Genomic DNA, 56,013 nt, shown 5'->3' with positions numbered 1-56,013 from the left:
GTCGTTGCCAAGTTGAACAACCGCCCCAGAAAACGCTTGGGGTATCGGACACCGGCACAAGTGTTCCTGGGAGAGTATTCAGGGGCGCTGAAAACCGCAGGTGCTGCGCTTAATGTTTGAATTCAGGATTTTAGGTGGATGGCGCTCTTTATGGGCGTCTTGAATCGCCATTGGGTGGAACTCAAAGGCCTCTAAAATCGCCCGCTCGCTTTGTTGGGATTCCCCCTGCATATCGATCCAGATATGGCTGCCAGGCGTGGATTGCCACACTGCCATTAGGCGCTCATCGCCCTCGTGAGTTTCGCCTTCCGGGGTGGTCAAAATAGTTCGAATCATGGTCGTCCTTGAATGTTTCCCTGGTGCTTAACAAGCTCTTTCAACAGGCTGGGCAATACGCACTTGGGCTTTTCCAGAGCGCTTGGCTTCATACATCGCCACATCTGCACGCTTCAGCAGTTCGTTGGCTGTCTCGGCACTAGCGGGCAAATATAGCGCGATGCCGATACTGACACTGACATTTAGCGCTGCGTTACCAGCGGCCATTGGCTCTTGAACTAGCTGAATTAATTTATCAGCCAACTGCTCAATGACCGTAGGCTCACTGCCTTCCAATAGTAAAACAAACTCATCCCCGGCCCAGCGCGCTACATAATCGGTTTCACGGACAGCTTGCACCAGCCGTTTAGCAATCACGCGTAGCAATTCATCGCCCATGGCATGGCCGTGGGTATCGTTAATCGCTTTAAAACCATCCAGATCCATGAACAGCACGGCTAAGGGCTGCTGGGTGCGTCGAGTGCGTGCCATTGCTTCTGGCAAGCGCTCATCTAAGGCTCGCCGGTTGGGCAGTTTGGTCAAAACGTCTTCTCGTGCCTGCTGATCACGCAGTCGTTCAAGCTGCTGACGCTCGGTAATATCGTGGATAAAAAGACTTCGCCGTTCGCGCCCACCAATCATTAGCGCCTTAATACGAATTTCAACAGGCAGTTCAGTACCATCCCGACGTCGAGCCGTAGATGTAATGGCAACACGGTTATTGCTGGAGGGCAATCCGGTGGGGAAAATCAGCTCCGTTATCGTCCTCGCCAGTGCTTCTTTGCGCGGCCAACCAAACATCACCTCTGCTGCTCGGTTCCAGTCTAGAATCACGTCGTGGGTATCAATACTAATATAGGCGTCATAAGCTGACTCGATGACTAAATTGAGCTCATTGGTGCGCCGCTCGATTTGGCACTCCATACTGCGGTGTAATTCATTCAGTTGTTGCTGATATGCCTGGGCATTTTTCTTCTCCAGCACCACCCGCTCACGCAAATGTACTTCCTCTGTTGCTATTGCTGCTAAGTCTTGCAAGGCCGCTAACTCATCCGCGCTAACGACGCGGGGCTTAGTGTCGAGCGCGCAGAGCGATCCCAGTGCCAAGCCTTGCAAAGAGCGTAATGGAATACCCACATAAAAACGGATGCCGTCGGGGGCAGTCACTAAGGGGTTTTGAGAAAAACGGGGATCTTGACTGGCATCCTCAACAATAAATGGCTCTGAGGACATAATGGTATAAGCGCAGAAAGCTACATCACGAGATGTCTCTTGGGTCTCAACGCCAATGCTGGACTTAAACCACTGCCGTTGTGCATCTACCAGCGTCACCGTCGAGATAGGCACGTTTAGCAGCTTGGTCACCAGCCTAGTGATGCGATCAAAAGCAGGCTCATCTGGGGTGTCTAGAAGTGCAAGCTCATAAAGGGCTGCTAATCGCGCATCTTCGTCAGGTGCTATGGGAAAGCTCATTGTCTTATCAACCATGAGGTAGCTGTTATTCCGCTAGCATAACGCGATCAGCTCTTTACTGCTTCAATCTCACTTTTTTCTGGTTAAAAACGCGAGCAGCACACTCGTGAGCGTAGAGGCGATTAACGCCCCGACGAACGGCCCCAGGGTAGGAATACTGCCCGGAAAGCTGGCAGCCACAATCCCTGCTATCAGGTTTCCTTGGCTTAACCACCCCGGGAGAATGGCACCTAGCAAACCAGCAACGCCCCCCCCAATGGCTGCAATTGGCGTCATTCGTTGCCACAGGCCGAGCAGAACAGGCACCACAATAGCGGCACACAGCAAGTCGGCAATCAAAAACAGCCGCAGTACCGACAGCCCCTGCAGGGCAATCACTACCACCGGGATCATCACGATTACCGTCACCCAGCGGGCGGCCACCAGTGAAACGCCCTGTTGTTCGCTGCGTGCGACCACCAGCGAGGCAATACCGTTTTGCAACGTATCAACGCTGGAAGCCACCAAGGTCACTGCCAATACTAAAGCAGGCAGTGAAAGCCAAATAGGGGCATCACTTAGTAAGGCAAAAAATGGCATCGGAGGCTCACCCAAAGACACACCGCTCATGGCAGCCAACACGCCCAAACCGCCAATCACCATAACGACGATTACCGTCATCGTGCCGCCTAACCATGCTCCGCGTCCCAAGCTTTGATCATCTTGAGCAGCCCACACGCGTTGCCAATAGCCTTGGTGGAAAAGATTAGCCGCGGTTACCGCGATCACTAGCGTTAACGCTACGCTGAGCGCACTGGTAACGGGAATGGAAGGAAGCGCAGCCTCAGTGGGAATAGCAGGGAGCCGCCATAGGGCCATGCCGCCCACCGCACATAGTAGTACCAGCAGCAGCCACGCCTGCCAGCGGTCAGTGGCAAGGCTGGCTCGCAGGCCTCCCGCAGCGGTATAAACCAGCGTAGTTAGCGCCACGCCAATAATCACCAGTGCCGGCGGCACATCGGAAAGTAACGCAGTGATTGCCCCAATCGCGGTGAGTTCGGCGGCTAAAAAGCACGCCATATAGGCAATGGATACCAGCGTTACCCAGCGCCTTACACCAGAGCCATAGCAGGCCTCAGCAAACTCGGCGATGCTGCGCCCCTCAGGCAGCGCACGACGAATCTTCGGCCCATACAGCCCCAAGACGATAAACGGCAGCGCAGAGCCAAGCGCATAGCCTGCCAGCGCCAGCGGGCCAACAAAGGCCCCTATTTCAGGGGGCGCAAAGAGAATCCATGCCCCCATGCCGGAGGCAAGGAAGGAGAAACCAAGCGTAGAAGCCGTTTGCGAGTTGCGGGCGGTGACATAGTCGTCAAGTGGGCCATCCACCCAGCGAGCTCGCAGGCCTAGATAAGCAAAGCAGCACAGCGCCGCGCCAAGCACGGCTGACGTCAGGTAAAGCATGTCGCACTTCCTCCGCCGGTACTAACCGGATCAGGTTCCAGGGTCTGCGCAGTGCGCATCTCAGCCCTTTTAAGCAGGGGCTCCCCTGGCGACAGTGAATGTAGGTACGATGTTAAAAGCGGCGTTAAGAACGGTGTCAAAACCGATTCGGGAACTATTCTCAAACAGAATCACAACTTAGTAAAGCTTAAGGTGTGGTGGTCGTATCGGAACGAGGCACGCGCCCCATTAAGTAAAACTCTTCATTCGGTGGTGTACCCGCCAGCGTGACCAAGCGATTCGACAGGCCAAAAAACGCCGCGATGGCGCCTATATCCCAGCAATCCTCTTGGCTAAAGCCTACTTCGAATAAACGGCTTAGCCATTCGTCAGTCATTTCACCCACATCGATAGCGCAATGCATCGCGAAATCGAGCATCACACGGTGGCGCTCGCTAATCGGCGCCACGCGATGGTTGATCGCCACTTGATCAGCGAGCAGCGGGTCTTTACTGTAAATACGCACCAGGGCACCGTGAGCGACAACACAATATAAGCAGCGGTTGCGCGCGCTAGTGGCGACCACAATCATCTCTTTTTCGGCTTTGGTGAGCGTGTCCGACTCACGCTCCATCAACGCATCGTGATAGGCAAAAAAAGCCCGAAACTCAGCGGGGCGATGGGCCAGCATCAGAAACACATTGGGCACAAATCCCGCTTTCTCCTGAACCGCCAAAATGGTACTGCGAATATCTTCCGGCAGAGCATCCAACGTATCAGGCACGTTAAAACGACTTAATGATGCAGACATACTCACCTCTTTATTGTTAAGTTTAAGCATCTGGCAAAAAAGGTTTAGCCGGTGGGTAACAAAAAGCTAAAATAAGGGGCTTTTAATCAGCAAACCAGCTCGCCATACTGAAAATTCGATCTGTAATAAAAACTGCGCGCTACTCTTAATAAACAGTTCGTTCAAAGGGACACTGTCATGAACCAACACGAAGCCAAGGAACATACCCCCGGTCGCCTAAATGAGCTGTTTACTGACCCCTATCGAGCATTTGAAAATGATACCGATGAGCGTCAGCTACACATTCGTATAATGCTGCATATGTTGCTTGCCCGCCCAATGAAACGGGGACAAATGACACTGCGAGTCATTCATGGCTGGGAAAACGGCGGCTTTGAGCCCGAAGACTTACAGCATGTCGACTACTCGCTCGGCGGTGTGCCTGACTTTAAGCGCGTGGTGCAGGATTTTGAACACGCCTCTAAGCACAATACGCCGCTACCTGCCGACAAAAGCGCCATTCTCGCTGCCCCACTCGCCGATGCAATTGCAGATGCCCAAGCCGAGGGCCAAGACCTTACCAACGACATTCGCGAAACCCCCGCACGCTGGCCAGCGTTTGAAGGCGGTTTAGCCCTGTACACGCTGTTTAAAATGTATCACCGTCTTGTTTATGGTGAAGACGACACCTACCGCTGCTCCCAGTGCATGACGCCTTTAGGCATGCGCGAAATACATGAATTTCATCTTGAGGAGGGAGAATTTGCGCTTCTGGTGCCCCCAGCTGATGAATTTATGCATGGGCAGTCACTGCTAGTTTTACACGAAAGCCAGCTTGACCCGATCGAACAGTTGCTGGAAGAGAGCCTGCCACTGTTCGATCACTTTTAAGCCTTGCAGTGTCGATTCATCGGCCCGCTTAAAGCCGGGCCGATGTGGCTAATTCCGGCAGTTAAAGTCGCTTCAACTAGCCAAGCGAGATCGTGCTATTGATACCGCTGGAAACATTTTCTGGTTCGAACCAACGCGCTGTCACGGTTTTTGTTTGTGTCCAGAACGCTATAGCCTGCTTACCGTTAGGCCCTAAATCACCCAGCTTCGAAGCACGTGAGCCGGTGAAGCTGAAATACGCCACGGGTACTGGAATGGGCACGTTGATACCGATTTGACCAACATCAATATCGGTTTCAAAACGGCGCGCGACCCAGCCCGAGTTAGTGAAGATGGAAGTGCCGTTGCCGTTAGGGTTGGCATTGATGAAAGCAATCGCGTCATCCAGCGTTTCAACACTCACCACACACAGCACAGGGCCAAAAATCTCCTCGCGGTAAATAGTCATATCCGCCGTTACATCGGCAAACAGAGTCGGCCCCACAAAGTTACCGTTGGGGTAACCCTCTACCTGAACATTACGCCCATCGACCAACAGTTTGGCGCCCTCTTTTTCACCTGCATCAATTAAACGCAAGACACGATCACGGGCGGCCGGTGACACCAGCGGGCCCAAATCCGCATCTAGCTGCGTGCCCGGGCCGACTTTCATTGCTTGCGCCGCATCGACGATATCGCTCAACCACTCACGCGCCTCGCCCACCAGCACCACCACGGAGTTTGCCATGCAGCGTTGGCCCGCCGCGCCAAATGCAGAGCCCAGCAGGTTGTTAATCGCTTGGCTACGGTTAGCGTCGGGCATCACCACACAGTGGTTCTTGGCACCCATCATCGCCTGCATGCGCTTGCCTGCCGCCGCCGCACGGTTGTAGAGCAGCGACCCCACATGGGTAGAGCCGATGAACGAAAGCGCTTTGATATCCTGATGATCGGCTATTTGGTTGGCCACATCTGGGCCACCATGCACCACATTGAGCACGCCAGCGGGAACACCGGCTTCGTGGGCAAGCTCCACTAAGCGCATGGTGGAGCTGGGATCCTGCTCCGATGGTTTGAGAACAAAGGTATTACCGGTGGCAATCGCCAGCGGGAACATAAAACAGGGCAACATAATGGGGAAGTTAAAGGCGGTAATCCCAGCCCCCACTCCCAACGGTTGGTGCATAGTGTAAACGTCCACCTCGTTAGCGGCATTTTCCGCCAGCTCACCCAACTGGAGTGAAGTAATTGAGCAGGCGTGTTCCACCACCTCCAAACCACGACCCACTTCGCCTTCCGCATCGGGCAGGGTTTTACCGTGTTCTTCAGTAATCAGGGCCGCCAATTCAGCCGTGTTGTCGCGAATCAGTGCCTGCAACTTGAGCATGATGCGCATGCGTTTTCCCAGCGGGACTTTACGCCACTCCTTAAACGCCTCTTTAGAGCTACTGATAGCGCGTTCTACTTCGTCAGCGGTACAGAACGGCACCCTGGCTACCACCTCTTGCGTGGCTGGATTGACCACGTCGCGCCACTCCTGACTTTGCGACTGCACGGGCTGGCCATCGATATACATGGGAATTTCGCGAACGGTCATAGCGTTGCTCCTATTTATGCTTGTGGTTGTTATGGCTGTGGTTGTTATGAATGTGGTTGTTATGGTCGTAAAAACTCGGTTTCTAAAAAGTCTATCGCGTTGAGATAAGAACACAGGGTATAGCAGCAAGTTGACGTAAACGTCAATCAAGTATCACATGAGTAAACAAAATCTACCGCAGGACGTCAATTAGCCTTTCCATTGTGGTGCCACGCTGGCTATGCTTCGGCTAATCAGGGCGCGCGTGTTTAAACACAGGGGATTATCTATGCAGACCTTCAACTGCCGCTGTGGCAATCCGCTGTTCTACGAAAACACTCTCTGCCTTAGCTGCCAGTCGGAGGTCGGCTGGTGCCCGGCTTGCAGTAATATCGTTGCCATCGAGCCCCTGGCTAACGGCGGGTATCGCTGTACCCATCCAGGTTGTGATACGGCGCTAATGAAGTGTCACAACTACGCTGTTGAGAACGTCTGCAATCGCATGGTGGTGATTGAGCATGGCCAAGCGAACACGCTATGCGACTGCTGCCGTTATAACGCCATGATTCCCGACCTAACCATCTATGGTAACCGCGAGCGCTGGGCGGCGCTTGAAGCAGCCAAAAGGCGCCTGTTTCATACCCTTGATCTACTCAAACTACCCCACGGCACCCAAGAGGATGCTATTGCGGTGCCATTAAGTTTTTCGTTTATGGCTGATGCCCTTCCCGACCAAGGGCTATGGCGCACCACTGGCAACCAGAAGAAAGTGTATACCGGCCATGCATCAGGGCATATCACCATTAACATCAAAGAGGCCGACGACGTTGAGCGCGAGCGTTTACGGGTCGATATGAACGAGTCTCACCGCACCTTGATTGGCCACTTCCGCCACGAGATCGGTCACTATTACTGGGACGTTTTGGTTAAGGATCGAGATGAAGAGGCATGTCGCGCAGTATTTGGCAACCATCACCGGCCAAGCTACGCCGAAGCGTTAGAGCGTTACTACCAGCAGGGGGCTCCCAGCGACTGGCCTAACCGCTACATTTCCGCTTATGCCGCCATGCACCCCTGGGAAGATTTTGCCGAAACCTTCGCCTATTACCTGGATATGGTCGCCGTGCTGGATACTGCTCTGCACATGGGTATTAGCCACGTTGAGTACGATGGCAACCTGGAGAGTATGCTGATTGCCTTTCATCAGGTGGGCATGGCGGTGAACGAGCTCAACCGTGACATGGGGCTGCTCGATTTGGCGCCGGGTGTGCTTGCCCCGGCGGTGCGCGAAAAGCTGGCCTACCTGCATGACCTCATTCAGGCCGCCAGCCCGTTAAAAAACGGCTCCTTTACGCCCTAGTCGTTATCGTTGTCCCCCGCATGGCTCTGGCTTTGGGTCTGGCTCTGGGTTTGCGTCACGCGGGGCACGCTTTCGTCATTCACAAAGTAAGTGGCGCTAAGCGTATCGTGAATAGCGGCAAAGCCGATCTGCAGTTCATCTATAAACAGGTGCAGCTTACTGGGTGAATGAGCGAGTGCTTGAATATCGGCATCCACCACATCGGCGCGCACCAGTGAAACGGTCGCCGCCGGGCGGTCTTGCCGGGGCAGTAGCGTCAACTCATGGCCCAATGTTTCGAGGCTGCAAGCAATTGAGCGCGGCAGGTTAGGGTCTTGCAGCAAAAAGCGCAGCACATCCGGCCCGCGCACGCGCAAGCGCACCTGTTGGCGGTACATTTGATAGGCGGTGAGCGACTTGAGCACGCTCATCCACTGCAAGTTCTCAAATGGCAGCAACTCTTCAGGGTTTTGTGGCAATAAGCTGGCAGAGCGCACATCGACAATGCGGGTGGTCATATCGGCCCGCTCCAACTGACGCCCCAGCTCAATAAAGGTACGCGCTGGACCGTGGCTCAAGGTGCCTTCAATGAGGCCTGTCAACGCCTGGCAACCACGGATAACGCTTTTGAGAAAGCTATCGCGACGGCGTGGACTAACGCCGTTTTCGGCATGGTCGGCGACACTCAGATAGAGCTGGTTAACCTCTTCCCAAATCTCCCGGGGCACCACATCCCGAGTAGTTCTCAGGTTCTCGCGGGCACTAGCGAGCGCGGAGATAATCGAAATATCATTGTCGGGGTCGGCGCATAAAAAGTGCACCACGTTGCGCTCATCAAAGTCATCATAACGTGCGGTGAAGGTTTCCAGGCTGCCAGTCATTTCAATAAGCGGCGCCCAACCCAGCGGCAGGCGCCCCGGCAAATCGAGCATAAGGTGACTATTGACGCTCAGTAAGCGTGCGGTATCTTCCGCACGTTCAATATAGCGCGCCATCCAGTAGAGGTTCTCTGCAACGCGTGACAGCATGGCGTTAGGCTCCTTTCACCGCGGCCACTGCCGCCTTATCGTCGGTTTCGACAATCCAGGTATCTTTACTGCCGCCGCCTTGAGAGGAGTTCACCACCAGCGATCCCTCGATCAATGCCACCCGGGTAAGCCCGCCAGTGGTGACATGTATTTCAGGCCCAGAGAGTATGAAGGGGCGTAAATCCACATGGCGTGGCTGCGGTAAACCATTCGCCAGCGTAGGCGTCGTCGACAGCGCCAGGGTGGGCTGCGCCATATAGTTGCGCGGGTTCGCCTTAATCAAGCGGGCGAACTCTTCCCGGGTCTCTTTGGTTGAACGCGGGCCAATCAGCATGCCGTAGCCTCCCGATTCGTTGGCCGGCTTCACCACCAATTCATCCAAGTGGTCGAGCACGTAACGGCGATCGTCTTCGAACATGCACAGATAGCTGGGCACGTTAGGTAGCAGGGGCTCCTGGTCGAGGTAATAGCGAATCAGCGCGGGCACAAAGGCATAAACGACCTTGTCATCCGCCACGCCAGCACCCGGGGCATTGGCCAGCGCGACTTTGCCAGCACGCCAAGCACGCATCAGGCCCGCCACCCCTAGCATGGAGTCAGGATTAAACGCTTCCGGGTCGAGAAACTCGTCATCCACGCGACGGTAGATAACGTCGACTCGGCGCAGGCCTTCCACGGTGCGCATGTACACCACATCATTGTCATCGACTAGCAGATCGCTACCCTGCACCAGCTCGACGCCCATTTGCTGGGCAAGGTAGGCGTGCTCGAAGTAGGCAGAGTTATAGATTCCAGGGGTCAGCACCACCACCTGGGGGTCATCGCCAGGGCGTGGTGACATCGCAGCGAGCATGTCATAGAGATTGGCCACATAGTCATCGACGGGGAGTATCTTGCCTGTGGCAAACAGCTCCGGCAGTACCCGCTTGGTGACGTTGCGGTTTTCCAACATATAGGAGACGCCGGAAGGAATGCGTAAGTTGTCCTCCAACACATACAGCGTGCCATCGCCATCGCGCACCAGGTCTGAACCGCAAACGTGGGCCCATACCCCGTGGGGCGGGTTAATGCCGACACACTGGGGGCGGAAATTAACCGACTGCGCCAGCACCTCGGCGGGTAACACCTTATCCTTAATGACTTTTTGGTCGTGGTAGAGGTCATCAATAAATAGGTTTAGCGCCTGCACGCGCTGTTTGAGGCCTGCCTCGGTTTTACGCCACTCGCTGGCAGGAATAATCCGCGGCACAATATCAAAGGGCCAAGCGCGATCAATCATCGCGCCTTCAGAGTAGACAGTAAACGTAATCCCCATGGTACGAATGGCGATCTCCGCCGCGGTTTTCCGCTCGGCTAACTCTTCTGCGCTAAACCTTGCCAACATGTTGCACAATTCACCCGCTGAATCGCGTGGCTGACCGGGTGCGGCCATCAGCTCATCGTAGTAATCACGACACGCATAGTTATTCCAATTCACTTGGCTCATGGGCGCTCTCCTGGCGCTGGGGGGGGAAGCGGCAACTTCCTCATTGCTCAGTTTAGGCCTGCCGCGCGCAAAACAATCAAACAATTGAGAGCAAAATGCGTACCATCTTTTGCGATATTTCAACGTTTGCTTACTTAAACGCTACTTGACAGGGAGAACGAGCCAATTAAAGCGACTTTATGCTCTATAACAGTGCACATAGACAGTGTCATTTTGGTGCATTAAGCGATTTCCACTTTAGTTAAACGTCTTAGTTAAGATAGCGGCTGCAAAAAAGTAAAAGTGGAACGATACTTGCGAAACGTTCGGTTATTCCTTAACCCAACCGACCAACCGGTTAATAACGGTTCTTTTGAGGGTGGCCCATGACCATTCGCGTTGCCTTGTATCATCGTACGACTTACCACTTTGACCGTCCGGTGCGTCTTTCGCCCCATGTTATTCGGCTACGCCCGGCGCCCCACTGCCGTACGCATATCGAGGCGTACTCGCTTAAACTCTCTGGCGACGACCACTTTCTAAACTGGCAACAGGATCCGTTTGGCAACTTTAATGCCCGCGTGGTATTCCCCGAACCGCGTAAAGAGTTAACCATTGCTGTCGAACTCATCGCCCCAATGACGGTAATCAACCCTTTCGATTTCTTTTTGGACGACATTGCGCAAAAGATTCCCTTTGCTTATCCAGAAGCGTTGCGCCAGGAACTCAGCCCCTACCTTGAAATAACCGAGTCAGGGCCACGCTTGATGGAGTGGCTCAAGGCCGTCCCCAGCGAACCGACCACCACCGTCGATTTCCTGGTCGCGCTTAATCAACGCCTGCAGGAGGATATTGGTTATCTGGTTCGCATGGAGCCCGGTGTACAGAGCTGCGAAGAAACCTTAACGTTCGCCAGCGGCTCCTGCCGCGACAGCGCCTGGCTGCTGGTGCAAATTTTCCGCCATCTGGGCCTCGCCGCACGTTTTGTGTCCGGCTACCTCATTCAGCTCAAGTCCGATGTCAAAGCGTTGGATGGCCCCAGCGGCAGCGAGGTGGACTTCACCGACCTGCACGCCTGGACAGAAGTTTTCCTGCCCGGCGCTGGCTGGGTAGGTCTCGACCCCACTTCAGGGCTGTTCGCCGGCGAAGGCCACATACCCCTCGCCGCCACCCCGACGACCGGCAGTGCGGCGGCGATTACTGGGTTTTCGGATAAGTGTGAAGTCACTTTCGATGTCACCATGGAAGTGGAGCGCATCCACGAAGACCCGCGGGTCACCAAGCCCTATAGCGATGAGCAGTGGCAGCGTATCTGCGCGCTGGGTGACGCAGTGGATGCCGAGCTGCTGCACGAAGATGTGCGCCTAACCATGGGGGGCGAACCCACCTTTGTATCGGTCGACGATATGGAGAGCCCGCAGTGGAATACCGAAGCATTGGGCGAGCACAAGCGCGAACGCGCCGAGGCACTGCTGACGCGGCTACAAGCCGCTTATGCGCCCGGCAGCGCTATTCAACAGCAGCAAGGCAAGTGGTACCCCGGCGAACCACTGCCCCGCTGGGCACTGGCCTGCTACTGGCGTAAAGACGGCGTACCGCTATGGCGAGATCCAAAATGGCTGGCCTGCATGGAAGGTGCGCCCGAGATAGACGTCGACAGTGCCATGGCACAACGCTTCACCAAGGCCCTTAGCGAACGCTTGGGCGTGGCCGAACGCTACTGGATACCGGCGTTCGAGGATGCCTACTACTACCTTTGGAAAGAGCAGTCATTGCCGGTCACTGTTGACCCACGGGAAGCCAATCTCAAAGATGACGCCGAGCGTCATCGGCTAGCCCGTTTATTGGAACAAGGCCTGGATGAAGTCGTGGGCTACGCCTTGCCACTGCGCCACTCCATCAGCCAGGCCCACCGCTGGGAAAGCGGCCGTTGGCCGCTCAAGCGTGAACACCTGTTCCTGGTGCCCGGCGACTCGCCCATGGGGCTGCGCTTACCGCTTTCGGCACTGCCGTGGGCTGACCCAGAGGAGCAGCCCCAACCGGAATCGTTGTTCGCGCCCCGCCCTGAATTGGGCGATATCCACGGTGAAGTTGCTCGTCGCAACGCCGAACAGCACCACCTCAGCGATGCCGAACGCTTGGGCCGAACCAGCCACCCAAGCCCCTCTCACCCTGAGGGCGAAGCGGTTCAGCAGCAGCCGCGAGCAGAAATCGACACTGAAAGTGGTGTTATTCACACCAGCCTATGTGTGGAGCCACGGGATGGTCGCCTGCATATTTTCCTGCCGCCGCTGACCCACTTAGAACACTACCTAGACCTGCTAAGCACCGTTGAGGAGTGCGCCAAGGAGCTCGCTTGCCCGGTGATGGTGGAGGGTTATTCGCCCCCTCGTGACCCTCGCCTGGAAAACTTTATGATCACCCCCGACCCGGGCGTGATCGAAGTGAACATTATGCCCGCCGCCAGTTGGCAAACCCTGGTGGCACAAACCGAACGGCTGTATGCCGAGGCCCGGGAAACCCGTCTGGGCACCGAAAAATTTATGCTCGACGGCCGCCACACCGGCACCGGCGGTGGTAACCATGTCACCCTTGGCGGCTTGACGCCTGAGGACTCGCCGTTTTTGCGCCGTCCGGATCTGCTCGCCAGCTTAGTCACCTACTGGCAGCACCACCCCAGCCTCTCTTACCTGTTTTCAGGTCTGTTTATTGGCCCCACCAGCCAAGCCCCACGGGTGGATGAGGCGCGCCATGAAGCGCTCTATGAGCTGGAGATTGCCCTGCAGCAAATGCCCGAGGGCGAGGTGGTACAGCCCTGGCTGGTGGATCGCTTACTGCGCCACCTGCTAACCGACTTGACCGGCAATACCCACCGCGCCGAATTCTGTATCGACAAACTCTACTCGCCAGATAGCGACAGCGGACGACTAGGGTTGCTGGAACTACGCGGCTTTGAGATGCCGCCCCACGCCCGCATGGGGTTGATGCAGATGCTGTTGATCCGCGCCCTTGTTGCACGCTGCTGGAAAACGCCCTACCGGGCCAAGCCAGTGCGTTGGGGCAGCGCGTTACAGGATCGCTGGATGCTGCCCCACTACCTTTGGCATGACCTTGACGATGTGTTAAGTGACTTGCGCCAACACGGCTTCGATTTTGACCTGGAATGGTTCGCCCCCTTCCTGGAGTTCCGCTTCCCGCTGCATGGTCGCTTGCACACCCCGATGCTGGATATCGAGCTGCGCCAGGCTATCGAGCCCTGGCATGTGTTGGGTGAAGAGGCCTCCGCTGGCGGCACCGCCCGCTACGTCGATTCGTCGGTTGAGCGCCTGGAAGTCAAAGTCAGCGGCATGAGCGGCGACCGATATGTGGTGACCTGCAACGGTCGTCGGGTACCCCTTTCTGCCACCGGCAGAAACGGCGAAGCGGTGGCCGGGGTGCGCTATCGCGCTTGGCAGCCACCTTCTGCGCTGCATCCGCAAATTCCCATTCACGCACCGCTGGTGTTTGATGTCATCGACACCTGGAACCAACGCTCAGTGGCGGGCTGTACCTACTACGTGGTGCACCCCACAGGGCGTAATTTCGACACCTTCCCGGTCAATGCGTTTGAAGCCGAAGCGCGCCGCCTGGGGCGTTTTAGTGACAGCGGCCATCGCCACGGTCATCAGGTGCCCAAACTGGAAACCCCCAGTCTGGAACTGCCGCAAACCCTCGACCTGCGTTGGACGCCCAGTTAATGTTTTTTAACAAAGCTAACGCTTTTCTCTTAGCGCCCAGTACAGGATAATCCGCCTCTTACCTCTCAGGATTACAAGGATAATGACGGCCCCTGTCTCTCCCTCCCTTCTCGCGCCCGTGGCTAACGGGCTCGTTGAGGATTACTTACATCAGCTAGGCAAGGGACAGCCCGGCACGTTTGACTCCATGCTCGATGGTCAGGGGCAGTTGCGCCCCGGTTGGCAGAGCTTACTCGGCTCATTGGAGGGCCTGGGCCCTACAGGACGCTTGCAGCAGCATGAAGAAATACAGCGTCTGCTGGCTGAGAACGGCGTGATTTTTAATATGCACGATGACACCCAGGGGCGTTCGTGGCGGCTTGACCCATTGCCCTGGGTGATTGATGAAGTTCAGTGGCAGACATTGGAAGTGGGGCTAATCCAGCGCAGTCGCCTGTTGAGTGCCCTTTATGCTGATATTTATGGGCCCAAAACGCTCTTTGAAGCGGGGCTATTACCAAGCCAAGCGTTACTTGCATCACCGCACTTGCTGTTGCCTTGCCACCAGTCACTACCCAATGACCGCGCAGCGATCAACTTCCACGGTGTGGATGTCATTCTGGATACAAAAGGCCAGTGGCGGGTGATGGCAGATCGCTTACAGGCGCCGTCAGGTACCGGTTTTGCGCTTGAAAACCGCATACTGATGGCCCGCGCCCTGCCGGATATGTACCGCAATGCACCGTTAAAGCGGCTAGCGGGATTTCTAGACCTGCACCACCGTACTCTGATCGCCATGGCCTACCAGCATCGCGACAACCCCACGCTTATCCTATTGACGCCGGGGCCAGGGAGCCCACGCTATTTTGAGCACGCCTACCTGGCCAACTATCTCAATATTGCGCTGGTAGAAGGCCAGGATTTAGTCGTGCGCGATACCCAGGTATGGCTGCGCACGCTAGGCGGCTTACAGCCGGTGGATGTGGTGCTGCGCCACTGCGACGATGCTTACTGCGACCCACTGGAACTGCGCGGTGATTCACAGCTTGGCGTACCGGGGCTATTGCAAGCCATGCGCGCAGGCGGCGTGGCGCTATCCAACGCCTTGGGGGTGGGCATTTTGGAAGCCCCCGTATTAGCCGATTACTTACCGATGCTGTGCGAACACCTGCTGGGTGAAACCCTGCTGTTGCCCAACGCCGATACCACGACGGTGTCCGCTACCGCACCGGTTTTTGATAGCCACCTACAGCGGCTAGAGCCCACCACGCTAAACCTACGCTGCTTTATAACCCGCACGCCAGCCAGCGCCATCCACAGCAACGCTAAAGCCAAAAATAGTGAAGCAAGTGAGTACCAAGTGATGCCCGGCGGTTTAGCCTGGGTGGGAGAACCGGGTTTGCCATCCATGAGCAGCACTATCGTCAAAGATGTGTGGGTTACCGCCGCCTCTCCACAGCCTCATGTTAGCCAGCTGCGCCAGGCCCGCGGCCCGGTGGTGGCCACCCGTGACGGCACTGACCTCCCCAGCCGGGTAGCCGAAAGTCTATTTTGGTTAGGCCGCTACGGCGAGCGCTTAGATACCCGCGCGCGCCTGCTGCGTGAAGCGCTGCTCAGGCTGATGGAGTACGACCAGGATGAAATCGCCGACCAGCTACTCGATGAACTGCTGCTAGCGCTGGATATCACTACACTAAACGAAGAGGACGAGCAGCGGCTTCAGGCGCCCCTGATTGGCTTTGAGCTCAAGCGCGCCGCACTGCTGGCCCAATTTGATGATGTGGATCCCCAAGCACTGCAGCCGCTGTTTGCCCAGCTAATGCGCAATGCGCGCAGCGTGCGCGACCACTTAGGCGACGACTCCTGGCGGGTAGTGCACCAGTTGCGTCAGCGCATAGCCACCTTTAATCCCAGTTTAGGGGCCAGCGCTGCAAGGCGCGCCTGCGAAGGGCTGTCTGCCCAGTTAGCCGCCTTCTTCGGGCTGTGCAACGAAACCATGCCCCACCACTACGGCTGGCGGTTTATGGATATCGGCCGTTTTTTGGATCGCGTGCTGGGGCTGCTCTCGCTGCTTAAGCTCACCCTCGATGCGCCCCACACGCCGGGGTTAGCGCTTTGGGAAGTTGTGCTCGCCACTACCGATAACTTTACCGCCTACCGGCGTCGCTATCGCAGCGAGCTTCATCCAGCGGCGATCCTCGACCTACTGCTGTTCGATGAAACCAACCCACGCTCGGTGGGTTATATGCTCAAACGCATTGAGCGCCAGATGGATCGCCTGCCCGGTAGCGCCTCGCCCTACCGCAACGCTGAGCGACGGCTATTGATTCAAGCCAATGCGGCGCTGCACCTGGCCGATATTGATCGCTTAAGCCACTTGGCCGAGACGCCGGAGGCGCAAGAGGCCCTGGCGCAACTGCTGGATGCCCTGATTGAACCCTTGAGCGCGCTTTGTGAAGCCATTAGCCAGAGCCATTTCAGCCACGTGGAGCGGCCGCGCCAGTTAGTCAGCATGGAGCTCGATGCATGAACTACACGCTGCGCCATACCACCCGCTACCACTACAGCGCCCCAGTGACACTGTGCCATAGCGAAGCGAGGATGCTACCGCGTAAAACGCCACACCAGCAGTGTGGCGCTTCAGAGCTGCAGATCAGCCCCGCACCCCAGGTGCAGATGGAGCGCCGCGACGTATTTGGCAATCGAGTGCTCTATTTCGCCATGGAGGAGGTTCATAAGACGCTGGATGTCACAGTGATCACGCCACTAAGCACGCAACCCTTATCAGCGTTGCCGCATGCTTCCTCAGCGTGGGAAAACGTTGCTCAGCAACTTAGTCAGACCAATAGCTTTGACCTTCAGCTCTACCGGCTCGACTCCCCGTTTATTCGCCGTAACGATGAATTAGTGACCTTTGCTCACAGTTGCTTCACCCCAGGCAGGCCAATAGTGGAGGCAGCGCTCGCGCTTAATGCGCTTATTCATCAAACCTTTGAGTATGACCCTAGCTTTACCACACTGGCGACACCGCTGAGCGAGGTGCTCGCCAACCGGCGCGGCGTGTGTCAGGACTTCGCCCATCTGGCGATTGGCGCATTGCGCTCAGTGGGTCTCGCCGCTCGTTATGTCAGCGGCTACCTGGAAACCCAGCCACCGCCTGGGCAGCCACGCCTAATAGGCGCAGATGCTTCCCATGCCTGGCTGGCAACCTGGATTCCCGAATTGGGCTGGCTGGCCCTTGACCCCACCAACGGAACCGTGGCTGGCGAGCAGCATCCGGTGTTGGCCTGGGGGCGGGATTACGCTGATGTCGCCCCGCTTAAAGGCGTTATGAACGGCGGCGGCGAGCACCGCCTTGAAGTCGAGGTCGATGTGATGCCATTGGCAGGTTGATGCTTGCCCACTGGACACTAGGCCGACTCGTAAGCAGCCTTGAGACGATAAAACTCTTCGACAATAGCGGCCATTTCATCGGCGTCGTAGTCGCAGAGCCCGCTAACTACCAGCTTCTTAGATCCAACGCCCACCGCTTCCCCTGCGGATTCAATTGAGAACTCCAGCAGCGCATCGGCGCGTTTACCGTGAACCTCTAGCGAAGAGTGGTTCAGCGTCAAACCAGGCGAAAAGCCATCCAAACGCTCGAGTGAAAACCCCATGCTATCGTAGATCACCAATGGGCGTTTAGGGTTAAACATGACCCCGTGCTCTTCCATCAGTGGCTTGAGATAGTGTGGAAAATTCTTGCCTGAAAACGCCACATAGCAACGCGCAAAGGCTTCCACTACCGCAGGGTCGTGGGTAATGTCGCCACTACGCACCACCTGCAAGTAACATTTACCGCTCTCATCGCAGATGTGAAGAGTGCCGTCGTCTGCTTCGCTAAACTTTAGCGGCGTGTCAGCGCCCACCATGTTGGTGAAACGAAATTCCATTTGCCGCGACAACCCAAACTTTGTGAGTATCAGTACAAACAGTAGATCACCGGGCACACAAAAGCGCCGTGCATCCGGGTTATGAATAGGGTTGTAGTCACCCGCCACGCCTTTGGCGAAGCGGCTGGCCTGCTCTGCAGAGATCACTACATACTCTCCGCGCTGCGCGTAAAAATCCTTGAACATGGCGTTTGTTGCCTGCCTAGCGTTGAAATCGAAAACCCATCACTGCCCAACGCCGCGCATAATGCCATAAAACACGCCCCGACAGGAGTTATCTGCTAGGGAAGCCACTATGCCAGACGCGAACACTCGTAAAAATCGCCTACCCCGCCTACTGCTGAGGGTATTAATTGGCCTACTGTTTCTCATCCTTATCTGGGTGGTAGGCAGCTATTGGCTGCTTAATAGCCAGTGGTTGCCAGCGCGCATTTCACAATTTGAGGGCATCGATATCCGCTGGGAGCAAGGGGCTAGCCGACACCCAGGCCGCTGGGAAGTCGAGGGGCTCTATCTGGCTCGTGAAGATGAAGCACTGCCCATCGCCATAGAGGCCGACCGCGCCACCCTTTCCCTGTCGCTGCTGGCCCTGCTGCGCGGCGAGCTGCATATCGAGGCACTCGATGCAAAGGGTATTCGCCGCCTGACCGTTGGTGACATCGCGCTTGAAGCTGACGGCCAGCTGCAAGTAGCGGAGACCACCCTGAGCCGTGACACTCTCGCGATCCCTAACGTTTCCCTCGCCATCACTAATGGTCGTTTAGTTCGCCTAAGCGATCAAGCGACCCTGGTACACGCTATCAATCTTAACGCTGATGCGACGCTCAAAACGATAACCCCAGTCAACGCCACCAGCGGCGAGCTGAACCCCAACCTACTGGCAGCGCTCTCCGCACAGCTTCAGTTGGATGCCCAAGCGAATGCCTGGGATGTCTTTATGCCCTACCTAGACGCCCTCCCCTGGTTAACCCTGGAGGGCCGCGGGGCGCTGACGGGAACACTAGAACTAACCGCTGGCAAGTTACAACAGGGTAGCGACATTACCCTGGAAGCCCCCTTGCTGCGTTTAACCGTTGATGAGCAGCGTTTACGGGCGCCAACTGACACGCCAAACTGGCTAATCGCCGACGATCCACCACCACGCCACACAGCCACCGGCAAAGGCCAGGTTCGTTTGGCAGTTGAGAATGATCAGCTCTATTTTTCGACGCAGCTTAACGATGTAACGCTCGCTGACACTCGTCCTTACGCCGAGAATACCGAGCTTCATCTGGCGTCCCAAATTTCCAACCAGCGCCTGGATCAGCTTGACCTACCGACGGCCGCGACACTCGCATTACAGGGCGATATCACGCGCCTGAATATGCTTGATCGCTTCCTCGCTCTTGATAACGAAGAGCCCGGCACGGGGTCTCCCGTTAGCCCAGTTAGCAAAGAAGGTAACATCCACCTTTCCGGTCATGGCCAAATTCAGGCCCATGCCAGCATTCGCGATTCACGCCCCTATGATGCCAAGTTGACGATTCAAGCACCAGAACTGGCAGCTGATACACTTGGCTTCATCGCTCACGGCAGCGGCTCACTTAATGCCCAACTGACGCCGCAGGATCTCATAGAGGCAACGCTTAGCTTTGCCGACGCCACGCTGCACCACCAAGCGCGGCTGTTGCTTGACGAAGCCGAAATCAACATAGCCGCCACCAATCCGCAAAAAGCGCGTGAAGAGGCATCGGCAACGCTGCATTGGCAATCCGCACGCCTGCCTAACATTAATGTGTTGCAAACCTACCTAGGCGCCATTTTGCCTGACCCAGCACCGCTGCAACTGCTTAGCGGGCAAGCCGCGAGCCATGGTCAGCTCGACATCACCGCCGAGCAACTCAGTGGCGAGGTGAATTTAGCCGGAGAGCGGCTTACCACTCGCTGGCAGCACGGCGAGCAAGTCGGCACGCTAACCAGTGATATGCAGCTTTTTCTGCCTATTCGGCAGGCGGCAATGGATGGCTCAACCCTTAATATCAGCGGTACCCGACTGAATTGGCAAGTAGCCGACGTTGACCAGCCGAGCGAGCGCCTAGCGAGTGTGCTGGTATTAACCGACGGTCGTTTTCAACGCCGTGGTAACGCACCGAGCGGGCAGTTTTCGCTGGAAGGAAGCGTGCAACAACTGGGCTTTTTAAATGCCTTCCTGCCTGATGCGCATGGCTTGACGATTGCGGGCGAAGGCCAACTCTTCGCCCAGGGTGCCTTTCGCGATAACCGCTTGATGGCCCCCACCCGGCTTAGAGTTAACGCTGACCAGCTAGAGGTCTCATTTTTAGACTATCTCGCCACCGGGCGTGGTGAACTTACCGCCCAACTGGATAGCCCCGAGCAGGCCCAGCTCTCGCTGGGCATTCCGCGCTTTTCGCTCAGCCGCCATGGGGACGACCGCCCTCACCTGGAAGGCCGCCATTTTGCCCTCACCACGCAAACGGAACGCTTTAGCGATGTGCTGGCATCGCCCCAGCCTGAACACTTTACTACCCGCATAGCGATGCCGATTACCGAGGTGCCCGACTTCACCCGTTACAACCGCTACCTACCCGAAGGGGCAGGCATCACACTGCAAGGCGGACAAGCCAGCCTGGCCAGCGAGTGGCTGCTGGAAGGGTTAAACGCCCAGGGCGAAATAACACTACGTGCCTTTGGTGCCGATATGTCGCTGTTAGACCAGCGCCTGCGAGGCGATTTGCACCTCTATCTACAGCTAACCGACGGCGACCTGGCGTCTCGTCGTTTTACCGCCGATGACTCCTTTCTACGCCTGGAGAACGTTAATCGCCAGAGTGAAAGCGGTTCGTCGGATGCCGGCTGGTGGGTAACGCTTTCCATGTTGGAGGCACAGCTGGCGTGGGAAGACCCCATTCGCCTCGCCAGCCAGCTCCGCCTTGAGATGCGCGATACGGGTTTACTGGCCCGGCTGTTTCTGGCCCGTGCCAGGGATAGCGACTGGCTCGGGCGGCTGCTGAATGTTCACGATATAGAGGGTACGGCGCAGCTTGAGATCAACGGCGAGCAGATTAGCTTGCAAGACTTGACGCTAACGGGCGGCCCACTGCGCATGCTTTCCGATCTCACCCTGGCAGACCGCAGCGCAAACGGGGCGCTCTATGCCCGCCTTGGCGTGCTTGGATTAGGGGTAGAGCTTAACGACAGCGAGCCAAGCTTGCGGGTTATTCAACCTCGCCGCTGGTTTGACCGTTGGCGTGAAGCAAACCGCTCCCCAGCCCCTAATAATTAGACCTTAGCGTTTTTTGCGCTCCCGGCGAATCATCCTTACTCGCTCTTTGGCCTTTTGCGGTGTAGAGAGCGGCGCCGACGCCTCGTCATGGTTTTTAGGCGGCACCGTAACCCAGGCAAACACCGGCAATGCCAGGTGCCAATGAATAGCCGCCAAACGCAACCCGAGGGTGACGCTGAGTGAAACGGCAATGGTCAGCGTTAGCGGCGCCCCCAGCGCATGTAGCGCTACGTAAACGACTCCTCCGGCCATAGCCGCCGTGGCGTACACCTCTTCGCGCAGCACCATGGGCACCCGCTGGGCCAGCACATCACGGATCATGCCCCCTGCCACACCGGTCATCATGCCCATCAACACCGCCACCGTGCCAGGCGTACCCAGCAGCAGGGCTTTATGCGTACCAATCACAGTAAAGAGCGCCAACCCAAACGCATCAGCAATCGGTAAAAAGCCCCGCGATAGGCGATGGATATAATGAAACCCCATCAACGACACGCCGACGGTGGCTAATATTACCCACAGATAGGTCGGATCCGTCACCCAAAACACCGGCCGAACACCGAGCACCAAATCCCGCAGCGTGCCCCCGCCAATGCCGGTTACCGCTGCCAGCACCAGCATACCGATCGGATCCATACGCGACCGGCACGCCAAAATCACACCGGACAGCGCGAATACGATGACACCCGCCATATCCAGCCAGTAAACAACGCCCGACACGCTCTTCTCCTTTAATACTCGCTATCGTTAAAGGCAGGCAGGATAGCACTCCTGGCCACTCAGCACCTTCGACGAGCAATGCTGTGAGTTATTTAATGCTGTTCTTGAACGCCTTCTACTTAAATGCGTTACGCTTAGATGCAAACGTGAATGTCGCCATTAATAGGAGAGCCCATGGACTGGAACCCAGCCTATAGCTGGCTAGTACTCGCCTTGTTGCTGAGTTTGGCCGAACTGACTTCTGGCGCGATGGTGCTGCTTGCGCTTGGTATTGCCGCTGCGCTCACTGCAGCGGTGACGGCGTTGGGATTAACGCTTCCCTGGCAACTGCTCAGCATGGCTATTTTTGCCGGTGTATTGGTACCGGTATGCATCATGGTGATTCGTCCGCGCTTCTCCCCGCGTGGAGTTGCTTATGGCACAACGGGTACGGGCGTGGAGAAAGGAAATCACTACCTGACTCTTCGCCGGGACTTTGATGATGCCACGGGCATTAAAGTGAACGGCGATTTCTACCGTTTACGTGTACTTGAAAACGGTGACACCGAGTTACCCAACGGTACTCCGGTCATATTTAGACGTTTTGAGGGCACCACTGCGCTGGTCACGCTACATCAACCCGCAGACCTCGCCCCTCAAGATGACAATTCCCAACGCAAGGAGCCCTAACAATGGATTTACCAATTAGCCCCGGTTTATTAATAAGCCTTATTATTGTTGTGATCGCGGTAGTGATCATCTCTAAAGGCCTGATCATTATCCGCCAATCGGAAGTGATGGTGGTTGAACGCCTTGGTTCGTTCCACCGCGTGTTAGAAAGCGGTATTAACATCATTATTCCGTTTATTGAGCAGCCTCGCGCAATCACCATGCTGCGTTATCGAAAAATGGGCGAGGAGTACACCGCAATTACCTCCGATGAAACCCGCATTGACCGCCGCGAAACGGTGATGGATTTTCCCGGTCAGCCGGTGGTCACCACCGACAACGTCACCGTGCGTATCAACGGTGCGCTCTACTACCAAATCATCGACCCTAAGCGGGCCGTTTATGAAGTAGAAAATATGAGCCAAGCCGTAGAAGTACTGGCCAAAACCACGCTGCGCTCAGTGGTCGGCAAGATGGAGCTGGATAAACTGTTTGAGTCCCGCGCGGAAGTGAATAACGAGATCCAGGCGGCTATGGAAGAGCCTGCCTCCAAGTGGGGTGTCAAAATCTCCCGGGTCGAAGTGCAGGATATTGCCATGCCGGAAGAGGTGGAAACCGCTATGCGCCTGCAAATGGCCGCCGAGCGCAAGCGCCGCGCCACCGTGACCGAAGCCGAGGGGGAAAAATCAGCGGCGATCGCCATGGCCCAGGGGCAGCGCGAATCCTCGATCCTCAACGCTCAGGGTGACAAAGAGTCCGCTATCCTGCGTGCCCAGGGTGAGCAGGAGTCCATCAAACTGGTTCTCAGCGCCATTGGCGATAGCGAAGAGAACAAACGTACCGTCGTGGGCTATTTGCTGGGACAGAGTTATATCAAGGTACTGCCCAATATGGCGAAAGATGGCGAACGGGTATTTGTGCCCTATGAGTCCTCTGCCCTGCTTGGCTCTATGGGCATGTTCCGTGAAATGGCGGGTTCACCGGAGGACACCGTGGCTAACCATCTTAAGAGAGGCAATGGCAGCGACAACAACCTTCGCAGTGGCTTTGTCGGTGGCGCTGCAGGGGGCAATTAACGTTGTAGCGATTAATAATGACTGCCTAACCGTTTAAAAAGTACTATTTCAATACGAGAGTGCTTAGTGCTATTGATAGTGGCGGTGCAAAGCACGATTTGGCTGGATCGAGAGAGATCCAGCTACACCATTTAGCCCTTCAGCGCCTTAGAGTGCTGGAAGGGACGCCATCACCTAACACTGATTCTTAGTTAAACTGACGCCTAAAATAAGTGCTTGCTTATGCGCTCTTCAACCCATCGGTAGAGCCCGGTTGAGGCACTTGCCAGTAGAAGTATCATAACCAAGAGGTGAGTACGACCATCATGCTGCCACGTTGGCTTGCCCTACGTCACTATGCTCAGCTACTTCTCCTCCTGGTCATCCTGGTGATGCTTCCGTGTGGTCTTCAGGCTGCTGCTCTGCCACAACCACTGCAAAGCTGGGAGTATCGCTGGGGCGACTCTCCTTTCGATGACAATAACCGTCCTCAGTGGTTGCAAAGCGACTCAACCGAGTGGCAGTCGATCGACTCCCCTTCTAACCCACCCGGTCGCGATGGGCACGAACACCTCTGGCTACGCACAACGCTTCCCGTGGGTGATTGGAGCGACCCAGTCCTCTTTATCACTAGCATCAATTTGATTGGGCAAGTGTATCTAGGCGACGAACTCATCTATCAGTATGGTGAGTTTGACGATCAGGGCAAAGGCGATTTTGCAGGCTGGCCCTGGCACATGATCGACCTCCCCGGCGATGCCGCCGGTCAAACGCTCACCTTTCGCTTCTACTCTTACTACACCAGTATTGGTTTATGGGGCCAAGTTCAGGTAATGGAGCGCATTGACGTTCTTAAGCAAGTTATCCATGACTCCGCTCAGGATCTCGGCGTCAGTGCGTTGGTATTGGTACTTGCCATTTTGGCCACTATTTTCGCGTTGATAGGCCCTGAACGTCGCGGTTTCGGATCAATCGCGTTATTTGCCTACGCTTCAGGATTAATGCTGGTGGCTGAGACGCCTGCACGACAATTCATTGCCGATGGGCCACTGGCATGGGACACACTCCGCGCCGGCAGCTACTACACCTTGCCGGTAGCACTAGGGATGTTGCTCAGCCACTGGCTGGAAGGCACCGCTAAGCGCTGGATAACACGCTTGTGGGTTATCCACTTGGCGTATCTCATTCTTGCGATTGGTTTGGTTCAACTGGGGGTGGTGAGCCTTTCACTCACCTTCCCTGTATTTGATGTCATGCTGGCGTTAACGCTCCCCATCATGCTGGCGCTCGCGCTCATGCGCTTCCAACGGCTCACTCTGGAACAACGACTTCTGGTAGTGAGTTTTACTTTTTTTGCCCCGCTGCTGTTGGCTGACATGGTGGTTGCCCACGGTTTTGTGGGCTGGCGCAGCGTGCCCTTGAGCTACGGCACGCTGGCTTTTTCTTTAGCTAATGCGGCTATTTTTCTGTGGCATTACCGGCATACCCAACAACAGCTTGCGATGGCCAATGAGACCCTTGAGCAGCAGGTGGCAGCGCGAACCGCCGACCTCGACCGATTAGTGCAAGAACTGGAAGGCCTTTCACGCAAGGATCCGTTAACCGGCCTGCATAACCGACGTCATTTCGACCTGGCATTTGAACACCAGTGTCAGCGAGTTAAGCAGCATGCCAGTCAACTTTCCGTGCTAATGCTGGATGTGGATCATTTCAAGCAGATCAATGACGATTTCGGTCATGACGCAGGAGACACCGTACTGATTGAAATTGCCCTATTGTTGCGGCATCACCTAAGAGATTTGGACGTGATCTGTCGCTTTGGAGGGGAAGAATTTATTGCCTTGCTACCCGTCACCTCTCGGGTAGCTGCCGAATCTCGCGCCAAGGCGCTGTTAACCTCTATTGCTCATCAAGCATTTATCCATCAAGGCACCCGACTGCGGCAAATCACGCTCTCCTGCGGTGTGGCAACCTATCCTGATCACACTCAAGACCCTAAGCGATTGCTACGCCTTGCTGATGAAGCGCTTTATCAAGCCAAGCACAGCGGCCGTAACCGCTGTGTCGTTTGGGAAGAGACCCTCGAAGAGCAGGGATTTATGCTCGGTAGACAGCAGCCTCAGTAAACGCTCATGCTATTGGCTGGTTAAGCAGAACCCGTCGCCAGAAAGTGATCGATAAACACAGCATAATCCTGCTCAGTGCAATCGGCGTAAGCTACCGCCAGTGTCGACACCACCTCAACAAACAGCTCTTCACGCCCTTTTAATCGCTGGCAAACGGCCTTGGCAAAGCGTGTTGAGTCACCCTGGTTAAGCGCCTGGGCACCGCGTAGGTGTTCACGGGCAAGAATTTCTCCCCACTGTCGGGCCAGTTTTCGATATGACTTACCGCCAGAGAGCTTATGGGTCGGAAAGTCTTTCTTGAACGGCGAACGCTCACGCACCGAAAACACCTTGTCATTCATGGTTAGCCAACCCAGATAAGCGTCTGGGTGTTCGGCAATCGCATGAAACGCCGCCGCATGGCGAATCGCTTCATTAGGAAATAGCTTACGCCACGCCTGCTGCTGGTGTTTATTCATTAAGCGAAACGCTTCCGGGGGAACCTGCTCTTTGACATCCAGGATGATGTCATCGTGCTCGTGATCAACTCCGCCCTCAATCAAAACGTAATAGCGCTCTACCCCCAACGAGCCGGTGCCTGCATCCAAGCGTCGCGCCGTATCCTTCACTCTAAAGTGGTGGGGATCACTCTCTTTTATCGCGTGCTGCAGCGTTTGTTGGTACTCATGCTCAATTAATCGGCGTAGTTGGCTGGCCACATCCGCTGGCAGGTTAGCGAGTTTGCCAGGCCGTTCGGCGAACTGGCGGCCTTTCTGCTCATCAAGGGTCGTCCACTTTTCGAGCATACGGGCACGGCTCTGTTTATCCGCCACTTTACTCATAAAGGGCTTTAGTGGGCCTTTGGCGCTATCAAGCGTGACCGCTGCCACGGGCTTGTCATCGACGTGGTCAGCTAGCGTTTGGCAATAGCCTTTTATTAACTTTTTAAGCGCTTTATCAATCGCTTTTGGATCCAGCTCAGCGTTTTCACGGCTATCAAGCACGACGCTGATGGCCAGCCGCCACAGATCATATTGGTAGTCGCCAATTAGCGCATCATCAAAGTCATCCATGCCGTAACGCACTTGATCGTCATGATGGCCATAAGCGCCGAAATTGTAGACATGGGCGTCGCCCTGCAGCCAAGTTTGGGTTTCCGGCCAGCCACCAAACAAGGCAAAGCGCCAATCGTGCCATACATCATTCCAAAACAGATGGTTGCTGCCACGGTAAAAGCGGTAGGGCGACGTAGCCATTTTTGCATACTTGGCTTGGCGGGTGGCCGCTGGCAAGGTGTCATTTGCCTGTTGAGTTGCCTCAATCACCTGCTGAGGGCGGTTATGTCCAGTCAATGCATGACTCATCGAATTACCTTGTTTGATGCAGAAAAATTGATGCAGAAAAGCGGTTTGTTATAAAGGTAGTCGATAACCATGAATAGATTAAGTCAGTGGCCGCCACACACTTATTGAGTCAAACGGGTAAATCCACGGGGGGCGGCGATACGAAAGAAACGCTCGACCACCTCGGCGTGGGTAGCCGGTGTTATCAATGAAACCGCCACAAACACCGGCAGATTAAGCATCAGCCCCCAGAACCCCGCATGAATGCCTAGCGGGTGTGGCCATAGCGTAGTAAACGCCACGGTAATCAAAAAGCCCGCCACGATACCGGCCATCACGCCCAAGCGAGAAGCCCGCGGCCAAAAGAACATGCCGATAAAGGCAGGCAGTACCTGGGAAGCAAACCCCAGCCCCACCAACAGAATCATTACCAAACTGCCGGGCTCAGCAATCGCCAGTGGCGCGACCACCAAGAACATAATGGGCAGGATCAACATCCGGGCGAGCTTTCCGGTCACGCCATCAGAGAGCTTTAGCACCGGCTGAAGCACATCTTTGCTTAGCGACAGCGATACCGAATGAATAAACGGCTCGCTGGAAGACATTGAGGCCGCCAGGGTACCCGCACCCAGCAATCCCACTAATACCACCGGCAAGTGCTGCATGGAGTATTCGAGTACCACGGTATCGGCCCGGGCCAGCTCAGGCAGCGAGAAAATGCCGATAAAACCAACGACAACCATGGGTAGAATGACGACATAATAAGTAGGCAACCAGGTGGCACTGCGGCGAATAGTGCGCGCCGAAGAGGCACTCATCCACTGAGTCCATACCGGCGGCATAAATGAAAACATCGAAACGATGATAGAGGTCGTCCAGAAGCTAAAGCTCATATCGCCGCCTGCGCCCGGCAGAGTGAGAAACTCGCTATGCTCGATTTGAATGCGTTCGAATACTCCGGCAAAGCTCAGCCCACCGGTAGCGCTGTGAACAGCCCACAGACCGACCGCCCAGGCCACAATCAGCATCAGCACGCCCTGAAATGCATTGGTGCGGCCAATCGCGCGCTGGCCGCTGGCATAGAGATAGACAGCAATGCAGACCAGCACCAGCACAACCCCCAGCCAAATCGGAATCAAACCGCCGCTCATCACAAACAGAATATAAGCAGAGCCAATGGTTTGTAGCACCGCGTAGGCAATAGAGCCGATTGCCATGACGAGTGCCGCTAATGCGCCCAGCGCGGGGCTCTGGTAGCGGTCGGAAATAGCGCTTGCCTGGGTCACGTGGCCAAACTGTTCACCGAACTGCCATACCTTGGGGCCGAAGTACCATGCTACCAACGCCAGGTAAGCCAGGTAGATTGCCACATAAAATACCGCGACACCTTTGGAGTAAGCCCAGCCGGGCGCACCCATAAAGGTGTAAGCACTCACACTACCGGCGGCGATCAACAGGTAAAGCGTCACCGGCCCCATGCTGCGGCCCGCCACGCCCCACTCTTCCAAGCTATTCATGGAGCGCCCTGCCCTGGCGCGTAGGCCAATCACCATGGCGATGGCGACATAGGTCAAGGTAATCAGCAGTGGCCAGGGGCTACTCATGGTCGTCTCTCTCCACAATGCGGTTACCGATAAGCATCACCACCACGCAGGCAAAAATCACCAAATAGCTCCACACCACTATCAGCGGCAGGCCCATCACCAAGGTGGCCCGGTTCACCAGCCCAATCACCGGCCATATGCCCGCCAGCACCAATACCACAAACGCAATTAACAGCCCCCAGCCCGCCCGGGAGGTAGGCAGAACCAATAAACGCCCCATTAGTGTTCCCCTTAGTTTCTGAATCCAAGTTTTAAAGTCGGTTTTTAACTACAGTTTTTTAACAACAGTTTTTTAATAACCCGTTTTTTTACGATAGCTTTTAGAAATGGTTATTTAAAACGGCTTTATTTAGCTTCAACGTTATCCGTTGGCAGCGTTGGCCAGCGCATGGGTAGCGCTAAGCGCTCTTCAAGCTGCCGCGCCAGCTTGAGTACAAAATGATCCGCAAAACGTGGGCCAACCAACTGCACGCCAATGGGCATATCACCGCTACTGACCCCAGCATTAAGGGAAATAGCGGGCTGCTCGCCCATGTTCCATGGCACGGTGTAAGCAATGTGTTCAAAGGGCTGGCGCGGATCATTGGTGGGCGATGGCCACTCGGCTGGAAAAGCGATATTGGGTGTGGTGGGAGAAATCACCGCATCGACTTCATCAAATACCGCTTCGGTGGCGCGTCGCATCATCATGGTTTGCTGAAAACCCTGCACTGCGTCTACGCCACTTAAGCGTGAGCCACCGTCGGCCCAGGCTAAAATGGCGGGCAATACCTGCTCTCGCTCTTCTGGCGAGAGCTTTAACAGCTCGCTCCACTGTCGGGCTTGCCAGAAGTGATCCAACCCATCCAGCATGTCGCGGGTCAGCACAGGCGCCAGCGGCACCAGCATCGCCCCAGCGGCTTCTAGCTGCTTGGCAGCCTGCTCGACATGTTGGCGAATCTCATCATCCAACGGCAGACCACAGCCCGCCTCCATCATCACACCCACTCGCAAACCTTTAGCGTCTAACGCCAGATCCATCCAGTCGATCTCTTCCGGTGGCAGGCGCATTGCGTCGCGTCGATCCGTGCGGGCAAGCGATGCCATCATTAACGCGGCATCGCTTACGCTGCGGGTCATGGGCCCGGCACAGCGGCCCACATAATACGGATCTATCGGCACCCGGCCCAGCGTAGGCTTAAAGCCGACGACGCCGCACCAGGCGGCAGGCAAGCGCACCGAGCCCCCAATATCCGTGCCCACATGTAGCGGCCCAAGCCCAGCGGCGGCAGCCGCGCCCGCCCCCGCGCTTGAACCACCGGTATTACAGGTCAAATTCCAAGGGTTGCGGGTCAAGCCATGAAAAGAAGAAAGCCCCGATGACAGCATGCCAAAGTCAGGGCAGGTCGTTTTTGCCAACAGCAGGGCATTGTCTTCCGCTAGGCGCGCGGCTGGGGGAGCATCCTCACTGGCAGCGACCTGTTCGCCAAGCCCCGTGCCCACCGGCACCGGCATCCCTTTAGTGGCAATCAACTCTTTAAGAGTGACCGGGACACCATCCAAAACGCCGCTTGTCTCGCCCTTGGCCCAACGCTGTGTAGACGCTTCGGCTGCTTTAATGAAGGCTTCCGGCTGATAGGCATACAGCGCATTGATGTGCGGCTCCCAGGCGTCGATATGTTCAACCAGGGCGCTGGCTACTTCTTTTGGCGAGAACCTATGGGCTCGGTAGCCATCAATTAATTGGGTGGCGGTGAGTTGATGTAGTTCAGGCATCACATTACCTTTTTGCTGTTGTTGTCAGATTGACGTTATCAATTAGCTCAGCATGAACCCACTCAGCGCTCCCTGCTATTTCAATATTGACCGCAGAGTGTCCACAATTTGTGTGCACTCTGCTTTTCAAAATTTTCAGATTCAAGCTCTTTCAGGATGGCGGGTCTTGCAGTGCTTGCAGAGCACTTGCCAGCAGCGAAAGGCACGCTTCAGTGGCAAAGCTGCGCTGGCGATGGCGATAAACACAGAGATCAATTCGCGCTGCCTCGAGCTCTAAAGGAGATAAGGGAATACTGACGAGTTCGCCTAACTGACATTCGCGGGCAACCGCCATCGGCGGTAATACCAGCACGCCTGCGCCGTTAAGGGCGAGTGCTTTTTGGGTTTCCAGTGAAGCGGTTTTGTAGGTGGGAGCCAGAACTACCCCAACCTGATGAGCGGCGCGCTCTAGCGCTTGACGAGCGCCATAGGATTCGTCAGGCAGAATCAGCCGGTGCTCTGCCAGGGTGTGAAGACTCACCTCAGAAGCCGCGGCCAATGGATGGCCTGGGGCCATCACGGCATGGTGATGCAATTCGGCGCTGGCAAATGGCACGATGTCTTCGTGGCGAGGCATAAAGGACGACAAGCCAATATCTGCATCGCCTCGGCGCAGCGCCTCCACCATTTGGCTAGCGCTAGCGATTCCGATATCAAAACTCAAATGAGGGTAGCGCAGCCCCATCTTGGCCAAGGCAGGCGCTAGCAGGCCTGCAACAATGCCCTCCGATACCTGCAGGCTTACCCGGCCAGTGCGTAACCCTTTTAGGTCGGCAATATGCTCTTGTACCCGTTCAAGGTCGCGCAGGGTGCGCTGGGCCTGGGCGGCCAATAGCTCCCCTGCCGCTGTTAGGCTAATACCATTGGGGCCACGTTCAATCAGCGGTGCGCCAAGCTGGTGTTCGAGCAGATCAATCTGACGGCTAATCGCCGTGGGGGCAATATGCAGCTGGGCAGCGGCTTGGCGCAGTGAACGGCACCGAGCCACAGTATCGAAGTAGCGTAACGCACGGCCACTGATCATAAACGCCTCTCAGTTTTGTGGCTTATCTAGCTGCCGCGCCATCACCGTAACGTGCTCTTTCCGATACTCAACGTCCTCCTTATCCTGCCAACCCAGCCGTCGATAAAGCGCCTGTTGATCCGGGGTATAGAGATAGAAGCGCTCAACGCCATGCGCAGCTGCTTCGGCTTCTATCCGGCGTACCAACGCAGAGGCAATACCCTGCCCCCGCCATGCGGGCAGGACAAATACTGAGGCAAGCCAGGGAGTAAATTCGCGGCGAATACTCATATCATCAGCAATCAAGCTGGCGGTTCCCACGGGGGTTTCGCCTTGCATCGCCACAAATATGGAAGGCACACCGCCCTGGCCACATTCAGCCTTTAAACGTTCCATAGCCTGCTCTTGGGTGAGCCCTGGGTGTAGATGACCCCAGGCTTCAAATGTCCAGCCTGCAACTACTTGAGCATTAGGGTCGTCGGCTCTTAGCCGCTGAAGGATAATATCGCTTTGCATGAATGGCTCCCAGCCTTGTTTAGCACAAGCGAATACAGTAGCGACAAACGGCATGCCTCGCTATAGAAGCTTGACCAGCCTCGATAATACTATTGCGCTCCAACACCTAAATCCACCAATAAGGGCCAGCCACGAATTCGGTCAGCGGCAAAGCTGCGATCGAGCGAGGCTCCCTACGAACACTGACTAGCTCAGCGTAAAATCTGGCATCCTGAATCGCTTACGGTAAGCGCCTGGTGCAAGCCCGGTCGTGCGTTTAAACAAGCGCCGAAAAAAAGCCGCATCCTCATAACCAACCTGCCAACTGATGTCATCGATAGTGGCATCGGTTCGTTCCAGGCGGCGTTTGGCGTCCTCAATGCGTAAACGTTGGATGTAAACGATAGGCGACAGACCGGTACTGCTAGCAAATCGACGTTTGAAAGTGCGTTCGGCGAGTGAGGAGCGCTTGATCATCTCCTCCACAGGGTTAGCGACCGAAAAATGGGTGCACAGCCATTGTTGCGCGGCCTGAATATCGGCATCGCCGTGGTCTGTTTTACCTTCGAAGATCATGTAGGGAGTAAGGCCGTCCTGATGCCACTGCAGCGCGTATAGACGTGCGATTTCCTGCGCGGTGGTGGCACCGGCGTAGCGCGCAATAAGGTATAACGCTAAATCGTGCCAGCTGGTGGAGGCACCAGAGCTGATCAATTCATCACGTAGGCCAGCAATAACCAAGACACGTTCAGGGTGTGCCACCACCTCAGGATAGCAAGTCGTAAACGCCTGAGCGTAGCCAAAATGTACCGTGGCATCCCGTCCATCGAAAAGGCCTGTCTCGGCTATTAGGAAAACCCCTGAGCAGGCGAAGCACAACACGGCGCCCCCGTCGTACATATCCTGCAGCCACTTGACGAGGCGCGGATAACGCCCCTTCTCCCAACCAGACGCGCTCAGCAATACTGAGGGAACGATCACAATATCGGTGGTGGTAATGCTCTCGATTGCCCGCTGCACGTTGATAGGTACGCCACTCGCCAGTGCAAGGGAGCCCTCGGCCTCGCCGACAATCTCAACATGAAAAGGCACGGGTGAACCGACTGGCACAAGGTTCATCAATGAGGCAGCGTTCATCACATCGTAGATACCTGCCAGCGTAGAGATTACCGCATCAGGCAACGCCAGCAGACTGACATGATAGGGAGTAGCGCCAAAGCTAACGAGCGGTTGAGGCATGGCCTAGGTTTCCCAGCGCACAAAAACGTCGTGGCACAAACGAACCGATTTAGGGTAATTCTGACTCTTATACCTAGAGGGCACCGCTGTGATTATGAGTGCGGCCAGTTGTTAACTTCAACTGATACCCTCACATCAAATAAGAGAAGCGTAGACCATGTGCGTAACGACGATCGATCAAAACAAGTTGGAAACCTTTGTCATGCAAGCGGTGGGCGATCTGTCCTCTGCTTATGGTGGTGTCATGGTCAGCCTGGGCAACAAGCTTGGGCTTTACAAAGCAATGGAAAGTGCAGGCCCCATTAGCGCGATAGAACTTGCCCAGCGTACCCACTGCGCTGAACGCTATGTCCGGGAGTGGTTAAATTCCCAGGCGGCCGGCGGCTATGTTGCCTACCATGCTATCAGCGATACCTACGAACTTCCCCCTGAACAGGCGATGGTGCTGGCAAACGAAGATAGCCCAGTATTTATTCCACCGGCATGGCAGGTTCCCGCCTCAATGTGGTTTGACGAAGAGAAAACCCTTGAGGCATTTCGCACTGGCACAGGCGTGGCATGGGGCGACCATGACAGCCGCCTACAGTGTGGCGTCGCGGCCTTTTACCGTAACGGTTATCGCAGCAGTCTGGTGCCTGAATGGTTGCCCGCACTAGAAGGCGTCATTGACAAGCTTGAAGCCGGTATCACGGTTGCCGATGTTGGCTGTGGGTTTGGCCACTCTACGGTACTGATGGCTAAGGCTTTTCCGAAATCTCGCTTTTACGGGTTTGATGCCCACGAGCCTTCTGTTGGCGAGGCGGGCCAAAATGCCACCCACGCTGGCGTCGCCGAGCGCGCACACTTTGAAGTGGCAAAGGCGGACAATTATTCGGACAGGCAGTACGGGCTGATTTGCTTCTTCGACTGCCTGCACGATATGGGCGATCCAGTGGCAGCCGCAAACTATGCCGCCAAAGTGCTAGCACCAGGCGGCACTGTATTGTTAGTTGAACCCTATGCGCAGGATCATCTTGAACACAATCTGTCGCTGGTAGCGCGAATGTATTACGCCGCGTCCACGACTATTTGCTGTGCCCATGCGATATCGGAAGGTGGCAAGCAGGTTCTCGGCGCGCAAGCAGGAGAAGCACGCTTAGCAGCGGTGTTTCGCAAGGCAGGGTTCCGTCACTTCAGGCGCGCAGCGGAGACCCCGTTTAATTTGATCCTTGAGGCGCGCCTTTAAGGATAGAGAAGACAAATTGGCTACGTAACTTTACACAGGGCGCTCCACCAGGAGCGCCCTATTTTACAAGCGACACAGATTGGCCATCAGATGGATACAGGCTTCATTTTCTCAGCCAGTTCATCATCCAACTCATTGGCCCGCTTGGCTGCTGGCCTACTTTCCGTGCGCTCTATGTATTGTTTGAACACCTCGTTTGGCGGGATATTCTTCTGCATCGTTTCCCACCAGAGATAACTGCTAACCAATATATCTGCGGCAGTAAACTGATCGCCGCAGATATAGGCGCTCTCACTGAGTGCTTTTTCAAGCGTATTGATACTGTCTGCCACCTGGCCACACCCAACGGCCTGTGCGTTGCTGCTGTCGATTTTCCAATCATAGGCCATGGCACTGGTGGCCATCTCAAACGGACCCGCCATAAAAAACAGCCAGCGATAGTAGGCTCCGCGTTCGGGAGAGTGCGGGGGCGGTGACAGCTTTTTATCCGGAAACTGATCCGCCAGGTACGCACAAATAGCCGCCACTTCCGTCACAACAGTATTGCCATGCTTGATGGCAGGCACCTTCCCCATTGGGTTTATAGCCAAGTAGTCCTTGGCTTTCATCTCTGAGCCGTACTCCATCGCCTTTACCGAATAGGGTATGCCTACTTCTTCCAGCATCCAGCGCACCACGCGCCCGCGAGACATCGGATGAGTGTAAAACGTAAGTTCTGACATGCTGAGCTCCTTTTTTAGTCAATTTTTCGGTGACACAAGGTATTGCCAGGCCAGATTAGTGGGTTAATAGGCGAAAATGCGTCCTAAATAAACGCAACAATGCACTTTTTCTGCAAGACTTCAAAAATAACCTCGAGAGGAAGGTGGCGATGGCAGGACCCACAACGCGCGTGCTTGCTGTACTTGAGTTGCTGCAGGCTAATGGCCAGATAGGCGGAGCCGAGTTGGCCGAACGCCTGAGCGTGGATCGACGCACTATCCGGCGTTACATTACGGCGCTGGAAGATATAGGTGTGCCGATAGTGACCGAGCAGGGGCGCTACGGCGGCTATCGACTGGTGGCTGGCTTCAAGCTGCCCCCCATGATGTTTACTGATGAAGAGACTTTCGCCGTTTCTCTAGGCTTATTGGCCGCCAGCCAACTGGGACTGACGAACGCAGCGCCTGCCATCGCCAGCGTACAAGCGAAGCTCGAGCGGGTGATGCCTGCGAATTTAAAAAGACGAGTGCGTAGTATCAGTGAGACCACTCAGGTGTTCTTACCCCGGCGTGAACCCAGCCGTGATGACTGCGCACTTGAGACACTGACTAAAGCCACTGAAGCCATGCGAACCGTCGGGCTTATCTACCACTCTCCACAGCACGATCCAATTGCGCGTCGGATCGACCCCTACGGACTAGTTTTCCAACAAGGCCGGTGGTATGCCGTTGGTTTTTGCCATCTGAGGGGCGCCATGCGCTCGTTTAGGCTGGATCGTATCAGCGGTGTGCGCCTACTTGATGATACCTTCACACGCCCCGCTCACTTCAACGCAGCCGATTTTTTAAGCGAAAGCCTTATGTCATGGGGCCCAACTTATGAAGTAACACTTGTGCTACACATTGATCGTGCCGCGTACGCTTACTTTGAGAACCAATTTTTCTGTACAGATCCGTTCGAAGAGGTTGAAGGTGGGTTACTACTCAACACCCGAACCGACAGCTTCGAATGGTTTGCCTATTGGCTGGCACAGCTCCCGTTTCGATTTACCGTCCTCAAGCCGGATGGCCTCAAAGAAGCACTACGTGAGCACGCCAAACACTTACTAGCCAGTTGCGAGCACTCTTCATCGTACCCAATAGATAAGCCCTAACACTGTCTAAAATCGGGTAGAAAGGAAGGCTCTATCTGTCTGATGTCAGGATAGGACTTTCCAGCCTCTTAGGTGCTAGTCTGTTAATCAAATAACGTTAAATAAAGACTCACGAATGCAGCTTTCAATAAGACGCACACACCGTCTAGCATTAGCTACAATTGCCCCGCGCACTTTTGCCTTTTGCCATACCTTCGGGCTAACCGTATGGATCGCCGTAGTGGAAGGCAGCGGCTGGACGCTTATTCTGCCTGGAGTTTTACTGCTGCTATGGCCCGGCCTCGCCTATGCGCTTGCGGCAAGCGCCCAGAATTCTAAGCGCGCCGAGTTCAGGAATCTCCTCTTCGACAGCCTGCTGTTTGGTTTTTGGTGCAGCGTGCTGGATTTTTACCTTTTAGCCACCATTACCATCGGGCTTGCCTGCTTGATGAATAACTTAGTGGTCGGCGGACTGCGTAAGATGTTTGTTTCAGCCGTACTTTTCATTGTCGCGGCTTTGATTGGCAGTGCTCTAACGGGATTCACTTTTCGTCCCTATGTAAACAACAATGTAGACATCTACCAATGGGCGGGGGCTGTGGTCTATTTTCTAACCATTGGCCGCGTCACGTACAATCAGAATCGCCAGATTGGCCGCAGCATAGGCGAGATTAGGTTTCAGAACAGAGTCTTTCACGCCCTGCTTGATCTAGGGGCAGTCGCCAATCGCGCGACCAATATCAACTCCCTGCTGGATGACTCTTTAAACCATCTACATAGCCATTTTCCTGACTACGGCTTTGCCGTTTTTCTTCAGGAGCGGCAACGTTCAGAAGTGACTCGCTACGCAGCTGTTGCAGGGCTAAGCCCAGCGGATGAACAACGCTTAAAGCGTCTATTGGCCAGCGTTCATAAGCAACGAGGGTATCCGGTCACCCTGCCAAAAGCAGATAAAGGTGAGAATCTATATGTCGCATCGATGGCGGGCCGGCTAAGCATGTATGAAGGCTGGCTGATCGTGAAAGCTCCCAGGCGGGACGACGGTTTGGAGCAAATACTTTCTCTATTTGCCGACCAACTAGCGGCTGCTACCGAGAATAAATTGCTGCATTTGGAGTTGAAGAAAACCGCTGAGCGCGACGGGCTCACCGGGCTTTATAACCGAGGCTTCTTGGAATCAGCGTTGCAAATGAGTATTCAGGGCAAGACGCAGACGCCAAACCTGGATTTTGCTCTACTGATGATGGACGTCGACAGACTCAAGGAAGTAAATGACCATTATGGACACGTCGCAGGCGACCAACTGATTGCTTGCGTTGCCAAGTACCTGCAACTTCACTGCAGAGACAGCGACATACTGGCTCGCTACGGTGGCGATGAATTCGTCATTCTGTTTCCCTCTGCCGACCTAACGGCAGCCAAGCGTATGGCCAACTTAATCCGAGAAAACTTGCCTGAACAGCGTTGCACTATCGACACCGCCAGCGGTGAATATGAAGAACTGATGCTGCATGTGAGCATAGGATGCGCCAGCTCCAGTGAAGTGCCTGCCGAACAGGTGTTTTCGCTGGCGGACGAGCGCATGTACGAAAACAAAAGCCAGCGCCGCAAGCTATGGGCAGATGGGCTGGGCGCTGCAAGCAGACCCTCCTTATAGCAGCCTCTCCTTATTAGAAGCTTGCTCACAAGCTACTGCTAAACGGCTCCCCCCACTTATCGCCATGCACAAGGTCACTTAATGGCAGGCGGGAACGCCAGCCTTTCGCTTCAAGCTCAGGCTGATCTAAAAACTCGCTTACGTAGCCAAGGCAGAGATACGCCAGCGGATAAACGTGCTCAGGCAGATTTAGGGCCGTACTTAGCAGATCCTGGTCGAGAATGCTCACCCAACCAACACCGATGCCTTCCGCCCGCGCTGCCAGCCAGAGGTTTTGTACAGCGAGACAAGTGCTGAAAAGATCAGTATCGACAATGCTATTACGCCCTAGCACATGGGGGCCACCCCGGCTGCGGTCGCAGGTAATGCAAAGGTTCAACGGACTTTCCATAATCCCTTGCAGCTTAAGGCTGCGATAACGCTCTCTACGCTCGCCTTCAAAGTGCTCGGCGGCTTTTTGGTTCTCCTGCTCGAACAGCGCCAGCACCGTTTCCCTGACGTCGCGACGTTCAATCACGATGAAATCCCAGGGCTGCATAAACCCCACCGATGGCGCATGGTGCGCGGCCTCTAACAGGCGGGCCAGCACTTCAGGGGGGATTCGGTCGGGCAAAAACTGTGAGCGCACATCGCGGCGCTCAAAAATCGCGCGGTAAACCCCTTGTCGTTCACTATCGGTAAAACGACCATTCGATACAGTCATAAAGAAACGTCCTACGGCTACGTCATCTAACAGGAGCGCTTTTTAGACGCCGACGGCGGGTTTCAGCATATCGACATGCAGTATGCCATCTTCATCATAGGACTCGCTGACGGCCTTGAACCCGAAAGATTCATAGAAGGCGATTAGATAGATCTGCGCGCCAATCTTGATGCCGAGACTAGGGTAGGTCTGTTCGGTGAAGCGAATTGCCTCACTCATCAACGCACGCCCATACTGATGTCCGCGGAAGGCGTTAAGGGTCATCACCCGGCCAATCGAGGGCTCGGCGAACTTGTCGCCTGGCCCCACCAGACGAATATACGCGGCCAGTTTCCCGTCTACCGTGGCCAGGAGATGCCAGGCGAGCGGATCCAGCTCGTCCACTTCCTGATAAGCGCACTGCTGCTCCACCACAAACACCGATTCTCGCGCTTTGACAATCTCATAAAAATCGCGCGTGCTGAGCTCATCGAACCTGAACCAGCGAAAATGTAAGGGCATACCGTGTCAGTCTCCCGCTCATGGCGTTATTTTGCGTACGCAAAGTGTACAGCAGATTTGATAACGGAGCCTTTATCACGGCGTCAGGAAATAGACGTGCTTAGCCTAGCCGCCATCGCCAAGGGCTTGTCTCAAGCAGCACACCTTCGCTGTTCCAGTCCTCCCATCCGGCAAACGGTATCGGCTTTTCACGCTCCCAGTGCGCAAGGCGGACGGCCCAATACTTTTTACAGGCATTGAGATGGACGCGCAAAGCATCCTCTTTCTGATACTCAATACCACCGCCCTGCACGCCATAGTTTACTTGAGGCGGTAGTACATCAAAGCCAACATAGTAGAGCGAAGCATGCATAGGCCATAGCCAGGCAACCATATCACCCGCACGCCCAAAGGGCTGAAAGGCTTTTTCAGGAGAGCCGGCGGTGACTGAGAGCATGGCACGTTTGCCACGAAAGTAGCCATGGTCGTAACGCATACGGCTTGTGTAGCGCCCTCCATACACCAGTACGCGATCAAACCATCCTTTCAAAATGGCGGGCTGGGCGTGCCACCATAAAGGGAACTGGAAGATCACCAGGTCAGCCCACTCCAGCCGCGCCAACTCCCGCTGAACGTCCTGCGGTAATGCGTTTTGCTGGTAGTGAGCGCGCTGTTCATTTAGGGGATAAAAGTAGTCCACATCGACGGCCTGATGCGGATAGTGATCGGCACGTTCCACCGGGTCAAACTGCTCAGCATAGAGATCATCCACCTCGACGGTATGGCCTGCGTCCACCAGCTGTTTTACCGCCACATCCACCAGGCCGCCATTAAATGACTTGCGCTCAGGATGAGCAAAAACGATCAACACATTCATACTGCGCCTCCCCTATCGATTGGTTTGACGACAGGCTAACCTGTTCATATACGCCAAAACATTGGCTAAAAATGAGAACCAGGCTTGCAAGAATGAACAGCAGATTAGATGGGACGACCTACAAATTGTGCTAGCGATTGTCCAGACGGGCTCGCTATCCGGTGCCAGCCGAGCGCTGCGTATCAGCCATGCCACGGTATTTAGACGTTTAAGTGAGATGGAGCGTCGGCTGGGCGTAACTCTTTTAACGTGATTCTTTTAAATAGTGGCTCACTTGCCGTTACGAGCCACCTAGCTACTGCTCAAATCCCGCCAAGAACTGCTTGAGCAGATCATCAAGCTGCGATCGTTGCTCGTCAGTCAGCCCACTCACCAGCTGCGCCTGGGTTTCCACGTGGGCGGCCACCGCTTCGTCGATTAAATCGAACCCACGTTGGGAAAGAGAGATTAAAAAGCCGCGACCATCATTGGGATTTTTGACCCGCTCAATCAACCCCGCCTTTTCCAGTTGATTGATACGGTGAGTCATGGTGCCTGACGTCACCATTGTTGATGCCATCAAATCCCCCGGCGATAGCGCATAGGGCTCCCCCTCTCTCCGCAGGGTGGCCAGAACGTCAAAGCTGGCGTCCGTCAGGCCGTATTCCGCCCAGGTCTTCTCCATTGCACGCATTAAGGTGTGGTTCAGCCTTTTGACCCGCCCGATGGTGCCCATTGGCGCAACGTCAAGGTCAGGCCTCTCCTGGCGCCACTGTTTGAGAATGTTGTCTACATGATCCATAGCAGTATTTTGCGCTTAATTAGCTTGACGTCAAGATTAATCACACATACCTTGATATCAAGATACTTTTAAAAACGGTACGAATGAGAACTTCGCCAATGACGTTATCAAGCACTCCCCGCACAACACACTCACGCAAAAGAGCTTGGCTTGCCCCACTGGTATACCTGCTAGCAGGTGGCGCCTTGCTGGGTCTATCGACTAATTTGGCGAAACTTGCCGGTGACATTCAACTATCAGCGCTCGCTTTTTTGTTCTGGTCGATTTCAGGGGCGGCGCTCATTTTGTTGGCTCTTGCCGCCTTCCGCCGCAATCTACCGCCAGTTAACCGCCGCACCGTTGAGTATTACGCTATTTCAGGTCTGTTGGGCGTGGCAGGGGCCAACCTACTGTTTTTCTCAGCCGTCCCCCATGTAGGTGCTGGGTTCGTGGCATTGATCATCACCCTGCCACCGCTACTCACCTACGTCGGCGCCCTAGCGTTAAAAATGGAGCGGTTTCAGGTGATGCGCGCAGCGGGGGTAATATCGGCCCTGTCAGGAGCCATCACCTTGGCTTTCCATAAGCTTTCCGCGCCGGATGCCAATTATCTCTGGATTCTCCTCGCTTTAATCGGCCCTGTACTGCTGGCCATAGGTAATCTTTACAGAACCTTACGTTGGCCAGAAGGCGTATCCAGCGATGCGCTGGCACCCGGCATGCTCATCGCCGCTGCCGTTATTCTACTCAGCGTGGGTTTTCTACCGGGCTTCTCTTTGAACGTCCCAACAAACCGCTCTCTGCCGATCGTGCTGATTGCCGTTCAAGCAATGGTCTTTGCGGGCCAGTTCTTACTGCTTTTCCTACTGCAAAAAAGTGGCGGCCCGGTATTTCTGAGTCTACTGGGTTCCGTCGGCGCCGTGGTGGGCGTACCCGTCGCCATACTGCTGCAGGGAGAAACCGCCCCCGAGGGCTTACTGCTAGGCACTCTATTCATTGGTGCCGGCATTGCCCTGCTTAATATTGGCAAAGCCAAACAACTTAACTAATTACCCCTAGAGAGACATACTATGAAAATTGCAATATTTGGCGCAGCTGGCGACGTAGGCACGCGCATGATGAGTGAAGCATTAGCACGTGGTCACCAGGTGACTGGCGTGGTAAGAACAGACAATCAGCTTAACAAACTACCCACTGAAGCCAATCGTTGCGTCGCAGACATAACAGAATCAGAACAACTAGCTCATGTCATTCAAGAACAAGATGTGCTGATCAGCGCCGTTCGCCCGCCCGATGGAAAAGAAGATTTGTTGATAGCGCTAACCCGCTCTCTTTTGGAGAGTACTCTTCCAGGGCAGCGCGTATTATTGGTAGGCGGAGCCGCGCGATTGCTAATCCCCGGACGCACCGGCGACACAGTCTTATCAGTTCCCAACTTCCTGCCTGCCGCTGCGCTAGAAATTGCTAAAGCTTGCCAAGCTCAGTATGAGCTCTGCTTGGCGGAAACCCGCACAGCGTGGACTTACTTCTCTCCTGCTGCCATGCTGGTGCCTGGAGAGCGTACGGGATGCTATCGCTTAGGCACCGACACCCTCGTCGTAGATAATAACGGAGAATCGCGTATTTCAATGGAGGATTTCGCAGTAGCGATGCTTGATGAAGTCGAGACGCCCCAGCATATTCAGAAAGCCTTTACCGTAGGGTATTAAACGGAAAATTCAATAAACCCTACCGCTATCTAGCTTCAAATAGACATGCGTCGGAAAGCTTTAGCAGTCAAACCGGCGCAATCTCATCTTCAAAATCCCACCACTTGAATTGGTTATAGAATACACCGCTCCATGTAATGGGTATTATCTTCCGTTTTACGGGTACGAAATCCCATACGCTCGTAAAGCGTTACCGCTGGGTTTATACAAAATACGCGTAGCCTAAGTAAGTGAATGCCCGTTTGTTTAGCCATTTCCTCCGTGTATCGAATTGCCGCTGTACCAAGGCCATGGCGCTGCCACTTTTGATCAATTTGTAGTTCCCGAATATAGTAAGCGTTTTCATCATGGTTTACGCATAGCAGCCCTACTCGGGACGCGTTTATGACCAGCTCGTAGCTGTCTAACTCACTCCACTGTTTAGCAAACAGGGCGGTATTCCAGCGCATATCCAGCTGCTTATAGTAGGCTGACATATTCTGAAGAATTATTTTTTCCGCAAACGCCTTATCGTTAGTAGGCTGAATAATAGGCGTCATATACATACTATATACATATTCTCAGTGCTGTGTTCAGACACTTTTTCCAATAAGCGCTTTATCGGCTTCCGCGATTTTATACTGATTAAACACCTGGACGCCATGTTCGCGGAGCAGTGCGGCGGTCACTCCCATACCGGGCACTTTTTTACCAGAGAAACTGCCATCATAAATAGCTGAGCTCCCGCATGAGGGGCTGAATTCGGCAAGCACTGCGATACTGATATCGAATTTACGGCACAGGTTCAAGGCGATAGAGGCACCTGCTAAAAAGTCATTGGTTACCTTGCCTCCATCTTTTTCGATAACATCGACCTCGCCATTTAATACGCTTTCACCGCTGCCGTTGAAAATCTCTGCGGGTGGTCTGGGAATACTCATCCCCGCCTCAACTTCAGGGCAGACAGAAACGATCCGGCCTTCAGAACGCCACCGCTCAACGATCTGATCAGCCACCGCAAGGGCGCCACCATCATAGCGAACCTTTTTCCCCAACAAGCAGCCGCTGATTAATACTTTTCTCATAAAGCCAACTTCCCTTGTATCGTATCTTCTTAAGATCGTAAACGATGATTTAGCAGCCTGCCTGCGCTTTACCCTCCTTAGAGATCCCTCGACGCCATGCTGGTTAGCCCGAAATCTTTTTGCAATAAACCTATAATCGCTGCGGCGATCAAAAAAGCGGCTGAGGTTAACAAACCTACCGATAGGCCCCCACTTAGATCATTCAACCAGCCACCTAGTGTTGGCCCCAACGTCTGACCAATGCTAAACGCAACCGTCATCGCACCAATACCCGACGCCCATGCTGAAGCACCGCAGTTTCTCCGCACAAAAGCTGTAGTAGACGCCACCACACCAAAAAAGGCACACCCGAATATAGCTGCCGAGGCCAGTAGAACGGGCCAGGCACTTGATATGAGTGGCAATACAGCGCCAACCAAGGTCACTCCATTTAGTATCGCAAAGGCACGACCATGTCGCTGATTCTTCAGCACGCCCGCCCAAAGCCAGGGAAATACTGCAACAGCCAAGCCCAGCACGACCCAAAATAGCGACTGAAAGGCGGCACTCTCCCCATGAGCCTGTATCCAAGCAATCATGAACGTCATATAAGTAATATAACCCGCCCCAAAACAGCTATAGCCAACCAACATCCACCACATGGAGCCTAATGGCGCCGACACATGTGCTTGGGGTCGGCGTTGCGGTGTGATACGAACACCCCATATGACGCCGAGTGCTAGCACCACTGATATGGCCGCCAATACTAACCAAGCAGTAGGCCAAGCCGTTACTCCCCCCTGGCTTAAAACCCAGGGCACACCTACCCCTGAAAGAACAATGCCTAAACCTGATCCCGCATAAAAGATACCGAGTAGAAACGCTGCCTTTGCTGGATGGCGCTGAGACACTTGAGCGGCAATAACGCCACCCGCAACAAAAGCACTGGCACCGCCTAGTCCAGCTAAGAACCAGGAAACATTTAGCCATACCGTATGATGAAATAAACCCATCATGATCAACGCAATCACGCATGCGAATATTCCCGTGCGCATCACGCTATTGGCACCAACAACCCCAATAAAACGGGCCGAAATCAGCGCGGCAATAAGATATCCGGCGGCATTAACCGATGTCATCCAACCCGCATCGGCATAGCTCCACCCTAGCCCTAAGCTCATAGAGGGTAGCAGCAGTGCGTAGGAAAATCGTGCAATCCCCAGGCCGATAGCCGGTACTAAAGCAAGCGCAGCGAGTGTACGGAGATCGGTTGTGAACGCTTTATGATCGCGCTCGTGGAGAAGATCAGATTGTGTCATACCGGCCACCTGAGTCTTTAATAAAGACTCAGATTAGCCTCGCTTAGTTCTATTTTCAAACTTTGCTATCATAAGCACATGAAAAAGCCCCCCGAAATATCTACTTCCCACACCCGTGTTCCCGCTTCCGAATGTTCGCTGGCCAAGGCGATCCGGGTCGTTGGGGATATGTGGACGCTGCTGATACTACGAGAGATCATATGTGGCGCTGAGCGCTTCGACCAAATTAGGGAAGACCTGGGTATTACTCGCTCAGTGTTGTCCAACCGGCTCGCCAGACTGGTTCAAGAAGGCATTTTAGAGCGCTACCAATACCGTGACTCGGGGCAACGAGCCCGCAAAGGCTATACCCTAACTGAGAAAGGTCGCGCACTACTGCCCGTTGTTATCACCCTTCGCGAGTGGGGCGGGCAGCATTTAGAACCTGGCAATACATCCCTTCGTCTACAGTTACAAACGACAGATGGCCTACGTGTTGAAACGAAATTGATTCGGGAGGATGGTTTAGAAGTGAGCGATATGTCTGGAGTGGTTGCTACAGTGAAGGAGTAAGTCTTCACAATCAAGATTGCCCACGCACCGGTAAAGAAAACTTGTCGTTAAGAAGAACCTGCGCTATACGCCGCTGAGCGGGGTATTTAACGTCGAGAACACGGCTTTTAGAGGCCGTTAGGAAAGCTTTTCGGGGTTGCTCCGCTTGCAGTTGATGTTCAAGTTTGACGATTTGCCATCTTGGGTAGAGACTAGGCTGGCGACGGCAACCGACGAACAACTGAGCAATTGGGGGACGCAGATGCTAACCGCCAACTGCTTTGACGAACTGTTCAAGTATTGACGCTTAGCGGCGGCACGCTTATAGCCCTTTAAGCCAATGACGAACTACTTCAATGCCTTCTTCACTCACTAAAAGCCCCAAGTGCGATGTGCCTGGGACGATGACAATTTCTGCATCCGGGATATGCGGTCGAACGGTAGGCTCAAAGCGATCTGCGAACAAGGCCTCATCCTCGGCGCCGCTCAGGAAGAGGCTCGGCACGTTTATAGAACGCAGCTCATCTCGGTAGTTAGAAGGATTAAATCCTGTCATCAGACGATACGAATAAGCCAGTGTCTCCGAGCCATTGCGGTACTCAGGCGGTAAATTAAACCGCAGCACGGTCAAGCCGTTCAAACTTGTCACGCCCAGCTTATTGAGAAGAGATAGCGCAATAATTTTAGCCACACTCGGCTCGGCCCATCCCCCGGAGTTATTACGCACAGTGGGGGCATCGTGCCCAAGATAGGGCGCCAGCAGGAGGTATGCGGAAGCAAGGTGCCCATATTCCCCACCAGCAAAGCGCACTGCAAGCCCTCCTCCTGACGAATGGCCCCCCACCACTACCTGGGATACCACAGAGTTTTCCGTTTTGATGTGGTATATAAAATCAGCAAGATCATCCTCAAGCTGAGCGATATAGTCGATATCGCCGCGCCGTTGCGGAGAAGGCCCATGGCCCCGCACATCAGGGGTATACACCATGGCAACGCCTGCATCAGCTAACGCCTGGGCAAAAGTAGCTAAATATTTGCTGTCCGTGCCTGACCCATGAAGAACAATCAGTGCAGTGGGAGATTCACTGGGATAATGCCGATACGCCAGTGCTGTTCCATCGCGCGCTTCAAAGCGCTGAAGTGATGGTAATTGGCTCACTGCGCCCTGCTCAGAAACCAACGCCTCGAAACTCAAACCGTCTGCATTTGTTCTTATCGGCATTGAAAACAGCACTCCTATCGTTAAGATCAACATGCATGTCGCAATGCGACTTGCTGAGAGCACTATGCCTCTAGGACAGGACTCGGTCGTTAAGATGCCATCAGACTTTTTACGCTCACCGTCATAGTTCAAAAACATGTTTCAGCGGTTCCATCTGCTGATGGAGTATCCTGATGACAAAAATATCTTGCTCGCGTTGCCGGTAAAAAATGACATGTCGTTGGTGATCATGACGGCGTAACCCATCGGCGATTTCTGGGCACTCATGACCCATTAGTGGAGAGCCAGACAGGAGATGAAAGGTGCTCTCAAGATTATTAGTGTAAGCATCGGCTTGGAGTGTACCGAAGTTAAGCAGGGTGTATTCGTAGATGGAGGCGAAGTCTTCTGCCGCAAGGTTGGACAGCTTATACATGGTGCTTGTGTTTTACCTGGGCGGCTATATCGTGCAAAGATAAATCGCTCTCACCGCTCCTCTCCCCGGCTTCAACAGCACTTCTCAACGCAGCCGCTTGATTTTCCTGGCGTTCAAGCAGCCTCAAGGCTGAACGCACGACTTCACTGGTTGAGCCGTAACGACCAGACGCGATCAGTCTTCCCACAAAGTCGTCTAGTGGTGCACCGATAGTAACGCTCGTTGTTCTGGATGATGCTTTGGGCATGACATAAACCATGTGTTAATAGTTAACACAAATCATAGCATCCCAGTTGGCTCTTGCAAGGGCCGTATCCTGAGTACGGCAAGCCTACGGCTTTTCCTTAAAACCAACTGGCGTGAGCTCCTACCCCAACTGAAACGGGTAAACAGCCCCAATCTTTAACAACTGGGTTAACTCATCCAGCGCAATGAGGGACTCTTCCGCGAGCTGTGGATCAGCGAGTTCATCAGGGGCAAGTCGGTCGCGATAGTGGCGATTTACCCAAGCGGTGAGATCATCGTATAGCCCATCGGTGATCAGCACACGGCCGGTAAGCGCTGCGCGTTCGGCGTCCGTTAGCACCACCCGCAGTCGCAGGCAGGCAGGGCCACCGCCGTTGCGCATGCTCTGCTTGACGTCTTTAACGATCACTTCGCTGATGGGGTTATTGCCCGCCAGCAGGTGATCCTGAATGGTGCGCCAGACCGCTTCGCGCTCCTGGCATTCGCCGGGGACTACCAGGGTCATGGTGCCGTCCGGGTTGGAGAGCAGCTGTGAGTTAAACAGATACGAGGCCACAGCATCTTCCATGCTCACTGCTTCCAAGGGTACGCGCACGGGAAACAGCGGTGTGTTCATTTTGGCGCGCAGCTCATCCAGGGTGCCCTCTTCGTCCAGAAAGGCCATTTCGTGGTAGAGCAGTACGGGGCCGTTGCCCACGGCAATCACATCGTTATGGAATACGCCTGCGTCGATGGCGTCCGGGTGCTGCTGGGCAAATACTGTTTGTTCTTCCGTTAACCCGTGCTGACGAGCCACCGCCTGACTGGCTTCCAGAGTTTGCCTGGCAGGATAGTGTTTAGGTTCTCGCTCACCGCTACGCACGTCACCAAACGCCTGGCGGCCATACACAAACAGATGCACACCGGGTTCACCGTACTCACCACATAAACGGGTGTGGTTGGCCGCGCCTTCATCGGAAAAGGCAGGGGTAGCGGGCAGCACCGGATGGTGGGCGAAGTGCTGTTCGTCGCGGAAAATCGCCTGCAGCACACGACCTGTCGTTTGCGGTTCCAGGTAGCGGTGAAAGCTGGACTGCAGGTTGGCCGGGGTGAAATGTACCCGACTATCCGGTGCATCCATGCTGGGAGTGATCGTGCCCGCATTAGCCGTCCACATACTGGACGCCGAGCAGACGGCCCGCAGTAGCTGAGGAGCCTCTTTGGCAACACGGGCCAGCACTTCACTATTGCTACCGCTAAAGCCCAAATCACGCAGTGCGCCAATATCCGGCCGCTGCTGAGGGGGCAGCACGCCTTGGGCGTAGCCCGCGTCCATCAGCGATTTCATCTTTAAGAGCCCCTGCAGTGCGCCCTCTTTGGGGTTGGACACCAAGCCGCCGTGGCTCATGGAAGCGACGTTACCTACCGCCAGCCCCGAGTAGTTATGGGTTGGGCCGACTAGGCCGTCAAAATTGACTTCCTGGACGTTATTGATCGCAGAAGCACTCATAGGCTGACTCCCGGCGGCAGGGTCTCGGGCATCTCCAGGCTGTCGGCTTCCATGGAAGCGACCGGATAGGCGCAGTAGTCCGCCGCGTAAAACGCGCTGGGGCGGTGATTGCCGCTGTCACCCACGCCGCCGAAAGGCGCATCGCCGGAGGCGCCGGTGGTTTGGCGGTTCCAGTTAACGATCCCTGCACGAATGCGCAGCAGGAAGTCATCCCAATCGGCTTGCTCACCGCCAATCAACCCGGCGGAAAGCCCGTAGCGGGTGTTGTTGGCAAGCGCGAGCGCTTCATTCCACTCGCTATAGCGGTGGATTTTCAGCAGCGGGCCGAAATGCTCTTCGTCGGGCACATCCAATCCCGTCACGTCGATTAGCGCAGGGCTTAGCAAACTGGTGTTCTCCTGCAGGCGCTGCATGCGATTGATCACAGTGCCGCCCATTGACTCCAATTCATCCTGGGCCTTAAGCAAGCCATCCGCCGCCGCCACGCTGACCAAGCCACCATAGAACGGCGCAGGATTGTCTTCGAACTGGCCCGCCACGTGCAGCTTGGTGATCGCCTCTGAAAGCGCATCAATCAAGCGATCACCGACGGCACCTTCAGGCACCATCAAACGCCGCGCGCAGGTGCAGCGCTGGCCGCCGGAAAGAAACGCTGACTGCAGAATCGCCAGCACAGCGGCCCGCTCGTCGTCGACATCTTTCACCACCAGGGGGTTATTGCCGCCCAGCTCCAGCGCCAAAATCTTATCCAGTTGGCCTGCAAACTGCTGGTGAAGCATACCGCCCACTTTGGCGCTACCGGTAAACAGCAGCCCATCAATATCGGAGTTACCTGCCAGCGCTTGGCCCACCGGCACACCGCCCTGCACCAGGTTGATAACGCCTGCGGGCAGGCCGGCTTCCAGCCAGCACTGCAGGGTTAAATCTGCCGTCAGCGGGGTTTGGTCGCTGGGCTTGAAGACCACACAGTTACCCGCCAATAGCGCAGGCACCATATGGCCGTTGGGCAGATGACCAGGGAAATTATAAGGGCCAAATACCGCCATCACGCCGTGGGGGCGATGGCGCAACACGGCTTGTGCACTACCAACGGTTTTTTCCCGTTCGCCGGTACGCTCGTTATACGCCTTAACCGACAAAGCCACCTTTCCCACCATGGCACCCGCTTCGGTGCGCGCTTCCCAGAGTGGTTTACCGGTTTCAGAGGCTATCGCCACGGCTAACTCTTCACCGCGGTTTTTGAGCACCTCGGCAAACCGTTCGACCAGCGCCTGACGCTCGGCAAAGGGGGTGCGTGCCCAGTTGGGGAAGGCACCGCGGGCGGCTTTTACTGCGGCGGCGACTTGCTCAGCGCTGGCGGTCGCGGCTTGCCATAGCGGCTGACCGGAAACGGGGTCGTACTTGCTCAACGACTCTGCGTCGCCCGCGACCCAGGCGCCATTGATGAGTTGCTGCTGTTGGGCGTGCATAAAAAAATCTCCTGTAAACGTGGCCTAGGAAACCTCTGATTAACTATTGCGCTTGGCCATACTGCGTTAAAAATCGCCTCAAAATGCTCATTTACACCCCGTAAACTCCGCTTTTTCGTTGATTTTTGCCTTGTCTGGCCTGCGCTCATCACATTAATCAGAGGCTCCTTAGGTCTCGAGTAGCCGCAGGGTATCGCCGGTTGCGACGCCTAAACGCTGCGCTTCTTGTTCGCTAAGCACGATGGTGTTGTCATCGGTAGGCGCACGACCTACCCAGCTGGCGGTAAAGTTCAGCATTTGGGTGGTGGCGGCCAGCCAGCGGCTAACGCTCTCTTCCGCTGCACTATTGGATATTTCCACCTGGCAGAGCCGTGAGTTACGGATGGCGCGCACGTCGTCAATATAAGCTTCAACCGTCGGGCCACCGTCGAAAATATCGATATAGCCTTCCCAGCGTAGCCCCTCTTTTTTAAGCATTTCCAACGCCGGACGGGTATGCCGATGCACCTGACCAATACAGGCCCGCGCTTCTTCGGCCATAAAGGTGGTGTAAATGGGGAACTTGGGCATCAGCTCGCCGATAAAGCTTTTCTGCCCTAGACCGGTTAATCGATCCGCTTCGCTGAAATCCATGGGGAAGAAGTGTTTACCCAGGCTCTCCCAGAAAGGACTGGTGTTGTTTTCGTCAAACACACCGCGCATCTCCGCCAGCACTTTATCGGGGAAACGGTCGCGGAACTGGGCGATAAACAGCCAGCGTGCTTTAGAGAGCAGCGCGCCGTTGCGCAAATGTTTGTTGGCTTCGCCGCGGTATTCCGGGCGCAGAAACAGCGAGCACACTTCGGCGTCACCGGTGTGGTCGGAGCTTAAAAACAGCGTATCGATGGTGCGGTGCAGATCCAGCTGTACCGAGGAGTGGGCCAAGGTGCCCAGACGGTAGTTGTAGAACGGCACTTCCCGACCCACCTGGCCCTCAATGGCGCAGCAGCCAGCGAGTTCGCCGCTTGCTTCATCTTCCAGTACAAAGAAGTAGAGCCGGTCATCCACCGGGGTGCGCTCTTCGAAAGCACTGGCGGCGGCTTCAATCTTACCGGCTAGAAACTCGCGGTTATCCGGCAGCGAGGTAAAGCCAACGCCCGCCTGCTGCGCAAGCGCCTGAAGCCCATCCAAATCATCACGGGCAATGGGTCGAATGCGCATTACATCTCTCCTTCATCGAGTGCATCTACCGCGGTGGGTAACGTCAGCGGCGCGGCAAGTACCGCCCGCCCTTCCGTGACGCCCAACCGCTCGGCGTGCTCAGGAGATAGCATCAACTGACCGGTGGGCGAAAGCGCGTAACGCGCGACGATGCAACGGAACTCACCCAGCTTTTGATTGGCAACCAGCGCCGGTTCAGCATCAGGCAAGGTGTGCTCCGGGCGTATGCGCACAGGGTGCCAGGCGGCACTGCGGAAGGTTTCTAACCGTTCGCGCTCGGCTTTGACAATCGGCCCGGCGTCAAAAATATCCACATGCCGCGAACGCACAAAGCCCTCGGCCAGCATCTCTTCCAGCGCCTCTTCGTGGGCGGGGTGCTCACGACCTATCGCGGCTCGCGCCTGGGGCGTCAGCAGCGGCAAATAGAGCGGAAACTGGGGCATGACTTCGGCAATAAAGCTTTTCGAGCGCACTCCGGCAATGTGATTCATATCCTGGAAACTGCGGGCAAAAAAGTGCCGCCCTACGCTCTCCCAGAACGGCGATTCGCTGCGGGTATCCAGATAGCCCGGGAATGCTACGGCCAGAATGCGCGAAAAGCGCTCAGGATACTGGGCGATAAACATCAACCGCGCCCGGCGTAACAGGCTCTCCGCGCTGGTGCCTTTATAACGCGGGTTAAGCGAGAAGGCGCACAGCAGTGTGGCATCCGAGACTTCATGGGAGAGCGCCAGCGTCTGCACTTCGCGGCGCACGTTGAGCTGCTGGGAAGCGTGAATCAGCGTTTCCTGACGGTAAGTGTAATAGGCCTCGTTGGCGCCCGCCTGGGCACGGATAGTGGCCGTGCCCAGCACTTCCTCGCGGGTATCGTCCGCCAGAACAAAGGTATAGTGCTCGTCTTCTGGAAACTCAACGTCGCCGTTAAAGGCGTCTTGAGAGCGCGCGATGCGCTCCTGAAGGCGCTCACGGTTGGCGGGCAAGTTGGTCAGCCTCGGCACCGCGTGCTCTGCCAACTGCTCCAGCGCCATGAGATCCGACGCTTTAACGGGTCGAACTACCAGCATTCTCGACGCCTCCCCTTCCGTTAACACGAGTGACACAGCCTGTTGTTCACTCATGCGGTCGCAACTAACCGCTCAATCGCGCGCTCCAAGCGGGCCATGCCCTCGGCAATATCCGCCTCTGGAATAACTAGAGAAGGCGCCATGCGCAGTACGTTCGGCCCGGCGATCAGCGCCATCAAGCCCTCTTCAATCGCCAGCGGCAGAATATCTTTGGCACGCCCTTCATAGGCATCCGACATCTGGGCGCCCATCAGCAAGCCCATACCTCGAATCTCTTTGAACACGCCGTGCTTGCGGTTGATGGTTTCCAAATGCTCGCGGAACAGATCGTGACGCTTTTTGACCCCCTCAAGCACCTCGGGGGTATCGATAAATTCAACTGCCGCCAGGGCAACGGCGGATGCCAGCGCGTTACCGCCATAGGTAGAGCCGTGGGTACCGACAACTAATGATTTAGCCACCGAGTCGATTGCCAGCATGGCGCCAATGGGGAAACCGCCGCCCAGGGATTTCGCGCTGGTGAGAATATCCGGCGTAATGCCGTAATTTTTATAGGCGTAGAGTTCGCCGCTGCGACCAACGCCGGTTTGCACTTCGTCAAAAATCAGCAGCGCGTTGTGTTCATCGCACAGGTCGCGCAGACCCTGGAGGAATTCCGGCGTGCCGGGCACAATGCCGCCCTCGCCCTGCATCGGCTCGACCATAATCGCACAGGTGTCATCGCCGACCAGCTTGCGAACGCTTTCCAGATCATTGTAGTCAGCATGCAGGATGCCACCAGGTACCGGGCCAAAGCCTTGGGAGTACTTGGGCTGGCCGCCAACGCTGACGGTGAAGAAGGTACGCCCATGGAACGACTGATAAAACGAGATAATTTTATCTTTATGCTCGCCGTGGTTATCCACTGCCCAGCGGCGCGCCAGCTTGAGCGCGGCTTCGTTGGCTTCACCGCCGGAGGAGCACAAGAACACCTTATCGGCAAAGGTGCGCTCGACCAGCGTTTTGGCGAGGGCAAGCGCTGGCTCGTTGGTAAATACGTTAGACAGGTGCCACAGCTTGTCGCCCTGCTCTTTGAGCGCATTGACTAGCACCGGATGGCAATGGCCAAGGGAGTTAACTGCGATGCCCCCGGCAAAATCGATATATTCTCGCCCCTGTTGATCCCACAAGCGGCTACCTTCACCACGCACGGGAATGACCTGCTGCGGTGAGTAGTTGGGCGTCATGTAGTGGTCGTAATCTTGACGGCTTGGGGTATGGCTCATGGGACGCTAGCTCCAGTGGAGGAAAGGAATGTAAACAGTATAAAGGCCTAGCTAGGTTACCTGCTTTCAGCAATGGGACGGCAAATTATGAATAGCGGCGCCTAGCGAGATTAGGTACTACCTTGAAGAACCCTAAAAGAGCCCCATACTTATTAGCAAGCTATAAAGTTATCCGTTGTGTAGCGAGGTACTGATACTCAGGACGAGAGGAGACCAACGTATGCAAATCGATCTTAACGGCAAGCACGCCATCATCACCGGCTCAACCGCGGGCATTGGCTTTGCGATTGCTCAAGGACTCGCCAATGCTGGCGCTAACGTGGTCGTGACAGGACGCACCCAGGCACGGGTTGACGACGCCATCGCCGCGATTAAAAAAGCCACTCCCAATGCCAAGGTAGAAGGCGTGGCGGCTGATCTCGGCACTGCTGAAGGCTGCCAAGCGCTGATCAAACAGCAGCCCAGCACGGATATCCTGATCAATAATGTGGGTATTTTTGCGCCCCAGGACTTTTTTGACGTTGACGATGCCACTTGGCAACAATTTTTCGATATTAACATCATGAGTGCGGTGCGGCTTTCCCGCCACTATGCACAAGGTATGCGCGAGCGTGACTGGGGGCGCATTCAATTTATCTCCAGCGAGTCAGGCATCAACATCCCCAGTGAAATGGTGCATTACGGCATGACCAAATCGGCACTGCTCTCCGTCTCACGCGGGCTGGCTAAAGTGCTCAGCGGCACTCAGGTCACTGTGAATGCCATTCTTCCTGGGCCGACCCGTTCCGAGGGCGTACTCAATATGATAGGCGAAATGGCGGAAAAAGAAGGCACTTCCCAGCAAGAGATGGAAGAACGCTTTGTGCAGGAGAACCGGCCCTCTTCCATTATTCAGCGCTTGGCCACCCCCGAAGAGGTCGCTAGCATGAGCGTTTACGCCGCATCGCCCCAGGCTAGTGCCACCACCGGCGCGGCACTGCGGGTGGAAGGTGGCATTGTGGATACCTTAACCTAATCCATCTAAGCGAATTCCTCTAAGCTAATTCCTCTAACCCAGGCGCTCTTCCCGCGGTGTCATGCCGTAATGGTGCCGGTAGGCGGTGGAGAAGTGGGCGCCAGAGGAAAATCCCGTGGCAAAGGCAATATCGCCTACCGGCCGATCACTCTCGCGCAGCTGCTTGCGGGCTTCCTGCAAGCGCAAATCGAGATAGTAGCGGCTGGGCACCGCCTGCAGATACTTCTTAAATAGCCGCTCCAACTGGCGCCGGGAAATCCCCAAGTGCTCGGCCAGTTCCAAGGTCGAGAGCGGCTCCTCAATATTAGCTTCCATCAGCGTCACAGCATCCACCAGGCTCTGCGGTGCATGCCCCAGGCGGCTTCGCAGCGGCACGTGCTGGCGCTCATCTGCCAAGCGAATGCGGTCGCAGGCAAACTGTTCCGACACCTGCTCCGCCAAGCGCGCACCGTGATGCCGGCCGACCAGCGTGAGCATTAAGTCCATGGCGGCAGTACCGCCCGCGCAGGTAAGTCTATCGCGGTCAATTTCAAACAGCTGCTGAGAAAGCGTGACCTGCGGATAAGCCTGGGAAAAGGCCTCAAAACGCTGCCAGGGCAGTGTCGCCCGATAACCTTCTAGCAAACCACAGCGTGCCAATACCTCGGTGCCCCCTGCCAAGCCACCCAGCGCTACACCATGGCCCTGGTGCCCTCGCAGCCACTCATTGAGCTTAGCAGGCAGCGTATAGGGCAACGGCGTCGGTGCACATATGAACAACAGGTCTAGGGGGCCTAGAGCAGTACTTAGCTCATGCTGCGCTATTAGCGAAAGCTGGGCGCCACTACGTACGGGCTCGTCATTGAGGCTAAGTGTGACGGTTTGGTAAAGCATCTGCCCACTCAGCTGGTTAGCCATTTGCAGCGGTTCCAGCGCACTAGCGTGGGTCAATAACGAAAACCCCGGCAGCAGCAGAAAGGCCACCCGCCGACGGGGTGGAGCTGCATGTGAGGCTAACGGGTTGGGTTGCATGATAACTGATTGGGCTGCATGAAAAACTGCCATCGGCGTAGGTAAGTTCCCATCTTACCCAATTGCGTAGATGAAGGCAGCGCTAGTTAGCCATACATAAAAAAAGGCGTCGCAGTGTTGATAGCGTTAGCTGGCTTCCAATCGAGTAGGAAGGGGAGTCGCCTCCCCTGTCCTCTCACACCACCGGGCATACGGTTCCGTACCACGGCGGTTCATGAAGAACGCTTGAGCCATCTTACCGCGTCCAGTATCGAGATCAGTCCC

The 56,013-nt window shown here is 55.3% G+C and carries 49 protein-coding genes, 1 pseudogene and 1 riboswitch; of the genes and pseudogenes, 17 read left to right on the top strand and 33 right to left on the bottom strand.

All coding sequences use genetic code 11. The features are described 5' to 3' along the window. Positions 1-78: 78 nt before the first annotated feature. The 4 genes from QT231_RS19900 to QT231_RS19885 all read right to left on the bottom strand — a co-directional run bounded on the left by QT231_RS19900 (position 79) and on the right by QT231_RS19885 (position 4,021). Positions 79-336 carry a hypothetical protein gene (locus QT231_RS19900; protein ID WP_308338557.1) on the bottom strand — a complete coding sequence of 86 codons (258 nt, stop codon included), beginning with the start codon at positions 334-336 and terminating at the stop codon, positions 79-81. Between the two features lie 27 nt (positions 337-363). Beyond that, a complete protein-coding gene (locus tag QT231_RS19895; protein ID WP_308338556.1) occupies positions 364-1,788 on the bottom strand; it encodes a diguanylate cyclase domain-containing protein in 1,425 nt (474 codons plus the stop codon). A 69-nt stretch (positions 1,789-1,857) separates the two neighbouring features. After that, the gene (locus QT231_RS19890; RefSeq protein WP_308338555.1) at positions 1,858-3,231 is read right to left on the bottom strand and encodes a sodium:solute symporter; all 1,374 of its coding nucleotides are present in this window, start codon (positions 3,229-3,231) and stop codon (positions 1,858-1,860) included. Beyond that, positions 3,221-3,328: riboswitch (TPP riboswitch) on the bottom strand. It overlaps the preceding gene by 11 nt. Before the next feature lie 90 nt (positions 3,329-3,418). After that, positions 3,419-4,021, bottom strand: coding sequence for a peroxidase-related enzyme (locus QT231_RS19885; protein ID WP_308338554.1), 603 nt, complete (start codon positions 4,019-4,021; stop codon positions 3,419-3,421). A gap of 177 nt (positions 4,022-4,198) precedes the next feature. On the opposite strand from QT231_RS19885, the gene QT231_RS19880 reads away from it, so the two are divergent. Next, the gene (locus tag QT231_RS19880; protein WP_308338553.1) at positions 4,199-4,891 is read left to right on the top strand and encodes a hypothetical protein; all 693 of its coding nucleotides are present in this window, start codon (positions 4,199-4,201) and stop codon (positions 4,889-4,891) included. 76 nt (positions 4,892-4,967) lie between these two features. Here QT231_RS19880 and QT231_RS19875 read toward each other — a convergent pair whose 3' ends face one another. Beyond that, a complete protein-coding gene (locus QT231_RS19875; RefSeq protein ID WP_308338552.1) occupies positions 4,968-6,467 on the bottom strand; it encodes a CoA-acylating methylmalonate-semialdehyde dehydrogenase in 1,500 nt (499 codons plus the stop codon). Positions 6,468-6,735: 268 nt separating this feature from the next. On the opposite strand from QT231_RS19875, the gene QT231_RS19870 reads away from it, so the two are divergent. Continuing rightward, positions 6,736-7,806, top strand: a complete 1,071-nt coding sequence (locus QT231_RS19870; RefSeq protein ID WP_308338551.1) for a putative zinc-binding metallopeptidase — start codon at positions 6,736-6,738, stop codon at positions 7,804-7,806. Here the strand turns inward: QT231_RS19870 and QT231_RS19865 are convergent. Beyond that, positions 7,803-8,813: an alpha-E domain-containing protein gene (locus tag QT231_RS19865; protein ID WP_308338550.1), complete on the bottom strand. Its 1,011-nt coding sequence runs from the start codon at positions 8,811-8,813 to the stop codon at positions 7,803-7,805. The two genes, QT231_RS19870 and QT231_RS19865, sit on opposite strands and share 4 nt — an antisense overlap. 4 nt (positions 8,814-8,817) lie before the next feature. Further along, complete coding sequence (locus tag QT231_RS19860) at positions 8,818-10,299, bottom strand: circularly permuted type 2 ATP-grasp protein (protein WP_308338549.1); 1,482 nt, start codon at positions 10,297-10,299, stop codon at positions 8,818-8,820. 365 nt (positions 10,300-10,664) lie between these two features. Between QT231_RS19860 and QT231_RS19855 the strand changes: the two genes are divergently transcribed. The 3 genes from QT231_RS19855 (at position 10,665) to QT231_RS19845 (ending at position 17,387) form a co-directional block, all read left to right on the top strand. Beyond that, positions 10,665-14,015, top strand: coding sequence for a transglutaminase family protein (locus tag QT231_RS19855; RefSeq protein ID WP_308338548.1), 3,351 nt, complete (start codon positions 10,665-10,667; stop codon positions 14,013-14,015). Between the two features lie 82 nt (positions 14,016-14,097). Continuing rightward, positions 14,098-16,524, top strand: coding sequence for a circularly permuted type 2 ATP-grasp protein (locus QT231_RS19850; protein ID WP_308338546.1), 2,427 nt, complete (start codon positions 14,098-14,100; stop codon positions 16,522-16,524). Further along, positions 16,521-17,387, top strand: coding sequence for a transglutaminase family protein (locus tag QT231_RS19845; protein WP_308338545.1), 867 nt, complete (start codon positions 16,521-16,523; stop codon positions 17,385-17,387). The genes QT231_RS19850 and QT231_RS19845 overlap by 4 nt, the downstream gene beginning before the upstream one ends. 17 nt (positions 17,388-17,404) lie before the next feature. Here the strand turns inward: QT231_RS19845 and QT231_RS19840 are convergent, their stop codons facing one another. Continuing rightward, complete coding sequence (locus QT231_RS19840) at positions 17,405-18,112, bottom strand: DUF3581 family protein (RefSeq protein ID WP_308338544.1); 708 nt, start codon at positions 18,110-18,112, stop codon at positions 17,405-17,407. Positions 18,113-18,221: 109 nt separating this feature from the next. On the opposite strand from QT231_RS19840, the gene QT231_RS19835 reads away from it, so the two are divergent. Next, complete coding sequence (locus QT231_RS19835; RefSeq protein ID WP_308338543.1) at positions 18,222-21,209, top strand: hypothetical protein; 2,988 nt, start codon at positions 18,222-18,224, stop codon at positions 21,207-21,209. Positions 21,210-21,212: 3 nt separating this feature from the next. On the opposite strand, the gene QT231_RS19830 is transcribed toward QT231_RS19835, so the two are convergent. Then, positions 21,213-21,929 carry a trimeric intracellular cation channel family protein gene (locus QT231_RS19830; RefSeq protein ID WP_308338542.1) on the bottom strand — a complete coding sequence of 239 codons (717 nt, stop codon included), beginning with the start codon at positions 21,927-21,929 and terminating at the stop codon, positions 21,213-21,215. 174 nt (positions 21,930-22,103) lie between these two features. Between QT231_RS19830 and QT231_RS19825 the strand changes: the two genes are divergently transcribed. From QT231_RS19825 to QT231_RS19815, 3 genes are all read left to right on the top strand, one after another. Then, positions 22,104-22,598, top strand: a complete 495-nt coding sequence (locus QT231_RS19825) for a nodulation efficiency, NfeD-like protein (RefSeq protein WP_308338541.1) — start codon at positions 22,104-22,106, stop codon at positions 22,596-22,598. Positions 22,599-22,600: 2 nt separating this feature from the next. Continuing rightward, a complete protein-coding gene (locus tag QT231_RS19820) occupies positions 22,601-23,653 on the top strand; it encodes an SPFH domain-containing protein (protein ID WP_308338540.1) in 1,053 nt (350 codons plus the stop codon). A gap of 305 nt (positions 23,654-23,958) precedes the next feature. Further along, positions 23,959-25,758 (top strand): diguanylate cyclase, encoded by a 1,800-nt coding sequence (locus tag QT231_RS19815; protein ID WP_308338539.1) that lies wholly within the window; start codon positions 23,959-23,961, stop codon positions 25,756-25,758. 20 nt (positions 25,759-25,778) lie between these two features. On the opposite strand, the gene QT231_RS19810 is transcribed toward QT231_RS19815, so the two are convergent. From QT231_RS19810 to QT231_RS19780, 7 genes are all read right to left on the bottom strand, one after another. Continuing rightward, positions 25,779-27,101 carry a DUF2252 family protein gene (locus tag QT231_RS19810; protein WP_308338538.1) on the bottom strand — a complete coding sequence of 441 codons (1,323 nt, stop codon included), beginning with the start codon at positions 27,099-27,101 and terminating at the stop codon, positions 25,779-25,781. Positions 27,102-27,202: 101 nt separating this feature from the next. After that, positions 27,203-28,684 (bottom strand): sodium:solute symporter family protein, encoded by a 1,482-nt coding sequence (locus tag QT231_RS19805; RefSeq protein WP_308338537.1) that lies wholly within the window; start codon positions 28,682-28,684, stop codon positions 27,203-27,205. Then, a complete protein-coding gene (locus QT231_RS19800; protein WP_308338536.1) occupies positions 28,677-28,904 on the bottom strand; it encodes a hypothetical protein in 228 nt (75 codons plus the stop codon). Before QT231_RS19800 ends, QT231_RS19805 begins: the two co-directional genes overlap by 8 nt. A 125-nt stretch (positions 28,905-29,029) precedes the next feature. Further along, on the bottom strand, positions 29,030-30,439 hold the full coding sequence (locus tag QT231_RS19795; protein ID WP_308338535.1) for an amidase: 1,410 nt from the start codon (positions 30,437-30,439) through the stop codon (positions 29,030-29,032). Positions 30,440-30,590: 151 nt separating this feature from the next. Continuing rightward, complete coding sequence (locus QT231_RS19790; protein ID WP_308338534.1) at positions 30,591-31,502, bottom strand: LysR family transcriptional regulator; 912 nt, start codon at positions 31,500-31,502, stop codon at positions 30,591-30,593. A 9-nt stretch (positions 31,503-31,511) separates the two neighbouring features. After that, entirely contained in the window at positions 31,512-31,997 is a 486-nt protein-coding gene (locus QT231_RS19785; RefSeq protein WP_308338533.1) for a GNAT family N-acetyltransferase, read from the bottom strand. A gap of 186 nt (positions 31,998-32,183) precedes the next feature. Next, positions 32,184-33,215: a helix-turn-helix domain-containing protein gene (locus QT231_RS19780; protein ID WP_308338532.1), complete on the bottom strand. Its 1,032-nt coding sequence runs from the start codon at positions 33,213-33,215 to the stop codon at positions 32,184-32,186. Positions 33,216-33,372: 157 nt separating this feature from the next. On the opposite strand from QT231_RS19780, the gene QT231_RS19775 reads away from it, so the two are divergent. Further along, positions 33,373-34,440 (top strand): class I SAM-dependent methyltransferase, encoded by a 1,068-nt coding sequence (locus QT231_RS19775; protein WP_308338531.1) that lies wholly within the window; start codon positions 33,373-33,375, stop codon positions 34,438-34,440. Between the two features lie 86 nt (positions 34,441-34,526). On the opposite strand, the gene QT231_RS19770 is transcribed toward QT231_RS19775, so the two are convergent. Continuing rightward, the gene (locus tag QT231_RS19770) at positions 34,527-35,162 is read right to left on the bottom strand and encodes a glutathione S-transferase family protein (RefSeq protein ID WP_308338530.1); all 636 of its coding nucleotides are present in this window, start codon (positions 35,160-35,162) and stop codon (positions 34,527-34,529) included. A 149-nt stretch (positions 35,163-35,311) separates the two neighbouring features. Between QT231_RS19770 and QT231_RS19765 the strand changes: the two genes are divergently transcribed. Next, complete coding sequence (locus tag QT231_RS19765) at positions 35,312-36,295, top strand: YafY family protein (RefSeq protein ID WP_308338529.1); 984 nt, start codon at positions 35,312-35,314, stop codon at positions 36,293-36,295. A gap of 220 nt (positions 36,296-36,515) precedes the next feature. Beyond that, positions 36,516-37,931: a diguanylate cyclase gene (locus tag QT231_RS19760; RefSeq protein WP_308338528.1), complete on the top strand. Its 1,416-nt coding sequence runs from the start codon at positions 36,516-36,518 to the stop codon at positions 37,929-37,931. Between the two features lie 25 nt (positions 37,932-37,956). Here the strand turns inward: QT231_RS19760 and bluB are convergent, their stop codons facing one another. The 3 genes from bluB to QT231_RS19745 all read right to left on the bottom strand — a co-directional run bounded on the left by bluB (position 37,957) and on the right by QT231_RS19745 (position 39,991). Further along, entirely contained in the window at positions 37,957-38,634 is a 678-nt protein-coding gene (gene bluB, locus QT231_RS19755; RefSeq protein WP_308338527.1) for a 5,6-dimethylbenzimidazole synthase, read from the bottom strand. 42 nt (positions 38,635-38,676) lie between these two features. Next, positions 38,677-39,135: a GNAT family N-acetyltransferase gene (locus QT231_RS19750; protein WP_308338526.1), complete on the bottom strand. Its 459-nt coding sequence runs from the start codon at positions 39,133-39,135 to the stop codon at positions 38,677-38,679. 100 nt (positions 39,136-39,235) lie between these two features. Further along, positions 39,236-39,991: an NAD(P)H-dependent oxidoreductase gene (locus tag QT231_RS19745; protein WP_308338525.1), complete on the bottom strand. Its 756-nt coding sequence runs from the start codon at positions 39,989-39,991 to the stop codon at positions 39,236-39,238. Positions 39,992-40,052: 61 nt separating this feature from the next. Here QT231_RS19745 and QT231_RS19740 point away from each other — a divergent pair. Then, positions 40,053-40,235: pseudogene (locus tag QT231_RS19740) on the top strand (LysR family transcriptional regulator); the annotation flags it as partial. A 51-nt stretch (positions 40,236-40,286) separates the two neighbouring features. Here the strand turns inward: QT231_RS19740 and QT231_RS19735 are convergent. Further along, the gene (locus tag QT231_RS19735) at positions 40,287-40,772 is read right to left on the bottom strand and encodes a MarR family transcriptional regulator (RefSeq protein WP_308338524.1); all 486 of its coding nucleotides are present in this window, start codon (positions 40,770-40,772) and stop codon (positions 40,287-40,289) included. A gap of 98 nt (positions 40,773-40,870) precedes the next feature. Between QT231_RS19735 and QT231_RS19730 the strand changes: the two genes are divergently transcribed. Both QT231_RS19730 and QT231_RS19725 read left to right on the top strand, forming a co-directional pair. Then, positions 40,871-41,800 (top strand): DMT family transporter, encoded by a 930-nt coding sequence (locus tag QT231_RS19730; protein WP_308338523.1) that lies wholly within the window; start codon positions 40,871-40,873, stop codon positions 41,798-41,800. Positions 41,801-41,821: 21 nt separating this feature from the next. After that, positions 41,822-42,460 (top strand): NAD(P)H-binding protein, encoded by a 639-nt coding sequence (locus QT231_RS19725; RefSeq protein ID WP_308338522.1) that lies wholly within the window; start codon positions 41,822-41,824, stop codon positions 42,458-42,460. 113 nt (positions 42,461-42,573) lie between these two features. Here QT231_RS19725 and QT231_RS19720 read toward each other — a convergent pair whose 3' ends face one another. The 3 genes from QT231_RS19720 to QT231_RS19710 all read right to left on the bottom strand — a co-directional run bounded on the left by QT231_RS19720 (position 42,574) and on the right by QT231_RS19710 (position 44,822). Next, the gene (locus QT231_RS19720; protein WP_308338521.1) at positions 42,574-43,005 is read right to left on the bottom strand and encodes a GNAT family N-acetyltransferase; all 432 of its coding nucleotides are present in this window, start codon (positions 43,003-43,005) and stop codon (positions 42,574-42,576) included. A gap of 27 nt (positions 43,006-43,032) precedes the next feature. After that, positions 43,033-43,524 carry a DUF523 domain-containing protein gene (locus tag QT231_RS19715; RefSeq protein WP_308338520.1) on the bottom strand — a complete coding sequence of 164 codons (492 nt, stop codon included), beginning with the start codon at positions 43,522-43,524 and terminating at the stop codon, positions 43,033-43,035. A gap of 77 nt (positions 43,525-43,601) precedes the next feature. Then, positions 43,602-44,822: a YbfB/YjiJ family MFS transporter gene (locus QT231_RS19710; protein WP_308338519.1), complete on the bottom strand. Its 1,221-nt coding sequence runs from the start codon at positions 44,820-44,822 to the stop codon at positions 43,602-43,604. Between the two features lie 78 nt (positions 44,823-44,900). Between QT231_RS19710 and QT231_RS19705 the strand changes: the two genes are divergently transcribed. Beyond that, positions 44,901-45,374, top strand: a complete 474-nt coding sequence (locus QT231_RS19705) for a helix-turn-helix domain-containing protein (RefSeq protein WP_308338518.1) — start codon at positions 44,901-44,903, stop codon at positions 45,372-45,374. A gap of 301 nt (positions 45,375-45,675) precedes the next feature. Here QT231_RS19705 and QT231_RS19700 read toward each other — a convergent pair whose 3' ends face one another. From QT231_RS19700 to QT231_RS19665, 8 genes are all read right to left on the bottom strand, one after another. Further along, positions 45,676-46,575, bottom strand: coding sequence for an alpha/beta hydrolase (locus QT231_RS19700; RefSeq protein ID WP_308338517.1), 900 nt, complete (start codon positions 46,573-46,575; stop codon positions 45,676-45,678). A gap of 121 nt (positions 46,576-46,696) precedes the next feature. Continuing rightward, positions 46,697-46,990: a type II toxin-antitoxin system RelE/ParE family toxin gene (locus tag QT231_RS19695; RefSeq protein WP_308338516.1), complete on the bottom strand. Its 294-nt coding sequence runs from the start codon at positions 46,988-46,990 to the stop codon at positions 46,697-46,699. Continuing rightward, complete coding sequence (locus tag QT231_RS19690) at positions 46,983-47,237, bottom strand: type II toxin-antitoxin system ParD family antitoxin (protein ID WP_308338515.1); 255 nt, start codon at positions 47,235-47,237, stop codon at positions 46,983-46,985. Before QT231_RS19690 ends, QT231_RS19695 begins: the two co-directional genes overlap by 8 nt. Positions 47,238-47,357: 120 nt before the next feature. Beyond that, positions 47,358-48,725 (bottom strand): N-succinylarginine dihydrolase, encoded by a 1,368-nt coding sequence (astB, locus tag QT231_RS19685; RefSeq protein WP_308338514.1) that lies wholly within the window; start codon positions 48,723-48,725, stop codon positions 47,358-47,360. Continuing rightward, the gene (astD, locus tag QT231_RS19680) at positions 48,722-50,194 is read right to left on the bottom strand and encodes a succinylglutamate-semialdehyde dehydrogenase (protein ID WP_308338513.1); all 1,473 of its coding nucleotides are present in this window, start codon (positions 50,192-50,194) and stop codon (positions 48,722-48,724) included. Before astD ends, astB begins: the two co-directional genes overlap by 4 nt. A gap of 168 nt (positions 50,195-50,362) precedes the next feature. Then, a complete protein-coding gene (gene astA, locus QT231_RS19675) occupies positions 50,363-51,394 on the bottom strand; it encodes an arginine N-succinyltransferase (protein ID WP_308338512.1) in 1,032 nt (343 codons plus the stop codon). Further along, positions 51,394-52,458, bottom strand: coding sequence for an arginine N-succinyltransferase (locus QT231_RS19670; RefSeq protein ID WP_308338511.1), 1,065 nt, complete (start codon positions 52,456-52,458; stop codon positions 51,394-51,396). Before QT231_RS19670 ends, astA begins: the two co-directional genes overlap by 1 nt. 50 nt (positions 52,459-52,508) lie before the next feature. Further along, the gene (locus tag QT231_RS19665; protein WP_308338510.1) at positions 52,509-53,723 is read right to left on the bottom strand and encodes an aspartate aminotransferase family protein; all 1,215 of its coding nucleotides are present in this window, start codon (positions 53,721-53,723) and stop codon (positions 52,509-52,511) included. 220 nt (positions 53,724-53,943) lie between these two features. On the opposite strand from QT231_RS19665, the gene QT231_RS19660 reads away from it, so the two are divergent. Next, positions 53,944-54,738 (top strand): SDR family oxidoreductase, encoded by a 795-nt coding sequence (locus QT231_RS19660; RefSeq protein ID WP_308338509.1) that lies wholly within the window; start codon positions 53,944-53,946, stop codon positions 54,736-54,738. Between the two features lie 33 nt (positions 54,739-54,771). Here the strand turns inward: QT231_RS19660 and QT231_RS19655 are convergent, their stop codons facing one another. Then, complete coding sequence (locus QT231_RS19655) at positions 54,772-55,749, bottom strand: GlxA family transcriptional regulator (protein WP_308338508.1); 978 nt, start codon at positions 55,747-55,749, stop codon at positions 54,772-54,774. Positions 55,750-56,013: the final 264 nt, after the last annotated feature.

It is taken from the genome of Halomonas sp. SpR1 (assembly GCF_031010175.1).
GTDB lineage: Bacteria > Pseudomonadota > Gammaproteobacteria > Pseudomonadales > Halomonadaceae > Vreelandella.
This window is presented reverse-complemented; position numbering and strand designations above follow the sequence as displayed.

Bases quoted from the DNA above. Each gene is read 5' to 3' on its own strand.
- QT231_RS19900 (WP_308338557.1), bottom strand. From the start codon at position 336: ATGATTCGAACTATTTTGACCACCCCGGAAGGCGAAACTCACGAGGGC.
- QT231_RS19895 (WP_308338556.1), bottom strand. From the start codon at position 1,788: ATGAGCTTTCCCATAGCACCTGACGAAGATGCGCGATTAGCAGCCCTT.
- QT231_RS19890 (WP_308338555.1), bottom strand. From the start codon at position 3,231: ATGCTTTACCTGACGTCAGCCGTGCTTGGCGCGGCGCTGTGCTGCTTT.
- QT231_RS19885 (WP_308338554.1), bottom strand. From the start codon at position 4,021: ATGTCTGCATCATTAAGTCGTTTTAACGTGCCTGATACGTTGGATGCT.
- QT231_RS19880 (WP_308338553.1), top strand. From the start codon at position 4,199: ATGAACCAACACGAAGCCAAGGAACATACCCCCGGTCGCCTAAATGAG.
- QT231_RS19875 (WP_308338552.1), bottom strand. From the start codon at position 6,467: ATGACCGTTCGCGAAATTCCCATGTATATCGATGGCCAGCCCGTGCAG.
- QT231_RS19870 (WP_308338551.1), top strand. From the start codon at position 6,736: ATGCAGACCTTCAACTGCCGCTGTGGCAATCCGCTGTTCTACGAAAAC.
- QT231_RS19865 (WP_308338550.1), bottom strand. From the start codon at position 8,813: ATGCTGTCACGCGTTGCAGAGAACCTCTACTGGATGGCGCGCTATATT.
- QT231_RS19860 (WP_308338549.1), bottom strand. From the start codon at position 10,299: ATGAGCCAAGTGAATTGGAATAACTATGCGTGTCGTGATTACTACGAT.
- QT231_RS19855 (WP_308338548.1), top strand. From the start codon at position 10,665: ATGACCATTCGCGTTGCCTTGTATCATCGTACGACTTACCACTTTGAC.
- QT231_RS19850 (WP_308338546.1), top strand. From the start codon at position 14,098: ATGACGGCCCCTGTCTCTCCCTCCCTTCTCGCGCCCGTGGCTAACGGG.
- QT231_RS19845 (WP_308338545.1), top strand. From the start codon at position 16,521: ATGAACTACACGCTGCGCCATACCACCCGCTACCACTACAGCGCCCCA.
- QT231_RS19840 (WP_308338544.1), bottom strand. From the start codon at position 18,112: ATGTTCAAGGATTTTTACGCGCAGCGCGGAGAGTATGTAGTGATCTCT.
- QT231_RS19835 (WP_308338543.1), top strand. From the start codon at position 18,222: ATGCCAGACGCGAACACTCGTAAAAATCGCCTACCCCGCCTACTGCTG.
- QT231_RS19825 (WP_308338541.1), top strand. From the start codon at position 22,104: ATGGACTGGAACCCAGCCTATAGCTGGCTAGTACTCGCCTTGTTGCTG.
- QT231_RS19820 (WP_308338540.1), top strand. From the start codon at position 22,601: ATGGATTTACCAATTAGCCCCGGTTTATTAATAAGCCTTATTATTGTT.
- QT231_RS19815 (WP_308338539.1), top strand. From the start codon at position 23,959: ATGCTGCCACGTTGGCTTGCCCTACGTCACTATGCTCAGCTACTTCTC.
- QT231_RS19810 (WP_308338538.1), bottom strand. From the start codon at position 27,101: ATGAGTCATGCATTGACTGGACATAACCGCCCTCAGCAGGTGATTGAG.
- QT231_RS19805 (WP_308338537.1), bottom strand. From the start codon at position 28,684: ATGAGTAGCCCCTGGCCACTGCTGATTACCTTGACCTATGTCGCCATC.
- QT231_RS19800 (WP_308338536.1), bottom strand. From the start codon at position 28,904: ATGGGGCGTTTATTGGTTCTGCCTACCTCCCGGGCGGGCTGGGGGCTG.
- QT231_RS19795 (WP_308338535.1), bottom strand. From the start codon at position 30,439: ATGCCTGAACTACATCAACTCACCGCCACCCAATTAATTGATGGCTAC.
- QT231_RS19790 (WP_308338534.1), bottom strand. From the start codon at position 31,502: ATGATCAGTGGCCGTGCGTTACGCTACTTCGATACTGTGGCTCGGTGC.
- QT231_RS19785 (WP_308338533.1), bottom strand. From the start codon at position 31,997: ATGCAAAGCGATATTATCCTTCAGCGGCTAAGAGCCGACGACCCTAAT.
- QT231_RS19780 (WP_308338532.1), bottom strand. From the start codon at position 33,215: ATGCCTCAACCGCTCGTTAGCTTTGGCGCTACTCCCTATCATGTCAGT.
- QT231_RS19775 (WP_308338531.1), top strand. From the start codon at position 33,373: ATGTGCGTAACGACGATCGATCAAAACAAGTTGGAAACCTTTGTCATG.
- QT231_RS19770 (WP_308338530.1), bottom strand. From the start codon at position 35,162: ATGTCAGAACTTACGTTTTACACTCATCCGATGTCTCGCGGGCGCGTG.
- QT231_RS19765 (WP_308338529.1), top strand. From the start codon at position 35,312: ATGGCAGGACCCACAACGCGCGTGCTTGCTGTACTTGAGTTGCTGCAG.
- bluB (WP_308338527.1), bottom strand. From the start codon at position 38,634: ATGACTGTATCGAATGGTCGTTTTACCGATAGTGAACGACAAGGGGTT.
- QT231_RS19750 (WP_308338526.1), bottom strand. From the start codon at position 39,135: ATGCCCTTACATTTTCGCTGGTTCAGGTTCGATGAGCTCAGCACGCGC.
- QT231_RS19745 (WP_308338525.1), bottom strand. From the start codon at position 39,991: ATGAATGTGTTGATCGTTTTTGCTCATCCTGAGCGCAAGTCATTTAAT.
- QT231_RS19735 (WP_308338524.1), bottom strand. From the start codon at position 40,772: ATGGATCATGTAGACAACATTCTCAAACAGTGGCGCCAGGAGAGGCCT.
- QT231_RS19730 (WP_308338523.1), top strand. From the start codon at position 40,871: ATGACGTTATCAAGCACTCCCCGCACAACACACTCACGCAAAAGAGCT.
- QT231_RS19725 (WP_308338522.1), top strand. From the start codon at position 41,822: ATGAAAATTGCAATATTTGGCGCAGCTGGCGACGTAGGCACGCGCATG.
- QT231_RS19720 (WP_308338521.1), bottom strand. From the start codon at position 43,005: ATGTATATGACGCCTATTATTCAGCCTACTAACGATAAGGCGTTTGCG.
- QT231_RS19715 (WP_308338520.1), bottom strand. From the start codon at position 43,524: ATGAGAAAAGTATTAATCAGCGGCTGCTTGTTGGGGAAAAAGGTTCGC.
- QT231_RS19710 (WP_308338519.1), bottom strand. From the start codon at position 44,822: ATGACACAATCTGATCTTCTCCACGAGCGCGATCATAAAGCGTTCACA.
- QT231_RS19705 (WP_308338518.1), top strand. From the start codon at position 44,901: ATGAAAAAGCCCCCCGAAATATCTACTTCCCACACCCGTGTTCCCGCT.
- QT231_RS19700 (WP_308338517.1), bottom strand. From the start codon at position 46,575: ATGCCGATAAGAACAAATGCAGACGGTTTGAGTTTCGAGGCGTTGGTT.
- QT231_RS19695 (WP_308338516.1), bottom strand. From the start codon at position 46,990: ATGTATAAGCTGTCCAACCTTGCGGCAGAAGACTTCGCCTCCATCTAC.
- QT231_RS19690 (WP_308338515.1), bottom strand. From the start codon at position 47,237: ATGCCCAAAGCATCATCCAGAACAACGAGCGTTACTATCGGTGCACCA.
- astB (WP_308338514.1), bottom strand. From the start codon at position 48,725: ATGAGTGCTTCTGCGATCAATAACGTCCAGGAAGTCAATTTTGACGGC.
- astD (WP_308338513.1), bottom strand. From the start codon at position 50,194: ATGCACGCCCAACAGCAGCAACTCATCAATGGCGCCTGGGTCGCGGGC.
- astA (WP_308338512.1), bottom strand. From the start codon at position 51,394: ATGCGCATTCGACCCATTGCCCGTGATGATTTGGATGGGCTTCAGGCG.
- QT231_RS19670 (WP_308338511.1), bottom strand. From the start codon at position 52,458: ATGCTGGTAGTTCGACCCGTTAAAGCGTCGGATCTCATGGCGCTGGAG.
- QT231_RS19665 (WP_308338510.1), bottom strand. From the start codon at position 53,723: ATGAGCCATACCCCAAGCCGTCAAGATTACGACCACTACATGACGCCC.
- QT231_RS19660 (WP_308338509.1), top strand. From the start codon at position 53,944: ATGCAAATCGATCTTAACGGCAAGCACGCCATCATCACCGGCTCAACC.
- QT231_RS19655 (WP_308338508.1), bottom strand. From the start codon at position 55,749: ATGCAACCCAACCCGTTAGCCTCACATGCAGCTCCACCCCGTCGGCGG.